This is a genomic window from Arcobacter sp. CECT 8983, assembly GCF_004118855.1.
Classification (GTDB): domain Bacteria; phylum Campylobacterota; class Campylobacteria; order Campylobacterales; family Arcobacteraceae; genus Halarcobacter.
Map to the genome: position 1 here is coordinate 230,686 of NZ_PDKF01000008.1, position 57,671 is coordinate 288,356.

Sequence of the window (57,671 nt, forward strand, 5' to 3'; positions counted from 1 at the left end):
TTTGCTTCATACCCTGAATTTGGGAGCCATTCATTATAAATATATGCCATATATTTCAGTACATCTCCATATTTTCCTTTTAAGGTAAATACAGCACAAATACTACTTGGAATTTCTAAAATAGGAAGGTTAGAAAATTTATGTTCATCTATTTTTATGCATGCAATATATGAAGCTTCTTCTTTTAATGTAATAGTTGGATTATCATGTTGTATTCCTATTTGAATAGGATCTTTTATTCCTAGTTCAAAGCTAAGAGATAGAAGTCTTTGCCAAGTATTTGTAATGTTTTTACCATAACCTTTATGTCTGATATAAAGACATTTTACTGTTTCACAAAATTTAATGGTAGGCTCTACTTTTTCTTTTATTTCTAGACTTTCATAGCTTTTAATAATTTCTTGTGAAAACTTTTTATAACCATCTTTTTTCCACTCTTTTGGAGTATTATTAAATTTCTTTTTAAAAGCTTTTATAAAAGAGGAATGGGAATTAAAGCCACATGCATTTGCTATCTCACTAATAGTTGAGTATTTATTTACAATTAAAAGATTTGCAGCTTTTTGAAGTCTTATTGAAGTAATCATTTCAAAAAGATTCATTCCAGTCTCTTCTTTAAAGATTCTATGGAAGTGATATTTACTTACTGAATTTTTTTTTGCTAACTCTTCTAAAGTTATATTTAGTTCAATATTTTTATTTATATAGTAAATTGTATCGTTAACAATTTTAGAACGAATTATCTTTGTATCTTTTTTCATAAATTAATTATATCAAAAATAGCAATATAGAACAAAAAAAATGAAATTTAGGATAAAGAATAAAATTAAAAAAAAGAGTAAAGTTTAGATAATTAAAAAAAAGGAAAAGTAATGAACAATTTAAAAAGGTCATATATTAGGGAAATACTTGATGCAATTGATGAAAATACTATCTCTTTTGCTGGTGGCTTGCCAAATGAGGATCTATTTCCATCAAAACAGTTAAAAAAAGCATCAAAAAAAGTATTTAAAAATAAAAACTCATTACAATATAGTAAATCTCAAGGTGTTGATTCTTTAAGAGAAAAAATAGCTAGTTTTTATACTAAATATTATGATTTTGAGACAAGCAAAGATGAAATATTAATTACAACAGGGAGTCAACAAGCATTTGATATTATTTTAAAAAGTTTAGATGCTAAAAATTTAGTGGTTGAAAGTCCTTCTTATATTGGAGCTTTATCAGCTTTTAAAATCTTGAAAACAAATATTCAAGAGTTTAAAACATTTGAGCAACTTCAAAACATATTAAAAAAAGATGATATCGTTTATAGTGTAAGTGATTATCAAAATCCATCTACAAATACATATACAAAAAAACAAAGAGAAGAGTTTGCTAATATTTTACATAAAAAAGATGTTTATTTTATTGAGGATGCTGCATATAGTCTATTAAGTTTTGATGGGAAAATTAGAAAACCTATTTCACGACTTTATAAAGATAAGTCTTATCATTTAGGAACATTTTCTAAAATTGTTGCTCCAGGTCTTAGAGTAGGTTGGATTAGAGCAAATAAAGAGTTAATTGAGAAAATATTAGCTGTAAAAGAGTCTTTAGATTTACATACTTCTACTTTTAATCAAATGTTAATTGATACATATTTAGATGAAAATGATGTATTTAAACATATTAAAAAGAATGCAAAAAACTATAAAAAAAGAATGAATTTTATGGCAGATTGTATGGAAAAATATCTACCAAATTTTGAGTTTAAAAGACCAAAAGGTGGAATGTTTATATATGGAAGATTTAATAATATTGATGACAGTATGAATCTAGCAAAAGAAGCATTAAAAGAAAATGTTGCTTTTGTACCTGCAGAAGTTTTCTATTTTGATAATCAAAAAAGTAATGAAGCAAGATTTAATTTTACAAATTGTGATTTTAAAAAGACAAAAAAAGGAATAAAATTATTGTCAGAATTAACTAAACGATAAGTTAGTTATATATTTTGATATAAATGAAGAGAAATATACATTTAAAAGATTTGTTTTTATAATTAGTTTCAAAGTGTAGTTATAAGTAGCTATTAAGACAATAGTAAAAAAAATAAGTAAATAGTAAAATTATTTTATATAAGAAAGTTGCATATTTTATACATTTTTTTAGTAAGAATAGAGCTAAAATTTTGTATAATCGTCCCTTAATTTTAAAATTTAAGGACATATTTATGTTTAAGCTAAACGAACATAAAACAAATGTTTTTACTGAATTTTCTGCTGGATTTACAACATTTTTAACAATGATGTATATTGTTCCTGTAAATGGTTTTATTTTAGCCGATGCAGGACTTCCAATGGAAGCAGTAATCACAGCAACTGCGTTAATTACTATTTTAGCAACACTATTTAGTGGTTTATGGTCTAATACTCCAATTGCTATGTCAGTTGGAATGGGATTAAATGCATACTTCTCTTATGGATTAGTATTAGGAATGAAAATACCTTGGCAAACAGCACTTGGAATTGTTTTTCTTTCTGGTATTTTATTTGTGATTCTATCTTTTACGAACTTTAGAGTTTGGATTATGACTTCTATTCCTATGAATCTAAGACGTGCAATTTCTGCTGGTATTGGTACTTTTATTGCCTTTATTGGTTTAAAACAAATGGGTATGATTGTTGATAATCAAGCTACATTAGTTTCACTTGGTGATTTTTCTAACTCTAATGTTTTACTTGGAGTTTTAGGATTAGTATTATCTTTTGCTTTTTACTCTTATAAAGTTAAAGGGGCATTTGTACTTTCTATAGCAATTACATCTATTGTTGCCTGGATATCAGGTTTAGGTAATTTACCAACAGAGTTTTTTAGTGCTCCTGCATCTATTGCACCAATTGCACTTGAACTTGATATTGCTAGTGCATTAACTCTATCTTTACTTCCTGTAATCATTACATTTTTAATTACTGATATGTTCGATACATTAGGAACTTTAACTGGTGTTGGTACAAGAGCAGAATTATTCCAAGAAAATAATAAAGATGACAAATCTTTACAAAAAACTTTAGAAGCAGATGCAATGGCAACTACTGCTGGTTCTTTACTTGGTGTATCAACTACAACTGCATTTATTGAAAGTGCTTCTGGAGTTGAAGCAGGTGGAAGAACAGGTTTAACTGCTGTATTTACAGCTGCATTTTTTGTTTGTACTCTTTTTATGTTACCATTATTTAAATCAATTCCAGGAAATGCAATTTATCCTGTTTTAGTTGTTGTTGGAGTATTAATGTTTACAGAGTTAGGAAAAATCAACTTTGAAGAAACTGATTTAGCAACAAGTGCAGGTGCATTTTTTATTGTAGTTTTAATGCCATTAACTTTTTCAATTACAAATGGTATTGCTGCAGGATTCATAGTATATACAATTATTAAACTAGCTAAGAATCAATACAAAGATTTAAACTTAGGAATTCTAGTAATTACATTCATAAGTTTATTAGCATTTATTTTATAAGGGTTTTTTTTGGAAAAATATTATTACGGTTACGAAGAGTTTAGAGATGACACACAAGCTTTAGTTGATAAGTGTAGAGGTTTTGAACCAGATGTTCTTTTAGCAGTTGCAAGAGGTGGTTTAACTTTAGCACATCTAATGGCACAAGCAATGGATATGAGAAATTTATATGCATTAAATTCTATTCACTATGAAGGTGAATTAAAACTTGATACATTTAATATTTTCAATATTCCTGATGTATCTCATGCAAAAAGAGTACTAATTATTGATGATATTGTTGACTCTGGTGAAACAATGAGAGAAATTTTAAAAGTATTACATGAAAAATTTCCTAAAGTTGAGTTCAAATTAGCAACAATCTTTAGAAAAGAAACAGCGGTTTTACAACCTGACTATTCTGTAAAAGAAGCTGATAAATGGATTGACTTCTTCTGGGAAGTTGACGTTAAGTAACAGTTTAGATTTTAATCTAAACTGTTATTCTCTATAAATTATATACTTTCTATATAAGTCTTTACTATTTTAGATAAATTTCAAGTGATTTTATTGTATAATGTTTTCACAAATTTAAATTATGGAATAGGACGAGATGACTTTTATTGAATTTAAAAAACTTTTATTGGATGCAGAACTTACAATACCAAAATTCACAGCTTTAATTAAAGTTAGTGAAAAGAATATTCAATCTTACAAGAAAAAAGAGCAAGTACCAAATGCAATTGCAGCAGTAGCAGCTTGTTTTGCAAAAATGAATCAAGAAGGTATGGATTATAAAACTTTAATTAATGACCTTGATTTAATAAAAAAAGAGAAAAAAGGTGCAGGTTTTTCTTCAAAAAAGAAAGAGAAAAAAAATAAAGAAAACGATTAATCTTTTTTAGCTATACTTCCCAAAAAATTTGGGAAAAGTAAATGAATATAAATAAAAATGTTAGATTTTTTCTAACTATTTCTTCTATCATGATGGCACTTGCCATTGCAATTGGGGCTTTTGGAGCACATGGTTTAAAAGCAATTGTTTCAGCACAGTTATTAGTAACGTATAATACTGGTGTTGAATATCATTTTTATAACACCTTAGGACTTTTTGCAGCAACATTTATGATGTATTTAAAGCCAGATTCAAAGGGTGTAAAAATAGCAGCTTGGCTTATTTTAGTAGGAATGATAATTTTTTCATTTTCATTATATACTTTAGTTTTATTAAATATGCCAATATTAGGTGCAATCACTCCTATTGGAGGAACACTTCTAATTATTGCATGGATTATTTTAGCAATTTCATTTTATAAGGAAAAATAGTAGATGAACGTAATTGATAGAATTGAGCATATAAGAGATGCAAGATGGTTTTCTAACCTTACAACTTTTATTATTTTAGCATATGCTTCAGTTTTAGGATTTAAAACAATAGATGAAGTAGAGACTAATTATGCGATATTTTTACAGTTTGCAGATATTTTTGTAACTATATATTTTATATTTGAAATAGCCATAAAAATGGTAGCAGAAAAGAAGTTAATAAACTTTTTCAAATCTGGATGGAATGTTTTTGATTTTACTATTGTTGTTATTACTCTTTTACCACTAGAACAATCAGGTTTTGCAGCAATTGCAAGGATGTTGAGAGTATTTAGAGTATTAAGACTATTTACTGCACGTCCTGAGTTAAAAGCAATTATTGATATGCTAATTAAGGCTATTCCTTCAATTATTGATATTGTGATTTTAATGTTTATTATTTTTTATATTTATGCAATTATTGGGAATTTTTACTTCCAAGATTTACCATCTGGATTATGGAAAGACTTCTTAGTGTCTATGCTTACACTATTTAGAGTTCTTACCTTTGAAGATTGGACAGATGTAATGTATGAAGCAATGGAAGTTTATCCAATGGCTTGGATTTATTTTGTATCTTTCGTTATTATTGCGGCATTTGTATTTTTTAACCTTTTTGTTGCTGTTATCATTGGTGAAATGCAAAAAATTCAAGAAGCAGATTTCCACGAGGAAGTACATGAAGATAGTAAAAAATTAGATGTTTTATTAGAAGAGATTAAAACTTTAAGACAAGAGGTTCAAGACCTAAAGAAGAAAGAGTAGAATTATGAAAAAAACAGTTTCAATATTGGGAGCAGGGTGGCTAGGTCACCCTTTGGCATTAAGTTTAAAAGAAAATTACAAAGTAAAAGTTTCTGTTAGAATAAAAGAAAAAAAAGAAGCTTTTGAAAAAGAAGGTTTATTTCCTTTTGTATTAAATGAAACCTCATTAGAAAATTTAGATGAACTTTTAGATACAAACTATTTGTTTATAAATTTTCCTCCATCAAAGTTTCAAGATTTTAAAGGTTTTTTAGAAAAAATATATTCCCATAAAAAAATTGAAACTATAGAAAAAATTATTTTTATTAGTTCAACTTCTATTTATCCAGATGAAGAAAAAACTTTTACTGAAGATGAAGTATTTACAAATGCTAAATCACAAAAAATTTATGATATAGAAAAATTAATCGAAGGCAAAACAGATCTTATTTTTAGATGTGCAGGACTTATGGGAGCAAATAGAGTTTCTGGACGATATTTTGCAGGAAAAGAGCTTGATAGTGAAGATGTAAAAGTAAATTATGTTCATCTTGATGATGTAATAAGAGCAACTAAATTTGCTTTAGAAAAGGACTTAAAAGGTATTTATAATCTTTGTAGCTATGAACATCCAACTAGAAAAGAGATATATTTTAAAAATGCCTCAAAATTTGGTTTTGCTAAACCTGTATTTAAAAATAAAAAAGAGTATAAACAAAGATTAATAGATGGAAGTAAAATTGAAAAAGAAGGATTTAGATATAAATATCCAAACCCTTTAGAGTATGAGTACTAACGATTAGTGTTAAATGCTCTATCTCCTGCATCCCCTAAACCTGGTCTAATATATTTATTTTCATCAAGTCTTTCATCAATTTGTGCAATATAAATATCTACATCTGGGTGAGCACTTTGTACTGCTTCAATTCCTTCAGGAGCCCCTAAAATATTTAAAGAGATAATTCTTTTTGCACCTTTGTTTTTTAAGTAATCAATTCCATCAATTAAAGAACCACCAGTAGCAATCATTGGATCTAATAATAAAACAGTTCTTCCCTCTAAATTTGGAATATTTTCATAAAAAAGTTTAGACAGGGCAGTTTCTTCATCTCTTTTCATTGCTAAAAAACCACTTTTTGCATAAGGTAAAGTTCTTAAAATACCTGTTAACATTGGTTCTCCAGCTCTTAGTATTGGAACTAAAACTAATTTTTGTACTTCTAACATCTGTACATCTAATGAACCTTGCCAAGTTTCTATATTAGTTGTGATAGTTTCAAAATCCTCTAAAGCTTCTGCAGCAATAATTCTTGAGATTTCTTCTATAGTAAGTCTAAATTCATTAGAAGCAGTTCTAACATCTCTTAGTCTATTTACTAAGTGTTTTACAACTACATTTGAGCTTTCTTTATACATAATAAAATTCCTGATTATTTTTGTTTTTAAGTATTAATGATATCTAAAAGTTACTTATAAGTTGCAGATAAGTTTACTGAAAATTAACCTATTCTTAGATATTATAATTAACTTAATTTTCTACTAAAGAGGACTTATGAAACCCACGGATTATAACTTTCGAATTAAAGACTCAGTCTTAGGTATTCAATTTCTGTTTGTTGCTTTTGGTGCACTTGTGTTAGTTCCTATTTTAACTGGACTTGACCCAAATGTTGCACTATTTACAGCAGGTATTGGTACTTTAGTTTTTCAATTTGTAAATAGAGGTGCAATTCCTCCTATTTTCTTAGCATCATCATTTGCATTTATTGCTCCAATCGCACATGGTGTAAAAACTTGGGGTATTGCAGCAACTATGTCAGGACTTGTAGCAGCAGGTTTATTATATATTGTTCTAAGTTTTTTAATTAGACTAAAAGGTGATGAGTTTTTACATAAACTTTTACCTCCTGTAGTTGTAGGACCTGTTATTATGTCTATTGGTCTTATTCTTTCTCCTGTTGCAGTAAACATGGCAATGGGAAAAACAGGTGATGGAGCAATTGAATTAATTGCCTTTGATAAAGCAATAGTTATTTCAATGATAGCGCTTTTTACAATGGTATTCATTTCTCTTTTAGGAAAAGGAATTTTTAAACTTATTCCTATTTTAGGTGGTATTATTGCAGGTTATATTGCAGCACTTTTTTATGGAGTAATTGATTTTTCTTCAGTGGAAAAAGCAGCTTGGTTTGCAGTTCCTAGTTTTACTGCACCAGAGTTTAATTGGCAAGCTATTTTATTTATTTTACCAATTGCAATTGCTCCTGCTATTGAGCACATTGGTGATATGTTAGCAATTTCAAATGTTACAAAACAAGATTATTTAAAAAAGCCAGGACTTAAAAATACACTTTTAGGTGATGGTTTAGCAACTTCAGTTGCTTCACTTTTTGGTGGACCACCAAATACTACTTATTCAGAAGTTACAGGTGCAGTTACTGTTACAAAAGCATATAATCCAGCAATTATGACTTGGGCAGCTATTACAGCTATTTTATTAGCTTTTATTGGTAAACTTGGTGGTTTATTAGCAACTATTCCAGTTCCAGTTATGGGTGGAATTATGCTTTTATTATTTGGTATTATTGCAAGTATTGGTATTTCTACATTAACAAGAGCAAATATTGATTTCAATTGTCCTAGAAATTTAATCATTGTATCAATGATTTTAGTATTTTCAATTGGTGGAATGACATTTAATTTTGGTGGAGTTCCTTTCTCAGGAATCGGTCTTGGTGCAATTACAGGTATTTTCTTAAATCTTGTTTTACCGCAACCACGAAAAGAAGATCACATTATATAGTTAGAGAAATCTAACTATATAACATTTTTTAATTATTTCTACATCAAAAATTTCTTATAATAAACCACAAATCTTAAAATAATAGGAGTTTTTACTATGGCAAAAGAACATAGTTTTGATATCTCTGCTAAATTAGATATGCAAGAGATGAAAAATGCTGTAATTCAAGCACAAAAAGAGATAGATAATAGATATGACTTTAAAGGTATTGAAAAAGAAATCGATTTTAATCAAGGTGCAAAAACTTTAACACTTGTTAGTTCAAGTGATAATAAGATTGATGCAATGTATGACATCTTAATCTCAAAAATGAATAAAAGGGGATTATCTATTAACTCCTTAGAAGAACTAAAAAAAGAGGATAGCTCAGGTGCTAATAGAAGATATGTATATTCAATTGTAGATTCTATTAAAGCTGATGAAGCAAAACAAATTCAAGTTGAAATAAAAAAACTAAAGCTAAAAGTGAAAGCAGTAAATCAAGGTGACGAAATTAGAGTTACAGCAAAAAATATTGATGATTTACAAACAATTATGAAACATTTAAAATCATTAGAGCTAAAGTCTCCTTTAGTTTTTGATAACTTCAAATAGTACTCTTTTGAGTACTATAATAAATAATTTCTATAAATGCTATTTTAAAGCTATTTTCAAAGAAAAAAACTTTTAAAATCTATATTTTTATTACTAAAATATATAAAAAATTCAAGAAAATCTGTTACAATTGATAATAAAAAGTTTTGGGAAAAGAGTGAAGAATTTAAATTTAGAATCTTTGAAGCAAATTACAATACTTTATGCAGAAGATGATCTTGTAATTCAGCAACAAACAGCAGGGATATTAAAAAATTTAGTAAAAAAAGTTTATGTTGCGAACTGTGGAAAAGAAGCAGTTGATATCTATAATGAAAAAAAAGTAGATATTATTATTACAGATATTACTATGCCTAATATAACAGGAATAGAGTTTTCAAAGTATATCAGAAAAGATAATGATGAAATACCTATTATAGTAATGAGTGCACACAATGATAGCAATATCTTAATTGAAGCAATTGAGATAGGAATTAGCAGATTTTTATTAAAACCTTTAAACATAACTGACTTAATACAAGTAATTGCAGAGTTTGCAGAAAATATTTCTAATAAAAATGAAAAAGATAGCGTTACAAACTTATTAGAACAATATAAAAGTATAGTTGATATTGATTCAATTGTTTCAAAAACCGATAAAGATGGAATAATTACTTATGTCAATGATAGATTTATTGATATTTCTGGTTATTCAAGGGATGAACTAATAGGGCAACCTCACAATATTATCAGACATCCTGATACTCCAGAAAAACTTTTTAAGAAGATGTGGTCAACAATTTCTGAGAAGAAAAAAGTATGGCAAGGAGTTGTTCAAAATCTTTCAAAACAAGGCAAATCTTATTATGTAAGGTCAACTATAAAACCAATATTAGATATAAATGGTGAAATTATAGAATATATTGCAATAAGACAAGATATTACACCCCAAGAAAGAACAAGAAAATTTCTACAAAAACAAAATGTTAAAAAGATTTCAAATTTAAATGATGCATTAAAAAGTCAAGAACAATATGAAAATGTCATAAATAAAATCAATATTGTTTCTAGGTTTGATTTGTCTGGAAGAATTACTTATGTTAATGATAGGTTTTGCAAATTAATTGAATATACAAAAGATGAACTTATTGGTCAAACTTTTAAAATGATTAGGCATGAAAAAACAAATATTGAAACTTCAAGACAGATGTGGAAGACTATAAAAAATGGTAAAACTTGGAGTGGAAAACTAATGAATAAGTCAAAAACAGGAAAGACTTTTCATTTAGATGCTGTAATTTCTCCTATTTTCAATCAAAACAATGAAATTATAGAGTTTATTTCTGTATGTCATAATATTACTTCAATAATGGAACTTCATAAAGAGTTAGAAGATACTCAAAGAGAGATTATATATAGAATGGGTGAAATTGGTGAAACTAGATCAAAAGAGACAGGAAACCATGTAAAAAGAGTTGCTGAATACTCAAAACTTCTAGGAAAACTATGTGGCTTAGCACAAGAGGATATTGATATTATTTTTATGGCTTCTCCTATGCATGATATAGGAAAAGTTGGTATTCCTGATAGTGTTTTAAATAAACCAGGAAAACTAAATGCAGAAGAATGGGAAATTATGAAAGAGCATAGTGAGCTTGGATATAATATTCTTAAAAATTCTAAAAGAGAAATTTTAAAAGCTGCTGCAATAATCTCTTATCACCACCATGAAAAATGGAATGGAGCTGGTTATCCACAAGGATTAAAAGAAAATGAAATTCATATCTTTGGAAGAATAACAGCAATAGCAGATGTTTTTGATGCCTTAGGTAGTGATAGATGTTATAAAAAAGCTTGGGAACTTGACAGAATCCTTGAACTATTTAAAGAGGAGAAAGGAAAACATTTTGATCCTTTATTAGTTGACTTATTCTTTGATAATTTAGATGAGTTCCTAAAAATAAGAGATACTTATATAGATTAGCCTTTACACTTAATAAACAAACTTACAGTATAATTTTTTAACTTTAAAAAAGGATATTGTTTGAAAGTTTTACTTCTAGAAGATGACCCAGCATTAAATTATTTACTAAATGAGCACCTTTGTGATAAAGGTTTTGATGTAACTTCATGTACAAATGGTCAAGATGCATTAGAATATTTAATAGACGAAGTATTTGCTTTTGCATTACTTGATATAAATACTCCTATTATGACTGGGATTGATGTCTTAAAAACAATTAGAACTGATTATAAAAATCAAACTCCTGTAATAATTTTAACAGCTTTTCAAGATATAAAACATTTAAAAGAGTCTTTTGAAAGTGGAGTTGATGATTATATTAAAAAACCTTTTGACTTAGAAGAATTAGACCAACGTATTAAGAAATTGTGTAAACAGTTTAATTTAGGAAATGACAGTGAAATTAAGATTAGTGAAGAGATACTATTTCTGCCAGAACTTTGTCAAATTATTTTAAATGGAAAAACAAAACATCTTGCACAAAAAGAGAGAGATATTTTAAGTTATTTTTGTAAACATAAAAATAGAGTTGTTTCAAGTGAAGAATTACTTCAAAATATTTGGGCATATGAAGACATGCCTACGGATGCAACAATTAGAGTTTATATTAAAAATCTAAGAGAATCTTTAGGTAAAGATAAAATCCAAACAATCAGAGGAATAGGGTATAAATTTGAATAAAAATGAGAGAAATGCATTAATTAGCTTTTTATCAATTTATGTTGGTTCTGCAATGCTTCTTTTAGCAGTATTGTTTTATTTTTATTATCAAGAACAATATAAGTCTTTACAAAAAAGTTGTAGTATGGAGTTGATAAATGCATCAATGGAAATAAAGACTGATATATTAAATGCGTATATGAATAATAAAGAGTATATTCCTAAATCTTTTAAAGAAAAAAAGATCAAGTTTGCTTTATATGATAAAAATAGAAAACTTCTATTTTCTAATTTAGATGAAAAACAAGCAGTTGACTTTTCACAAAGGTTTTATCAAAAATCAAATCAACATTTTTATATTCAAAAACTTAAAGAAAGTAATATCCCTATTAAGTATATAGTAATGGAAACATGCCGTGGTGTTGAGAGTATAAATAAATTAAAAATATATCTAACTTTGACTTTTATATTAAGTTCTATATTTATAGGTTTTATAGCATATTTTCTTGCTAAACTTTTATTAAAACCTGTTAGAGAAAAAGTTGTTGATATGGATAACTTCATAAAAGACTCAGCCCATGAATTAAATACTCCTGTTTCAGTGTTAATGACTTCTGTTACGATGCTAAAAAATGGCAAAAGTCCAGAAAAAATGATGAAATATATATTAAGTAGTTCAAAACAAATTTCTCAAATATATAATGATATTCATTTCTCTGCTTTTAATGATATAAATGAAAGTATGGAAGAAAAGTTTTTTTTAAATAGTTTAATAGAAGATAGTGTTGAGTTTTTTAATGATATTTCTATTACTAAAAATATTAATATAGAAGCAAAGATTGAAGTTCATGAAGTTTATATGGATAGAACTAAGGCTCAAAAAGTTGTGAATAATCTTTTATCAAATGCAATTAAATATAGTAAAAACAATTCTGTGATAAAAGTTTCATTAAAGAATAATATATTTGTAGTAGAAGACTTTGGTATAGGAATAAGTCAAAAAGAACAAAAAGAGATATTCAAACGCTTTAAAAGAGGTAAAAATATTGAAGGTGGTTTTGGAATAGGTTTAGATATTGTAAATAGAATTTGCAAATCTTATAAACTAAAGATAAACCTAGATTCAAAAAAGAATGAAGGTTCAACTTTTAGTATTGATTTTTCTTCAGTTATTTACCAATAGAATTTATTTTAAGTGTAATTACTATAGGTTCTGTTTCTGTTGTATCAACTACTGAGCCAATAGATCTTTTTTCATGATTAGATAATTCTCCTTGAATAGTTTGCATTACATGCCAAAACTTTTCATTAAAAGGAGCACTAATTTGTTTTAGTTTGTGTTCAAATATTTCATCAACTATAAGTTCTATTATTTGTTGATATATTACTTTATTTGTTTCTCTTTGTAGTCTATAATCTTTCATTATTATTAAATTGTTTTTATAGGCCATTAATTCTTCTGGTACTAACTCTGTATGTTCTTTAACTGTTTCTATTTCTTTGTCTAATTCTTTTTCAAGAATAGAAATTTTTTCTCTACAGTTTTCTTCAAAGTCTGGTTTTAATGAACAAATCTTATCCAATATATGAGTGTCTTCTAAACGCTCTTTTTCTATAGTATGTGTGTAAATTCTGTCTTTTTCATAATCATGGTGAATAGCATAAAATATTTGCATTGCAAAAGAGATGTATACATATTTGTCTTCTTTCCCATCTTTGAAATCAACTCCATGGGGAGAAATTATCTCTTTAGGACCAGTATACTTAAGTTTCATAATAAACCTTTAATAATTATATTATATATAATTAAACTAATTTACTGATATTTTATTTAAATCTATATAAAATTAGCTCACAAAGGCTTAAAATGAATAATAAAATAGAAAACTTTAAAACAGAACCTTTACATGAACCAGAATATGTTCATCCTGTAAAAATAAAATATACACAAAATGGAAAAGATAAGACTTGGGAAGCAGTTAGGAATTTTGATTCTGTAGCAGTTTTGCTATATCATGAAGAAAAAGAATCCTTTGTTTTAGTTAAACAATTTAGACCAGCAGTTTATTTAAATGATGAAAGTAAGAAATTTACTTATGAACTTTGTGCAGGACTTGTTGATAAAGATACAACTTTAGTTCAAATCGCAAAGGAAGAGATAGATGAAGAGTGTGGTTTTGATGTTCCTGTAGAAAGTATTGAGAAAATTACATCTTTTTATACAAATGTAGGTGTAAGTGGTGGTTGTCAACATCTTTATTATGCAAAGATAAATGATAGTATGAAAATTCATGAGGGTGGAGGAATACAAGATGAGCAAATTGAACTTATGTATTTACCTTTAAATGAGTATAAAGAGTTTATCTATGATGAATCAAAAGCAAAAACACCTGGGTTAATGTTTGCTTTTATGTGGTTTATGGAAAATCAATAAATAAAATGTATATAAAAGTTTAGTTTTCTAAACTTTTATATAATTTGAAAGTTCAATAAGATTTTTATCTGGATCTCTTAGGTAAATTGATTCAATTTCTCCTAAAGCTCCAGTTCTTTTTATTATATCTTGTTCTAGTTCTATATTTAAGCTAGAAAGATGTTTTTTTGCTTCTTCTAAAGAAGTATCAATAATAAAACATAAATCAGCACTTCCTTCTTTTACATTAAAAGCTTTTGGTTCAAACTCTTTTCCTAACTCATGTAAATTTATCTTAGAGTTTCCAAATTTTAATGCAATTCTTGAGCCTTTGAAAACTTCTTTTTGCATACCTAAAGCTTTTGTATAAAATTCAACTGTTTTATTTAAGTCTTTTACTGTTAAAACAAAATGGTCTAGATTTTTAATATCTATCATTTTTTTTCCTATCTTGATAAAGAGATACCAAAATTTATTCTTGTGATATCTTCATTATAATCGATTAAACTTTCCCCATATCCACTTGATATTTGAATGTGTCCAAAAGTGTTTTTTGAACCAAAGAAAGGAAATGTCCAATCAAGCTGTCCGTAACTTCTATTGTTGTTTGACTTTAGATTATTTCTAAGAAGAAGTTTGAAACTATGATCTTTATATGGGTAAACAAAAGTTAAATCTCCATATCCTAAATAATCATCTATATCAGGGTTATCATCACTATTTTTATCTTCTTCTATTCTATACCATACTTTAGGAATTATAAATAAGTTTTTATATTGAAGATAAGTTTCTAAATAGACTCTGTTCCATGACCTTGACTTCTCTTCACTTTGTCCATTTGATTCATGTATAAATCCTGTTTTAAAACCTTTTATAGCTGTTTCATCTTTCTTTCCATATGGAATAGTTACAAAGAACTCAGGTTTATAGTTTGTTTCTCTAAAAGGAGAAGAATCATTATATACTTGCCACCAAGAAGTTTGAGTATAACCAAAATAGAAGGTTTCATCTAAACCAAAGAAGTTATGAATTATAGGTTTTTTAATACTTAGTTGGAATTTTGCTTCATTTCTTTTTCTATTTTCTTTTGATTTTGTATCATATGAAATAGGGAAGAAGTAGTTTTCTTGATATGGATATATATCAAAAGATGATTCCAACATCTGTTCTATTGTCGATTTTGTTTCTTTATCATCGAAACTATTTAATTTCTTTTTTAAAGGTTCAACATCTTTGTTTTCTACAACTTTTTCTTTTACTATAATTTTTTCTTCTTTTGGAAACTCTACTTTTTTACTATTTGCTAGCTTTTTATATATTAACATTGCATTTTTATAGTCATTTGCTTTTTCATACTCTTGTGCTTGTTTTAAAAGTTCTTTTGTATCTTGGGCATTTAATAAAATGCACATAAATAATACTGGTAAAATTTTTTTCATATTAAAAGGTCCTAATAAATGATTTGATTTTATATTATCTTTCAAGTCATAATTTAATTATTTTTAATATACTATAATATAGTTTTAATAAAAGAAGGAAATAAATTGTCCAAAAACTTCAAGAATTTAACTATTTGTAAAGATTGTGGTTTAGTTTTGAATAAGCCAGAATTAGATTATAGCCATGAATTTCATTGTCCAAGGTGCAATAGTTTGATATATAAGTTTGGACAAGACTATTTAACAGTTTTATTATTTGCTTTTAGCTCTATTATTCTTTTTATTCCTGCTGTAACATTACCTTTAATGAGTCTTGAAATTTTGGACTTAACTCAAAGAACAACTTTAGTTGAAACATTATTAATCTTTTTTAAAAATGGATATACAGCTATTTCAATATTAATTACTTTTATTGGAATAGTAGTTCCTTTATTTATGCTATTACTGATTCTTATTATTTTAATTCCTTTAAGAATAGGTAAAAAAGCAAAATATGTTTCAGCACCACTAAAATTGTACGAAAATTTATTAGAGTGGCAAATGGGTGAAATATATATGATAAGTATTGTTGTTGCAATTATAAAATTACAAAAGATGGCTACTTTACATATAGGTTTAGGGTTTTACTTTTTCTTTGCTTTTTTAGTAATGATGTCTTTTACTATGGCATTATTTAATCCTTATGATGTTTGGAATGATGATGAGTTATAAAAGTGATAAAGATTTAGGTTTAGTTCTTTGTACTCACTGTAATAGTGTTTTTAAAGTAGAAGAAAAAGTATGTAATAAATGCAATAGTAAATTAAAACAAAGGGATAAATACTCTTTAGTTAAAACTTTAAATTTTACTATAATAGCTATAATTTTTTTATTTCCTGCAAATATTTTAACAATGATGGAAGTTACAACTTTAGGTGTAATTGAAAAAAGTACTATTTTAGATGGAATAGTTTATTTTTTTGAAACGAAATCATATTTAATAGCAGTAGTCATTTTTTTTGCAAGTATTATTGTTCCTATTTTTAAGCTACTTGTTTTATTATATCTTTTATATACAACAAAGTACAATAAAATATATTTAGCAAGAAATGCAACAAGATATTATAGAATAATTAAGTTTATTGGTAAATGGTCAATGATTGATATATTTGTAGTTGCTTTGATGATTGTTATGGTTCAATTTGGCAATCTTTCAAATATAACAGCTGGACCCGCTGCGATTGCATTTACAGTTGTAGTAATATCAACTATGTTAGCTACTGAGAGTTTTGATACTAGATTATTATGGGATAAGGATTAATAAATGGATGAAAAGATAGAACAAGTAAGTGTAAAAAAGAGTAAAAAAATAGTATTTTTAATCTGGCTTTTACCTTTTATTGCATTACTTATTTCTACATCAATGTTATATAATCATTTTGAAAAACAAGGTGAAGAAATTGAAATCTATTTTAACAATGCAGAAGGTTTTGTTGTAGATAAAACACCTTTGAAATATAAGGGAATAAAAATAGGTATAGTATCAAATATTGAAGTTGACGAAAAAAATATAAATAGGTTTTTAGTAAAAGTTGAGGTTGATAATAAAGCTTTATCATTAGTAGCAAAAAAAGGAACTAAATTTTGGAAGGTAGAACCCAAAGCTACATTAACAGAAATATCTGGATTAAATACAATCTTTAGTGGTATATACATAGAAGCAATGCCTAGTGCACAAAATATAGAAGAGATTAAAAAATTAGAAGAACAATATACATTTAATGCAGTATCTGAAAAACCTATAAACTATTTGCAAGATGGTCTATTTATAGATTTAAAATCTTCAAATGGTACACTTGAAGTAGGGGCTCCTGTTTTATACAAAAGTTTTTTAGTGGGAAAAATTGTCAAAAAGAATTTAAAAGATAACAATGTTTTATATACAATATTTATAGAAGAAGAGTATAAAAGTTTAGTCAAAGAAGATAGCTCTTTTTGGAATGTAAATGCAATAGATCTAAAAGCTTCTTTAAGTGGAATAAAATTCAAAGTTAATACCCTAGCATCCCTTATAGCTGGTGGAATTGCCTTTGATTCAGATAGTTTAAAAGAACCATTAGTAAACACTTCTAAAGTTTTTAATCTTTATTCTAGTAAAGAAGATATAGATTATTTACCTGATTATGTAGTTTTAGAAACAGATGTAGAACATGGTTTAGAAAAAGATTTTAGTAAAGTTCTTTATAATGGAATTGAAATAGGGTATGTAGATGATTTAAGTTTTGTATTAGAAGATAAACAAAGCTTTATTTTTGTAAAAATTAAAAAAGAGTTTGCCTCTTTATTGAAAAGCAATCCCTATTTTGAACTTAAAAAACCTACAATATCTTTAGAAAAGCTAGAAGAATTACCAAATATTGTTAAAGGTACATATATAAGTCTTACTAAAAGAAGTAAAAATGAAGGTGAAATAAAAGATATTTATACTTTGCATAATAACCCAATGAAAAGAGAAATTTTAGAAATAGTTTTAAAAAGTGATGATACTTTAAAAATAGAAAAAGATTCACCTGTGTTTTTTAAAGATATAAAAGTAGGGCGAGTAAAGAGCAAAAAGCTTCATAGTAAATCAGATGAATTAAGAGTTAACGTGGAAATATTTAAAGAATACTCTTATTTAGTAAATAGCACTTCAATTTTTTATATTCAATCACCAGTAGAAATAAATGCAAGTTTAGAAAATATTTCTTTTAAAACTGCTCCTTTGAGTGGATTTATAAACTCATCAATAGCTTTTGACACTAAAGATTTAAGTGCAAAAAGAACAATAAATAGGTTTTATTTATTTCCTAGTTATGAAAAGATGTTAGAGCAGAAGTACTTCTTACAAAAAGGGAAAAGATATACTCTATCACTTGATAATGCAAATAATGTATTAAAGTCTAACTCTATATATTATAAGGGAATAGAAGCTGGAAAAGTAGTAAGTAAAAAATATAATGAAAAAACAAAAAAAGTAGATGCACAAATTTTTGTATTTGAAAAATACGCAAAATATATCAATGAAAGTACAAAGTTTTATTCTATAAGTGGTTTTGATATGGACTTTTCACTAGAAAAAGTAAATATAAAAACCCAATCTTTAAATACCTTAGTAAAAGGTGGTATCTCTTTTATATCTTTAGATGAAAATGCTAAAAAAGTAAAAAGTTTTCATAAATTTGATTTCTATAAAAGTTTAGATGAGGTTTTAAAAGAACAAAGATTTAATGAAAATGGTTTAAGGGTTGTAGTTCTTGCAAAGAGTAAAAGCTCCTTAAAGGAAAATTCTCCTGTATTTTATAGACAACTTCAAATAGGAGTAGTAGAAGATTATAGTTTAGCTAAAGATGGAACTTCTATAGAGTTACAACTTTATATAGATGAAAAATTTAAATATCTTGTTAGAAAAAATTCTATTTTTTACAATGCTACAGCCTTTGGTATGGAGGTTAGTCTTTTAGGTGTAAAGGTTACAACAGAGACTTTAGAAACACTTATTTCAGGTGGAATATCATTAGTTACTCCTACAGAATATAAAGAACAAGCAGATAGTATGATGAGTTTCCCTTTATATAATGATGTTGAAGAAGAGTGGCTAAATTGGAATCCTAAGTTTGAAAAGCTATAAAAATTTTAAAATATTTTTGCAAGAAAAACAATGGTATAATCCCGCAATTATTTAAAAAAGGTTATTATTTATGCTTGTAGCACCTTCGATTTTATCGGCAGATTTTGGAAGACTAAATGAGGAAATTACAGCTATTTGTGATGGTGGTTGTGACTATATTCATGTTGACGTAATGGATGGACATTTTGTTCCAAATATGACAATTGGACCAGTTGTAGTTAATCCAGTTGCAAAGGTTGCAACAAAGCCTTTAGATGTACACTTAATGGTTGAAAACAATACTTTTTTTGTAGAGCTTTTTGCTCCTTTAAAACCTGAGTTTATATCTTTTCATATTGAAAGTGAAAAGCATCCTCATAGACTTATTCAAAAGATTAGATCTTATGGAATTAAACCTGCAATCGTTTTAAATCCACATACTGCTCCTGAAACAATTGAATACTTAATAGAAGATTTAGATATGGTTTTATTAATGTCAGTAAATCCAGGCTTTGGTGGTCAAAAGTTTATTTCAAGTGTTGTTGAAAAAACTAGAAAATTAAAAGAGCTTATCAATAAAAGAAATCCTGCCTGTTTAATACAAGTAGATGGTGGGGTAAATGATAAGAATATTCATGAATTAAAAGAAGCTGGTGTAGATATGGTTGTTGCTGGGTCATATGTTTTTGGAAATGAAGACTACTCAAAAGCAATAAAGAGCCTACAGGTTTAATATATGAAAATTAAGATTTGTGGAATAACAAATTTAGAAGATGCCTTAGCAGCTATTGAAGCAGGAGCTGATGCATTGGGTTTTGTTTTTTATGATAAAAGTCCAAGATATATTGAACCTTTTGAAGCTAGAAAAATAGTAGATGAAATACCTCCTTTTATTCAAACTGTAGGTTTATTTGTAAATGAAAATAGTGGTTTTATAAACCAAGTTTGTACAAATGCAAAAATGCAACTAGCTCAAGTTATAGATGATGATAGTTTTACTGATTTTGATGCTTTAAAATTTAAATCTATGAGAGTAATAAGAGCAAAAAGCGAAAAAGATATTATAGAAAATATTAATAACTATGTTTTAGTTGATGCTTTTGTTGATGCTTTTGGTGGAGCAGGTAAAAGAGTTGCTTTAGAATGGTTTAACCGTGTTGATTGTTCTAAAATTGTTCTTGCTGGTGGTTTAACCCAAGATAATATCTGCGAATTAAAAGGTTATACTTTTTATGGTGTTGATGTAAGTTCTGGTGTAGAAGAAAGCAAGGGTAAAAAAGATAAACAAAAAATGATAAACTTTGTAAAAGCTGTAAATGAAATCAAATAAAAACTTCTATTCAAACCTTGTGGAAAATCTAAAAAAATCTCCTATTGTATTTGATGATTTTTTGAATATTCTTTCAAAACATAAAGAGAAGTTTTTTGATAATCCAGAGTTAGAATTTGAATTGCTACTTTCAAATGGATTTGCTATTGATATTGAAGATGATAAAGTCTTTTTAAAAACAACAAAAACAAAAATTAGTGAACAAACTTTTTGTATTGTTGATATTGAAACAAATGGTGGTCATGTAAATAAAGGTCATCAAATTATAGAAATAGGTGCAGTAAAATATAAAAATGGAGAGATTTTAGACTCTTATGAGTCTTTAGTGTATGCAAAAGATATTCCAGAATATATTCAAGGTGTTACAAATATTACTCCTTGTATGTTAGAAAATGCTCCTTTATTAAAAAAAGTATTAGAAGAGTTTAAAGTTTTTTTAGATGATGATGTTTTTGTAGCCCATGATATTAAGTTTGATTATAATTTTATATCAAACTCATTGGAAAAATGTAATCTAGGAAAACTTCTTAATCGAAAACTTTGTACTATTGATTTAGCTAGAAGAACAATAAAAGCAGAAAAATATGGTTTAAAATCATTAAAAGAAGTATTACAAATAGATATAGATAATCATCACAGAGCTTATAGTGATGCATTAAGTACAACTTATATCTTAAAAGAAGCTATAAAGCATGTAGATAAAAGTGTTGTTACAGTAGAGGATTTGATTTCTTATTCAAAAAATGCAAAACCTGTTATGCCTAAGATGAAAGTAAATCATAGAAAAAAAGAAGAAAAACAGGAGGTGGAAAAGTAATGTTTACACAAGATAAATATCAAAAAGCACTAAATTTTGCAGCAAAAGCTCATGGTGAACAAAAAACACCCACAGGGCTTTCTTATATAACACATTTAGCTTCAGTTGCTATGGAAGTATTGCATGCTTGTGAAAAGAGTGAATTAAAGCTTGAACAAACTGATTTTGCAATTACAGTTGCCTTGTTACATGATACTATTGAAGATACTGATGTTACTTATGATGATATCTATAAAGAGTTTGGTGCTGAAGTAGCAGAAGCTGTTGATGCTTTAACAAAAGATAAAACAATAGAGTCAAAAAAAGAACAAATGGCAGCTAGTATAAATAATCTTTTAACACAACCTTATGAGATTCAAATGGTTAAGCTTGCAGATAGAATTGTAAACATGCAAGAACCACCAGAGTCTTGGGATAATCTAAAAGTATTAAATTATCATAAAGAAGCAAAATTTATATTATCATGTTTAAAAAACTGTAATATTCATCTTTCAAAGAGATTAGAAGATAAAATCAATCAATATATTATCTATATAAATAGATAAGTCTTAGTAAATAGTTTAGAAAATAACTTCTAAACTATTTTACTTTTTTTGCATATTCTAAGCCTAAATCAAAAGCCTTATTATTTATATCATGTACTTTTGCAGGAACTTTAGAAAGCATTGTTTGTCTTAATGTATCATTATCAACTGTATATCCAGTCATGTGATTTGCAATAGATAAAGCAAGAACTGATTGAGTAATTACATTTCCTACTTCTTCTTTTGCAATAGTAATAATTGGAATTTCATAGATATTCCATTTATTTCTATCTTCTTGTGTTGGTTTAACTAAATTTGGCTCTACAACAATAGTTCCTCCAGGTTTAACTCCACTTTTAAACTGATCATATGAAACTTGTGCAACTGATAACATAAAATCAATTTCACCTTCATTTGCATATGGATATAAAATTTCTTCATCTTCTAAAGTAATATCAACAACTGTTGGACCACCTCTTACTTGAGAAGTATATGTTGCAGTTTTTAATCCATATCCACCAGCTTTGATTTTCGCAGCTGCAAAAATAGCACCTGCAAGAAGTACACCTTGTCCACCAACACCAGTAAATCTCATTAATGTTTTAACCATGATGTCTCCTTAAATTTCAACTTTAGTATTATTTTGATGTGCTTCTTGAACTAATTTATACATATCTGTATATTCTTTTGCTTCTTTATCGTGTTTTAAAATACCTGTAGGGAAAAGTTTTTCTTTTTCTTCATTTTCTTCAAGTTTTTCAAATTTAGGTTTTGCCATTGTAATTTCATCAATCCACTTTAAGTTTTCCATGGCAGTTGCCATTTTATTTTTTCTACCAAGATTAACATGGCAGTTTGAGAAAATATCAAAGAAAGAATAACCATTATGCTCAAAACCTTTTACAAAGATTCTTTCAAGTTTTTTAGGGTCTAGCATTGTCTCTCTAGCAACAAATGAAGCACCTGCTCCAATTGCTAAATCACAAGCATTAAAAGTAGGGTCAATATTTCCTCTTTTTGCTGTAACTGTCCACATCCCTTGAGGAGTTGTTGGAGAAGTTTGAGAGTTTGTTAATCCATAAATAAAGTTGTTAATAACAATATGGTTAATATCAATATTTCTTCTACATCCATGGATTGTGTGATTTCCACCAATCGCTAAACCATCACCATCACCTGTTACACAAATAACTTTTTTATCTGGGTTTGCTAACTTGATTCCAGTTGCATAAGCAATTGCTCTACCATGAGTTGTATGTACTGTATTACAGTTGATGTATGATGAAAATCTTCCAGAACATCCAATTCCTGAAACAACACAAACATCATCCATATCCCATCCAAGTTTGTCAATTGCACGGATAAGTGCTTTTAAAATAACACCATCACCACAACCCCAACACCATAAAGTTGGCATTTTGTTTGTTCTTAAGTAGTTGTCATAATTAAAAGCCATTTTATAATCCTTTTACTTTCTCAATGATTTCTAAAGGAGCAATTGGTCTACCATTTGATTTAAATAAAGTTGCAAAATCTCTTCTACCACTTGCTCTTTCAATCTCTTGAATGTATTGACCCATATTTAATTCAATAACTAATGTTTTCTCAATTTTATTACACCACTCATTGATTTTTTTATCTGGACTTGGCCAAAGTGTAATTGGTCTAAACATTCCAATTTTGATACCTTCTTTTCTAAGTCTATGAATAGCTTCTCTTGCTGAAAGTGCAACAGAACCATATGCAATAATCATAATATCTGCATCATCAAGCATATACTCTTCATAAGATTCTAGTTCATCTATGTGTGCATCAATTTTATTAAATAATCTATCCATAAGGTTTTGACATGTGTCTGCATCTTCTGTTGGATGACCTGTTGCATCATGATGAAGCCCAGTATAATGATATTTATAACCTTTAAACATTGGATTTAAGATAGCTGCTTCATCATTTGGAACATCATATGGTCTATAATCTTTAGCATCACCTTCAAATACTCTTCTTGGTACAATAGAGTTTTTAACTTCTTCTAAATCAGGAAGAGTTGCTTTTCCACTCATATGTCCAATTGTTTCATCAAGCAATACAAATACTGGTTGCATGAATCTATCTGCTAGATTAAATGCTCTTACTGTTTCAGTATAACACTCTTCAAGTGTAGATGCACAAACAGTAATTGATTTAAAGTCTCCATGTGTAGGAGCTTTTACTTGATTAATATCACCTTGTTGTACTCTTGTTGGAAGTCCAGTTGATGGTCCTCCTCTCATAACATCTATAATAACTAGTGGAACTTCAGCAATATATCCTAATCCAATATTTTCTGCTTTTAGTGAAATACCAGGTCCACTTGTTGCAGTAAGTGATCTTTTACCACTCATTGCTGCACCTAAAGCTGCACAAATTCCTGCAATTTCATCTTCCATTTGAATTGCAGCTCCACCATTTTTTGGTAAAAGGTCTGAAATTGTATGCATAACTTCACTTGATGGTGTAATAGGATATCCACCAAAGAATTCACACCCTGCATCAACTGCTGCTATTGCTGCTAAGTCGTTACCAGTTGAAACTAATTCTCTTGCCATTATTTCTCCTTAAGGCTACAGTTTTCTATAATTGTTCTTTTTAATTGCTTCGCCTCTTTGTCTTGCTTCATCAGTAAGTTTTGCAAATTTAAACTCTTTTTTATCTGCTACATAAATAGCAAAGTCAGGACATGATAATTCACAATCAGTACATCCAATACATGAATCTTTTTCAATAATCTCTACCATTGCACCTAATGTTGAATGAGGTTCTTGTCTCATAGCAAGGACTCCAGCAGGACAAACTGAAACACAAACGTCACAGGCTTTGCATCTACTTTCATCTACCCAAACAGGTGTATTTTCAGGAGCTTTCATTATTGACATATGCTCTCCTTTAAATTTTTTGTAAATATAATTAGTTAAGCTAAATTAATATTAAAGCATGATAACTAAATTTAATATATAAAAAAGAATTAAACTTTTACTAAAAAGCTTATTTTATGGGCTTGTTACTATATGTTACAAGCAAAAAAATAAAAATTACATTTAATTTTTAAATCATTTTTTTAATCCTAATGTATATCACTAAAAATAAATCTATTATTGGGTATAATCTCTCAAAAATCTATAGGGGTAAATTTGCTTTTATATCAGCCTAGTAATGGTTATTGTTACAATAGTGATACACACTTTTTATATAATTTTATTTTAATAAATTTAGAAAAGTTTAAAAATATAAAAGGTGAATTACTTGATATAGGAAGCGGAAGTGGTATTTTAGGACTTTTAGTTTCAAGGGATTATGAAAAACTAAATTTAAATCAATGTGAAATTCAAAATGTATTTCAAGAGTTTTCTTCAAGAAATGCAGCTTGTAATAAAATAGAAGCTAATATGCACAAAGGTTCTTTTTTAGATTTAGATTTTAACATGCAATTTGATATTTGTGTTTCTAATCCTCCTTTTTATCATAGTGATGTAATAAAAAGTGAAAATGAAATTAAAAGAATTGCACGATACAATGATAGTATGCCTTTGAAAGATTTTATTAAAAAAGTTTCAAAAGTTTTAAAAAGTAATGGTAAGTTCTTTTTTTGCTATGATGTTAAGCAATTAAATGAGATTATCTTTTATTTAAAAGAGTATAAATTAAATATCGAGTCATTGCAGTTTGTTTATCCAAAAAAAGATAAGGATGCAACGTTAGTTTTAGTTTATGCTAGAAAAAATTCTAAGTCATTGCTTAGTGTTTTAAAACCAATAATAGTTTTTGATAATGAAGATTTTACAAGTGAAGTACAAGAAATTTATAAAAAATCTTCAACACATAGTATAAAAGTAGAAGTATGAGTTTAATAAAAAAAGATGGCTATGATTTTGCATTTAATCCAAAAGGTTGTGAATCTTGTGAAGGTAACTGCTGTATTGGTGAGAGTGGAAATATTTGGATTTCAAGACAAGAAATAGAGTATTTAAAAAATCATCTAAATATTTCAATAGAAGAATTAACTTCAAAGTATATTGAAAAAAGAGGGTACAGATATAGTATAAAAGAGCGAAAGCTTGCAGAGAACAACTATGCTTGTATCTTTTTTGATTTAGAAAAAAGACAGTGTGGTATTTACGAAGCAAGACCTACACAATGTAGAACATTTCCTTTTTGGGAATATTTTAAAACAAATAAAGAAGAGGTTATAAAAGAGTGTCCAGCTATAAAAGAACTTTAATTTTATTACCAATTATATTTATTTTCTTTGGTTGTGTACCTCAAACAAGCAATTTAATAAAGTACGATTATAAATATAAAGCATATAAAAATGAAAATGAACTTATTTTATATGCCTTAGAGCATATGAAACAAGGAAATAGGCAAGAAGCAAGTAAACTATTTTTAAAGCTTTTTAATAAAACATTAAATGATGAGTATTTATTTGAATATTCAAGATTGGCTTTTTCTATTAAAAAATATGAGGATATTATTACAACTATTGAGAGTAATAAAGAGCATATCAAAAAAAATGAAGACCAAATCTCAAAAATTTATATTTTGTCTTTAATGCAAACTAAACAACTAGATAAAGCAAAATTAGTTCTTGATGATTTGTTAAAAAAGTATAATACTGATAGTAATAAAGAGTTATTAGCAAATATCTATTTATTAAAAAAGGATTATAAAAAAGCAAAAGATATTTTTGAAGAGGTTTATGAGTCAACTTTAACTTCAAATACTTTGCTTAATCTTGTAGATGTAATGTACACATATTTAAATGAAAAAAAAGAAGCTATAAACTATTTAGAATCGCATATTAATATCTATGGATGCAATAATTTATTATGTTCAAAATTACTTGGGTTTTATCAAGAACAAAAAGATATCAATGGAGTTATTTCTGTTTTAAAAAGAACATATATAAACTTTAAAGAAGATAGCGATAATAAATATACAAAAGATAAAGTTTATAAACTTCTAATGTATTATTTAGAAAAGAAAGATATAAAAGAAGCAATTGCTTTTTTAGAAGAAACAAATGCTGATGATGAAAAGCTTTTAGCACTTTATCAAAATGCAAAAATGTCAAATAAGGCTTATGCATTAGTACAAAAATTATATAAACAAACAGGGAACTTAGATTATCTTGCACAAATTGCAATGTTAGAATTTGAAACTGCAAAGAATCGCAAAAAAGTTTTAAAAAGTGTGATTAAAAAATTTGAAGATGTTTTAGCTGTATTAGATAATGATATCTATCAAAATTATCTGGGTTATATTTTAATTGATTTTGATGTTGATGTAAAAAAAGGACTTAAGTTAGTTAAAAAAGCTTTAAAAAAAGCACCAAATAATCTAGCATATATTGACTCATTAGCATGGGGACAATATAAATTAAAAGATTGTAAGAATGCAAAAATCAATATGCAAAAAGTTGTTGATAGTGCTGGATTAAATGATGATGAGATTAGAACTCACTGGGAAAAAATTAAGGAGTGTAGTAAGTGATATTAGATGAAATTAATAGAAGAACGTTAGAAGATGTTGAGAGAAGAAAAAAAGAGTACTCTCTAGATTGGTTAGGAAGAAGTTTAAGTGCTAATCCTTTTCCTCCAAGAGATGTAAAGCCATATTTAACATCTACAAAAGAAGAACCAATTAGAATTATTGCTGAAGTTAAAAAAGCAAGTCCAAGTAAAGGTGTTATAAAAGAAGATTTTGATCCTTTAGCTATTGCACAAGAGTATTCAGCAAATGGAGCAAATGCAATCTCTGTTTTAACAGAGCCTCATTATTTTCAAGGTAATTTAGAGTATTTAACTCAAATAAGAAGATATGTTCCAACACCAGTTCTTAGAAAAGATTTTATTTTAGATAAGTATCAAATCGTAGAAGCTTTAGTTTATGGAGCTGACTTTATTTTGCTTATAGCAAAAAGTTTAAGTACAAAAGATTTAAAAGAGCTTTATGAATATGCACTTCATTTAGGTTTAGAAGTATTAGTTGAGATACATGATAAAGAAGACTTAAAAAAAGCAATGCATTGTGGTGCAAATATTATAGGAATAAACCATAGAAATCTTGAAACATTTGAGATGGATATGAATCTTTGTGATGAACTGATTCCAATGATTCCAAATGGAAAAATCATTGTAGCTGAATCAGGAGTTTCAAATATTGAGACTATTAAAAGATTGAATTCAATAGGAGCAGATGCCTTTTTAATTGGGGAACACTTTATGAGAGTTCCAAGTATTGAAGAGGAGCTAAAAAGCTTCAAAAATGCTTTAGCGTAAGATTACGCTAAAGTTCTTCTTCAAATACTTTACTTAAGATTTCACTTTCACTAAGTTCTTTTTTAACTTGCGTTTTAGGAGGGTTTTTAATAAGTAGAACCATTTCTTTTAAATCATCTAGATTATATTTTGTAAGGTTATTAATTAAAGTGTCATTAATCATCTCTTTTTTAAGAGTGTCATTATTTATCATTTTTCCAATAACAGTTTGAAGATTTTTTCTTGTTCTTTCAAATACTTGCTCTTCTTCTGTTAATACTTTGAATTCTTTCTCAATATAAGCAATAAGGCTATCACCTTTATATTTATATGTTTTAACAGTATTATAAACGAACTCTTGTGATTTTACGTCTTCTACATAAACATTTGTAAATACATATCCCCCAACAGCTACTAAACCAACTAATGATTTAACAGGGTTATGAGAACAAATAAAGTCTTCTTTTACTCTAACTGGTGCATACTCTAAAGATGTAATATTATTTCTTAACACAATGAAGTTTTTATTTACTTCGATTGGTCCACCTTTTAGTGAAACTAACTCATTTTTAAATGCTAAGAAATCGCCATCAACTCTCTTAGGGCTTCCTTCTAATGTTGTAAGCTCATTATCACTAACATCAAAATCACCTTCCACTTCATGAAATCTTAGTGGAAGTTTTGATAAGTTTTCTAACTTTCCTGCTAATCTTACATCCCCATGAACTCTAACAGAGTTGTCTGGTAAAATATTGTATTTTTTGATTCCCATTCTATGAAGCCATCTTTCTACTTCATCTTTTGTAGTTAAAGCTAGAAGTGGTTTATAAATGTGACCAATAACTTCTTCACCTTTATATTTCCACATTTTCTTTTCTTCATCGAAGTTTCTAGAAATATGATTTAAAGAGATATCAGTAAATAGGTTCCATGAGATTTCATCTGCAATGTCATTTAAGTTTTTAAGTTGGTTCCAGTAGCATACATAGTCTTGACCAACAGTAATAGGGCCACCTCTTAAAAGTTCAAGTCTATTTTTAGAACAGTCAAAAGTACCTTCTACATATTTAGGACCACCTTCTAAAGAAGTAATTACATTATTTGAGCAGTTAAAATAGCTTACGATACTTCTTGGAGCACCTTCAATAGATTCTAATCTATTATTTGAACAGTTATAATATCCCGCAACTTCTTTAGGTCCATAAGATAAATTGTTTTTTATTTCGTTATTTGAACAGTCAAAGTCTCCAACTTCATTGGGAGCTCCAAAAAGAGATGTTAGTTGATTATGTGAACAGTTGAAGTCTCTTACTACTTTTTTAGGAGAACCTTTTAAGCTAGTAAGGTTATTATGAGAAACGTTAAAATATCCATCTACGACATCAAATTTTACAGGAAGTTCATTCCCATCAATTTTGCCTTCAAGGTTAACACTACCATGTACTGTAATATATAAATCTTCAGAGATAGTAAAGTTTTCTACACCTTTTTTCGTTAACCATTTTTTAACATCAACTACATTATCCATTAAGTGCCTTTAAAATATGTATAAATATTCTTAAAATTGCAATGATTGTACCATAATTTATTTTACACTTTTATTTACAATTAACAAGTTTTTGCAGATAAAATTAAACAACTTTTAAAAGTTCTAGGAATAGGGCTATTAAGAGAGTTTTTTTACATAAAAATTTGAAAATAAGCTAAGATAAGCCAAGTCATAAAAATAATTATTTTTATGACTTAGAGTGAAAATAAGAAATTAATTTGTATCTTTTTTTCTCGATTTTAATAAAGTTATTATTCCAAAGATTCCAAATAAAAAGCCTAAAGCAGAAACCATATTTAAATATCTATCATATGGAGTTTTTTCAAACTCTTTTACATTTTTATTCTCATCAACAGTTATATGAAAACTTTTTAAATGAGAACCATGATCACTAGGAACATCAATATCAACTCTCCATTTACCATGTGAGTCTGGAATAAATGCAAAATTTCCATTTAAGTCTGTTTTCCCCTTTGTAAAAGGTAAAGAGCTTTCAGGAGCAAAAATAGTAATCTTTGCATTATCTATAGCAATATTATTTGGTGCAGTTACTCTTATACCTATTGCGCCATCAACAATATCATAAAATACTCCATGGGCAAAAAGTGAAATATTTAAGATAAAAGTAAATAATAGAGTTTTAAATAGCATGATTATTTAACTTCAAAAGAGATACTACTTTGAATAGTAATATGACTTACTTTTGGGTCACTTACTTCACTTGTATAATATTGTGCTGCAATAATTTGTAAACCTTTAGATTTTACAGGAATATTTGCAATACCATATTTATTAGTTTTGATATTTAAGTCTTCATAATCAGATGTTTCAAAAGAAGCACCTTCTAAAGCTTTTCCATCTTTAATAACAAGTACAGGTAATTTATCTCCTACTTTTATTGTAAGTGGATTAATTAAAGGAACAACTTCAAGAGGAAGTCCAGATGGTTTTAGAAAACTTTCATCCCAAGAAAAAAATCTTTTCCCATATTTGATACTTTTTAGAGTATTGTAAACGATACCATCATATTTTGATGGGTCAACATTTTCATATCCATTTTCACCTTTAACCCAGTACCCTGCATCGAAGATTAAACTCATCATTGCGGGTTTTTTTGCAGTTAATAAGACAGGTTGTTTTTTTGAGTAATCAATTCCTGTGTTAATCTCTTTGTTATTAATGTCAAATGCCAAAGCACCTTTTAGTTGACTTGGTTTATATTCTTGGAACTTGCCATGAGCCCAGAAACTAGCTTTATATGTATTGTTTTCAGCCTTTTGTGCAGTAATTTGATGTGCAAATAAAGCTGCCGTTGTTAATAGCAATGAAAGTGTAATTTTTTTCATTATATTCCTCCAAATGTAATTTTGATGGATTTTATTTGAAAAAGATTAAAGAAGCAATAGAATTTTTAAAAAGTTATGTATTTTTAGAACAAGCAGATTTAAATAAAAGAAAAAATTCTTTTATTTAAATAAAGTAGAACCAACTCTAATCATATTTGAACCACAAGAAATAGCAAGTTCAAAATCTGAGCTCATTCCCATAGAACAATATTTTGCTCCATGTTTTTTTAATTGGTCAAAAATATTTTTTGTAGTAGTAAAAGACTCTTTGATGATATTTCTATCTTCAACGTGTGCACCAATACTCATAACACCTTTAAGTTTTATATTTGGACACTCATTTAAAATCTTTTCATATATTTCAATAGCATCTTCTGGCATAACACCAGTTTTACTATCTTCTTTAGCTGAATTTATTTGAAGTAAACATGACATCTTTTTATTTTTAGCTTCAAGTTTTTTATTTAACTCTTGAGCTAATTCAAAAGAGTCAAGGGATTGCATTAAAGTAGGATTTAGATCAATAAGGTTATTGATTTTATTTTTTTGTAATCTTCCTACAAAATGCCATTCAAGAGGTAATTCTTCTAAATCAGATGACTTTTGTTTTAAGTCTTGAACTTTATTTTCTCCAAAAGCTCTTTGTCCAGCATTATATAAAGTTTCTACATCTTCACTTGTAGAGTATTTTGAAATACCAATAATTTTAACAATATGGTGATCAGATACTCTAAGTCTAGAAGCTTCAACTTTTGAAATAACTTTATCTAAATTTTCAACAGCTTTAGTTTTATCCATTTATTTATCCTAAAAATAATCTATTTATATCATTATATATTCCAAGAAGCATAAGGGAAGCTAAAATTACCCATCCCATGATAGTTAAATACATAAATACTCTATCACTTGGTTTTCTTCTTGCTATAATTTCATATAGGTTAAACATAATATGTCCACCATCAAGTGCAGGAATAGGAAGCAAGTTTAATACTCCTAAGTTAACAGAAATTAAAGCAGTAATAGCAAGTAGGGCAATTATTGATGATTCGCTTGCATCTGAAATAACTTTTCCTATTGTAATAACTCCACCAATTTCACTACTTGGAATTATTCCTTGAATTAGTTTTTGAACTCCTAAGAAAATCATTTTTGATGATTCTAATGTTTTATCCCAAGCAAAAGAGATTGCACTTATTGGATCATGGTAGATTGTTACTACTTTTGGAGCAGGAGAGATACCAATCATTCTTTTTTTGATATTTTCCCTAAACATATTTTGTGCATCAGAGATATGAGGATTAATAACTTTAGAAATAAGTTGTCCATCTCTTTTAATATAAAATTGTAAAGCACCATTTGTAGAAGTGATAGTTTCACCTATTTGTTCCCAAGTTTTAACTTCAGTATTATTGATTCTAATAATTTCATCACCAGGTTTTATTCCAGCTTTAAGTGCAGGAGAATTTTCTTGAACTTTTCCTACAGTAGGGCTTAAAGAGTTTGCTCCTGCAAGAGCAATTACAAAGTATAAAATTGCAGCAAGAATAAAGTTTGCAAAAGGACCTGCAAAAAGGATAACTATTCTTTGCCAAGGCTTTTTATTGTTATATGAATCGTTTCCATCTTCATGAAGACCAGGTTTTGTATCATCTTGGCCTTTCATTTGAACATATCCACCAAGAGGAATTAAAGCTATTTGCCATCTTGTTCCTCTGTATACTTTAGAGTATATTTGTTTTCCAAATCCAATTGAAAAAACATTTACAGTTACTCCAAAGTAACGTGCTGCTAAAAAATGTCCTAATTCATGAAAAAATACTAAAAATGAAAGTACAAGTAAAAAAGTTATAGTACCCAATTATTTTCCTTATGGTTTATATTTTATAGTAATCTCTTAGATATTCATATCCAGAATATAAAGTTAAAATTACTGCAATCCATAAAAGTGTAGTCGCAAATGGCCAATTCATAATAAGAAATCCTATAGCAATCATTTGAACAACAGTTTTAATTTTCCCTGCCATTGTAGAAGCAACACTTTTACCTTCACTTACAGCAACAACACGAAGTCCTGTGATAAAAAACTCCCTTGAAAGTATTAAAAATACAGCCCAAGCAGATGCTCTATCAATAATCATAAGACCAATAAACCCAGCAAGCATTAACATTTTGTCTGCAAGTGGATCTAAGATTGCACCAAGTTTTGTCATTTGATCCCATTTTCTAGCTATAAAGCCATCGAAAAAATCAGTAACAGATGCAATTACAAAAATTAAACCAGCAAAGTAATCGAACCAAGAAGGGTGCCAAGAAGCAAAAAGAGAAAAATCTCTTTCTACTAAGAACCATAGCATTAGCGGTGCTAATGCTATTCTAAAAAGAGCCAAAGTATTTGGTAAGTTTAAGGCTTTTGACATTATTTAAACGTTGTCCCACCATCAACGATTAGCGTATGACCTGTAACCCATGAAGCATCATTTGTACATAAGAAATAACAAGATTGTGCTAAATCTTCTGGTTGACCAATTCTATTTAATGGAGAGTATTCAGCAGTTTTAGCTTTAACTTCTTCATAGTTTGTAAATGCTTTAAGTGCATCTGTATCAATAGGACCACCAGAAACTGCATTTACTCTAATATTCATTTCTCCAAGTTCAGTTGCAGCATATCTAACCATAGCTTCCACAGCTGCTTTATTTGTACCATGACCTGAGTAATTTTCAATATAAACTAAATTTCCAGTAGATGATAAAGAAACAATAGCTCCTCCACCAACTTTTTCCATTCTTTTAGCTGCTTGTTGTGCTCCACATACAAAAGCATTAACTGTAGCAGTATAGATATTGTTTAATCCTCTAGGTTTTAATTTCATAAATTTACCATATCCACCAACAACTGCTCTACCATAAATCATTGCATTTGAAATAAAGAAGTCAACTCTATCAAAATCTTTATCAATTTCTAAAAATAATTCTTTATATTTTTCTGGTTCTAAAATATTAAAAGGGTATGCTCTGCATTTAACGCCAAATTTTTCTTCAACATCTTTGCATATATTTTCAGCAATTTCTGAATTAGAGTTATAAGTAAAAGCTACATTAACACCATTACTTGCAAATTTATATACACACTCTTTACCAATACCTTTTGTACCACCAGAAATTACTAAAGTTTTACCTTTCATCTCTTTACTCATTATTTAATCACCTCATAGTTTTTTAAAGTTTCTTCAAGTTTTTTCATTGTTTCTGCACTTGGAGCAGTTAAAGGAAGTCTATACTCTAATGTATCTAATAATCCTGCAATATACATTGCTGCTTTTATAGGAATAGGATTACTTTCACAGAAAAGTACAGAGTTTAAAGGAAATAAATCCTCATTTATTTTTTTAGCAGTTGCAAAGTCTCCTTTTTCAATTGCATGCACAAGATCAGCTTTTAAGTTTGGAAGAATATTAGCAGTTACTGAAATATTACCTTTTCCACCACTAGCTAAAATAGGAAAATCAATACTATCTTCTCCAGATACAATTACTAAATCTTTTCTTTTAGATTGAAGTTCAACAATTTTTTCTACTGAACCACTTGCTTCTTTTACAGCATAGATATTTGAAATATCGTCATATAATCTAATAATAGTATCAGTTTCAATTTCAACACCTGTTCTTCCCGGTACGTTATAAAGCATAAATGGAATCTCAACAGAGTTTGCAATTGCTTTATAGTGTTGGTATAGACCTTCTTGCGTTGGCTTATTATAATATGGTGTAACAGATAATAATCCATCTGCTCCTACTGATTGAGCATGTTTTGCAATATCACAAGCTTCATGTGTAGCATTTGAACCAGCACCAGCTATAACTTTTGCATTTGTTCCTTTACAAGTTGCAACTGCCACAGAGATACAGTCTTTGTGTTCAGCATGAGATAAAGTAGCACTTTCTCCTGTTGTTCCAACTGGAACCACTACATCAATACCTTGTTCAATTTGTCTTTTTATTAAAGATTCATATTTTTCTAAATCTACTTTTCCATTTTTAAATGGCGTTATTAAAGCGGTCATCGCGCCGGTAATAATTTCCATATATTTTCTTCCCTTCGTAAATTATTTTTCTTTTTTTAATATAACTGTTGTTGAATTTTTCTTTGTTAAATATTTTTTTGCAACTTTAGAAATATCTTTTCTTTTTAGTTTTTCAATGTTCTGTTCGTATTCAAAAAGAGGTTTAACATTTCCTCTTACGAAGTAACTTCCATAAAGTGAAGCTACAGAACTTGAATTTTCTAGTGAAAAAATAAAATCAGCTTTTGTATTTATCTTAATTCTTTCAACTTCTTTTTTAGTTATTTTTCCATCTTTGATGTTTTGAATGATTTTATCAATCTCTTTTTTAACATCTTTTGCTTTTATCCCTTCATTGCAAACAGCTACAAAAAGAAAAACACCAGGGTCTGTTAATTCCATATTATATGCATATACTGAATTAACTAATCTTTTTTCATCTACAAGTATTTTTTGTAAATATGAACTCTTCCCAGCACTTAATAGCTCACTTAAAGCACTTAATGCAACTTGGTCTTCATGTTCATAGTTTGGAATATGATATGAAACGGCAAGCATTTCTACTTGACTATCTTTATAAATAGTAATATTCTTTTCACCATCTTGTTCTGGTTCTACTGTATGAATAGTTTCTGGAATCTCTTTTTCATTTTTAATATTTGCAAAATATTTTTCACTAGCTTTAAAAACTTCTTCTTTTGATATATCACCTGCTACAACTATAACTGCATTTTTAGGTTGATAATATGTAGAATGGAAATCTCTAATATCATCAATTGTCCATGTCTTTATATCTTGTGTAAAACCAATTGGTGTCCAATGGTATGGATGATAAATATATGTATTATTAAATAGTCTATATTGTAAATATCCCATTGGATTGTTATCAGTTCTCCATCTTCTCTCTTCTGCTACTACATCTCTTTCTGGTTGAAACTCTTCATCTTTTAAAGTTAGATTTTCCATAAGTTCTGCAAAAAGCTCTAAAGACTTATTCATATTTTGTGAACTTGATTTGATAAAATATTTTGTATAGTCAAAAGATGTTGAAGCATTATTAACTCCACCAAAACCTTTTACTATTTCATCAAATTCACCTGCTTCTAAATTTTTTGTAGATTTGAAATTTAAGTGTTCAAGCATATGAGCAATTCCACTTTTCCCCATAACTTCATTTCTACTTCCTACATTGTAAAAAATATTTGTAGAAACTACATTTGAACCATTGTCCATAGGTATAGCAACAATTTGTAGGCCATTTTCTAATGTTTTAGTATGATATTTTAATAAACTATTAGCCATTAACTCTCCTGTGAAAATAATGAATAGTGAAAAGTGAATAATGAATGATTTAAAACTTTTAATACTCAATACTTTTCCTATTTTTTTTCTATTTTAAATCTGAACCAATTACTTCAGAAATACTATTAAATCCATCTCTTTGCATAAGTTCTAAAATCTCTTCATTGATTTTTCTAACCATTGATGGACCTTCAAAAACTAAACCAGAATAAGCTTGTACAAGTGTCGCTCCAAGCTTTAATCTTTTGTATGCTTCTTCTCCTGTTGAAATACCCCCAACAGAAATCAAAACAGTTTTCCCAAATAATTCTTTTGCTATTTGCTCAAATAAATTTCTTGATTTTTCTGTTAAGCACTCTCCACTTAGACCACCAAAATCTTTGGCATTAGGTACAAGTGAATAATCAATTGTTGTATTTGTAGCAATAATACCAGCTGCTCCTGCATTTACTGCAGTTTTACAAAGTTCAATTGCTATATCAGCTTCCATATCAGGAGCAATTTTTAGAAAAATTGGTTTATCTGTAAGCTCTTTTGCCATAGAAAAAAGCTCAGTAATAAATTTTTCATTTTGTAAATCTCTTAAATTAGGAGTATTTGGACTAGAAATATTTATTACTAAATAATCGCTAGTATCTTTAAACTTCCTAATTAAAGCTTTATAATCCAAAAGAGCATGCTCTTCCGGTGTTGTTTTATTTTTTCCAATATTTACTCCAACAGGAATAGTAAAAGGATAAACTTTTTTTAGATTCTCTAATACTTTTGCAGAACCTTCATTGTTAAATCCCATTGCATTTTGAACTGATTTTTGCTCAGGATATCTAAACATTCTAGGTTTAGGATTTCCATCTTGAGCTCTTGGAGTCATTGTTCCAATTTCAGTAAAACCAAATCCAAGTGCAGGCATAGATTTAATCATTGTTGCATTTTTATCAAAACCTGCTGCAAGTCCTACTGGATTTTTAAATTCAATACCAAAAACTTCTTGTGTAAGTTTTGGGCTCATTACAAAATTTTTCTTTACCATATAATTATTAAGAATTCTACAGTTAGGTAAAAATCTTAATCCATACTCTCCTAAATGGTGAGCAGTTTCAGGTTGAAACAAAAATAATATTTTCTTTAATGTGTTATAGGTAAACAAATATTTCCCTTTTTATGAAATTTTAACATTTTATCTAAAAAGTATTGAAAAAAACTTGATACTAGATATTTGCAAGATTATAAAGTCTTTGATACTCTTTACAATTATTCAATAACTCTTTTTCACTACCTACACAAACGATTTCACCTTTTCTAAATACTGCTATTTTATCAGCATTTTTAATAGTGCTTAATCTATGTGCAATTACAAAAACAAATCTGTCTTGAGATACTTCATCTATTACTTCAGAAATAATTGATTCACTTTCATTATCTAGTGCTGATGTTGCTTCATCTAAAATAAGGATTTGAGGGTTTTTATATAAAGCTCTTGCTATTGCAATTCTTTGTCTTTGACCTCCACTTAAATTTGTACCAAACTCATCTAAAACAGTATTAATACCATCTTCAAGTTGTTCTACAAAACCAAGTGCATGGGCTTGGTTTAATGCTTCAATTACTCTTTCTTCATCTAACTCTTCCCCATAAGCAACATTTGAAGCAACGGTATCATTAAAGATATATACTCTTTGTGTAACAACTGATATATTTTTTCTTAAATCTTTAATACAAATATCTCTAAGACAAGTGTCATTAAATAGAATTTGACCTTTGCTTGTATCATAAAATCTAATTAGAAGGTTGATTAAAGAAGATTTTCCTCCACCACTATCTCCTACAAGGGCAACTTTTTCACCTCTTGTAGCATTTAGGTTAATATTTTTTAAAGCAACAAAGTCATCATATTTTAGTTCAACATTTTTAAATTCAATTGTTTGAACTTTTGTTGGAATATTTTGTTCACCTGTTAAAATGGTAGGTTTAATTTCATAAACTGATAGAATTCTTTCATGGGCAGCAATAGCACTTTGAAGTTTATTATAAATTGTTGATAATCTTTTAATTGGCGCATAAAGCATAAAAAGTGCTGCAATAAATGACATAAATGTACCTGTTGTCATTTCACCTTTTATTACTAAACTACCACCATAAACTATAACAATAGCTGCTGCGATAGCACCTAAAAACTCCATTAGTGGAGAAGTAAGTTCTGAAGTTTTAACTGATTTTATATTGATATCAAAGAATTTTTTATTGTGTTTTTCAAATTTATCAAGTTCTGTTTTTTCTGTTGAGTTTGCTTTTATGATTTCAACATTATTAAAAATCTCACTTAAATGAGAGGTAATATCTGATGCTTTTTCTTGAGACTTAAAAGATAGTTTTTTCATCTTTTTTGCTAAAACTGTAAGAGGATAAATGGCTAAAGGCATAATTACAAGACCATAAAATGCTAATTCAGCGCTTTGGTAAATAACAACACCGATTAATGCAATAACTGTTAAAACTTCTCTAATCATACCTGCAATTTGGCTTGAAACAGCAGATTGGATTTTATTAATATCATTGGTAACTCTTGATATTAGTTCTCCTCCATGTTTTTTTTGAAAAAAATCTATATCTAAAGTTAATATATGTGCTAATAATTTATCTCTAACAACTCTAATTATATCTTGCCCGATATAAGAAGTGTAGTAGATTTGAATATATTTACCAACCCCTTGTGCTGTTTGTACAAGTATTAGTAAAATTGGCACTATATAAAGCATTTGTTGGTCTTTTTCAATAAAAACTTGGTCCAGTAAAGGTTTTACAATATAAGCAAGTCCAGCACTTCCTCCTGCAACTCCTATAATACCTATTAAAGCAAAAAATATTTTTAATTTATAGTTTTTATAATATGGTAGATAATATTTGAAAAATTGTTTCATTATAGTCCTATGTTTTGTTCTAAAAAGTTAATATTATATCTAAAGTTTACTAAAATACAATGTTTTAAGATTTTTTAAACCAAACTCTTTTAATGTTAAAAGTAATAAAATAAAACCACTAAGTGTGCTAGCAAATGCAAGTCCTGCTGCACCATATGGTTTTATAAGAATCAATGAAAAAATAATATTAAAACCTAATGCTTTCATAGAGATTTTAGCAGCTAAAAACTGTTTTTCATGAGAATAAAGCCAGAGTGAAAAAATCTTTGCTAAACCATAGGGTAAAAGACCTATTAAATACATAGTTAAAATCAAAGCTGTATTTGTAGTATCAGTATTTGTAAAAGCACCTCTTTCAAATAAAAGCCAAATAATTTCATTGTTAAAAACTATTCCAATTAATGTAGCAATAGAAAGTAAACCTATAAGTATGATTGAAGATTTTTTCATAAGTTTTAAAGCTTTGTTTTCATCTTTATTTTTTATTGCCTTTGCAATCATTGGAAATAGGGCAATTGAAGTTGCAATGGCAAAAAGAGCAAGGGGAAGTTGAAAAACTCTATTTGCATAATAAAGGTACGAAATTGAACCACTTACTAAAAAAGAAGCAAGCCATGTATCTAAAAATGCTGAGATATGAGCAGTTGAACTTCCAAGTGTTGCTCCAAAGAAACTTTTATAAAATCTATTTTCTTCTTTTTTCTTATGTTTTTTAAAAGTAAAAACTTTACATAGATTATATTTTTTTACAGCAATTAAATGAACTACTACTTGTAAAAGTCCACCAACTAATACACCATAAGAAAGGTAAAAAGTAATTTCATATTTCTCTAAATCTTTTGAGATTAAAAGTGCTGCAATAAGTGCAAGATTTAAAAGGGCAGTTGAAAATGCCGTAGTTGCAAAATGATTTTTATATTGTAAAAGTGCAGCCATAAATGTTACTACAAAAATTAAAGGTAAATAGTAAAAGTTTATAGCAACAAGAGGAGAAGCTAGTTCAATGGTTTGTTCATCAAAACCCAATGCAATCGCTTTTGTAATGAGACTTGAAAACAAAGTTACTACAAGGGATAAAAAAATCAAAAATGCAAACAGTTGTAAAAATATGATTGAAGAAAATCTAATTTTATATTTTGATTTTGCATAAGAAGGAATAAAAGCTTGTGTAAAAGCTCCTTCTGCGAATATTCTTCTAAAAAGGTTTGGTAATTTAAAGGCAACAAAAAAGATATCTGAATAGATATTTGCACCTAAGATTGAAGCAGTTAGTAAATCTCTTATAAATCCTAAAATTCTAGAAAATAAAATACCACTACTATTTGTAAATATTGACTTAATTAACATATACTATATCACTTTTATTAAATACTACTAATTGAATTTTGTTGATATAATATCCTAATTGTGCTCTTTTTATGATAATAGAAGAACCATTTTTAGGAATATTGTTTTTGTTTTTAAAATAAACTGCTATTTTTTTATTATCAAAATATAAATAACCCTTTTTATAAGTGCCTTTTATCTCTTTTACTATCTCATTTTGATTTTCTAAGTCAGACAAGTCTAGGTGTTTTTTATAAAATTGTTTGTAGTCTAAAAATTTTCCATTATAGGTTTTTATTTCAAAATCAGTGATCTCTTTTAAACCTTTATAGGTTTTTATTTGTTCTATTTCTAAATCATAAGAAAAACCTTCACTAAGGTTCTTAATATTTTTATAAATTAAAATAGCTCTACTGTTTTTTTGTTTGATTATTGCAAAATCTTGTTGTTTTAAAAGTACAATACAGTTTTTTAAAATAATTGATTTATTAAGTCTTTCTATAAGATACAAATCACTTATAGTTTTTATATTTTGTGCTTCTAATTTTTTTTGAGGTTTATCTGTAAATTTTGCAATAATAGGAAGGTGATCGGAATAGCCTTTACCAATATGCACTTTATTTTTTATTTGCCATCTATTTATTCTTTTATTTTTATATAAATATTCTGGTTTAAATACTTTAAAGCTATTTTGTTTATATGCAAAACCTTTTTTATCAAACATAGAAAAAGGAAATAAAAAATTATCAGCTGTAATATTTCTTCCTCTAAATTTGCTTGAAAACCTTTCTTCTATATTTAATTCAATCCAAGGATTATAATGAAACAATTTTGAAGAGTCTTTCATATCACTTATTGTTATTAAATGATTATTTATAAAGCTGTTTAAAACATGATTAATGCCAGTTATACCATTTGTATTATTTAATCTTTTTTCATAAAATATAGTTTCATATTCATTATAATTTGAGTTAAAATCCCCTAATAAAATATAATCATAATCCCTTGGAATACTATTTAATCTATCAAAAAGTTTTTTTGCAAATTTTATACGAAAACTTTCTGCTACTCTTTTAGATGGCCAGTGATTATTAAAAATCTTAAATTCATTATTGTTTAGTTTAAAGGTTGTTTCTAAAATAGGTCTATAGGTTTTGTTTGAAAATTTTATATTAATAGATTTTTCATCTATTATTTCAATTTTACTTAAAAATCCTAATCCAATACTTGCATTTTTATATTTACTAAAAGATATATATTTATAATCGGGAAGTTTTTTTTGAAGAAGTTTTAAAAGTTCTTTATTTTCTATTTCTTGTAATGCAATAATATCCGTATCTAACTCTTTTAAAACTTTTATAATATTGTTTACTTTTATTTGGAAAGTTTTTTTATTCCATTTTGATTTTGTATTTGGATGATATTCCGTATATTCTGTTTTGTTATAGTTTAAATCAAAAAAGTTCTCTACGTTATATGAAGCTAATGAAAACTCTTTAGAGAGTAATAACAGTGGTAAAAAAAATAAAAAAATAAAAACTCTTATCAAAAATATCTCCTAAAAGAAGATATTTTATCAAAGAATTGATTTAATAATTATTTCTTACTTTTTAGTCTTGATTGATATTCTTGTGGATGCTTACAAACTGGGCACATTTTTAAAGCTTTTTTACCTCTATGAATATGACCACATACTTCACAAATCCACTCTTCATCTTCATCTTCACTTACAAATTCTTCACCTGCTTCAAGTCTTGCAAGTAACTCTTTGTACATATTTTCATGTTCAATTTCAACATTACCAATTAGTTTTAGCATATTTGAAATTTGATTATGTCCTTCATCTTTTGCAATTTTTGCAAAGTCTGGGTACATAGTTTCATTTTCATAGTTCTCACCAGCTATTGCAATTTTTAAATTTCCAATTGTATCTTCAAACTCTTTTCCTGTAAGTAACTCATTACAGGCTTTTAATTCAAGTTTTGCATGCATTTTTTCATTGTCTGCTGCTCTTTGAAAATGTGCTGCAATATCTCTATATCCCTCTTTTTGAGCAATTTTTGCAAAATATTCATATTTATTTCTTGCCATAGATTCACCTGCAAAAGCTTTCATAAGGTTAACTGCAGTTAAATTTTCAGTAATCATTTCCATTTTTTCATCACAGCAATGAAGTTCTCCTCCACCAACTTTTTGTACTTCTATTACATTTCCACATTTATTACATTTGAATGATTCATATTGTCTCATGATTTTCCTTTACATTTTAGTTTAAATAGGTATATTAGGTGAACTGATATAATGCAGTTCACCTAAACTTAAGTAAGTATATTAAGATAAAGTAGCTTTAATCATCCAAATATTTTTTTCTAAATGAGTAATATTGTCATCAGCAAAAGTTACTGTTGTACTATCATCATTCTTTTCAGCAGTTTTTGATAGTTTTTTAAACTCTTCTAAAAAAGTTTCAAAATCAGCTAAAATATTTTTTAATACATATTCTGCTTCAAAATCACTTTTTTTATCTTCTTTTATAAAAGAGTTTTTCTCTAAATCTGTTAATAATACAAAAGGTTTATTTCCTAATTGTAAGATTCTTTCTGCACAATCATCATATAAAGTGCTAAATTGTTCATACATTTTTTCTGTCATTTCATGAACTGGGAAAAACTGCATACCTTTGATATTCCAGTGGTAGTTATGTAGTTTTGTAAACATTACTAAAGAACTTGCTTGTAAGACTTTTAATTGTTTAATATGATTTTTCATTTTTAATCCTTTGGATAATTTTTTTCTTTGGATAATTATAATTATTTTAAACTTAAAGGAAAATTATTATCTTCTACTAAAATTAATTAATAAAATCTATTTTACATTTTTTGTATATTATTCATAATATAAAACTCTGCAAATAGAAAACTAAAAAAAATTTTAGTATTATTCTGTGCAGGAAAGGTTGAAAAGATGATGAATAGTTCACTATTATTAAAAGAGTATAATTTAAAGGTAACTCCTCAAAGAGTTGCAATAGTTGAAGAACTATACTCTAATGGACATATGAATATTGATGAACTTTATAAAAAGCTATTAGAAAAGTTTCCTTCTATTTCTCTTGCAACAATTTACAAAAATGTAAATGCAATGGTAGAAAAAGTTTTTTTAAATGAAGTGAAAATCCCTGAAGCTAAATCTGTTTATGAGTTAGCAAAAGAAGAACATTCACATTTAGTGTGTTCTTCATGCGGAATTATAGAAGATATTACAATAGATACATCAATATTACAAAGTTCTATTAAAGAGAACTCTGCATTTCAAATACAAAATGTAGATGTAGTTTTTTCTGGACTTTGTAAATCTTGTCAAAAATAATTCAAGATAGTCTTTTATAGACTATTTTGAATAACTAATCCAAGTACTACTAATAAGACAATACCAGCACTTTTATTATAAAGTTTATTGGCAGTTATAAATACTAACATAAGTGATACTACAAATGCAGCTGCTATATCAAAGAAGTTTCTACTTAAATCAACATTTAAAGTATTAATAATTGAACTTACACCTAATACCATTGTAAAGTTTGCAACATTTGAACCAATAATATTACCAATTGCTAAATCAGCATTATTATTCATAGCTGATTTAATTGAAATAGTAAGCTCAGGTAAAGACGTACCAAAGGCAACTAAAAATAATCCAATTACCCACTCACTAATACCAAATGATCTTGCAATATTTCCTGCACTATCAATTGCAAAATCTGCACCAACAACAACAAATACAAAACCAATAATTAATAGAGTTAATGTTTTTGGCCATTCAAATTTCTCTTTTGCAAGTTCTTCATCTACTGCATCAACTTGATTTGAACCAATAAGAAATAGTAAATAAGCTCCCATTAAACAAAGAAATAAAATACCATCAATTGCATTTAGTTCCCCATCTATTGCCATAAGTATAAATACTAAAATAGGAAAAAGTGACCAAGCAGAATCTTTTGCAAAAAGATCTCTATCTGGCGTGATTTTTTTAGCAAGAATAAAGACAGCACCTAAAACCATAGCAATATTAAAAATAGTACTTCCAATTACATTTGCAACAGCAATATCTCCACTTCCTTTCATTGAAGCAGACATAGAAACAGCCATTTCAGGTAAACTTGTACCTAAAGCAATTAGTGTTGCACCTATAATAAAATGAGAAATATTATATTGTAATGCAATCTTTTCACTTTGCTGTATGATAAAATCTGCACCATAAATTAGTGCTCCCATAGATACTACAAATATCAAAAAATCCATTTATGAGTTCCTTACTATTAAACTATTTGGTAGATTAAACTTATTAATCAATTCTTCTTCTTTTTGACGATGTTCTCCATCATCAACCTCGTGATCAAAGCCTAAAAGATGAAGTAAACCATGAATAAATAAAAGTTTTAACTCATCTTCAAAACTATGCTTATACTCTTTTGCTTTTTCATCTACAAAATCTATTGAGATAACAATTGAACCTAATGGCATATTTGGCATATCAAAATCAAGAGGAAAAGATAAAACATCTGTTGCTTTATCAATATTTCTATGCTCTTTGTTTAAAGCTTGAATCTCTTCATTATTTACTAAAATCAATTCTATATCTTTTGATGTAACTTCTTTTAAAATCAGTTCTAAAGAATCTGTATTTATTGTTATATCAGTTTGATTATCTAAATCAATCATTATCTACCTATTTAATTTTCGCGAATTATATCAGAAAATCATAAAGTAACCAATTAATAGTTTTTCAAAAAATTTGATACAATAATTGAATAAAATTTTTAGGAGTAAAAATGGAATTAGAAATTGGAACACAAGCAACTATTGAATTTAAAGTAAAACAATCAGATTTAGCAAAAAATTTAGAAATATCAAAAGAAGATGATTTCCCAGAAGTATTTGCAACAGCAAGACTTACAGCACTTATGGAGTGTGCATCTGCAAAAGTTTTGATACCTTTTTATGAAGAAGGACAATTATCTGTTGGAGTAGAAGTTAACTTAAAACACCTTGCACCTACACTTGAAGGAGATGTAGTAAAAGCAACGGCAACTTTTATAGGTATGGAAGGAAAACTTTATAAATTTGAGGTTGAAGCCTTTGATAGTGCTGGAAAAGTAGGAGAGTGTATCCATACAAGAGCAATTGTTACTAAAGATAGATTAATGTCTGGGGCTAATAAAAGAGTTGGTAAGTAAATGATTGAGCTTAGAATAGCTCAATCATTTTAGGAACACATAAATCTAAAATAATTCTATCATTTTAGGAACTTCATCTACAGCATAGGTTTTTAAATCAAGCTTTAAATTAGGTTTTAAAGCCACTACTGCTTTTTTTATACCTTGAGCTTGGGCTTCTCTTAGTCTTAAATCAATAGAATAAACATCTTTAATCTCACCAGTTAGTGAAACTTCACCAATAAATACAGACTCTTTTGAAATAGGTCTATCTCTAAAAGAAGAGATAATAGCTGCAATAACAGCTAAATCAGCAGAACTCTCTTTGATTTTTATTCCACCAGAAACATTTATAAAAACATCATAATGATTTAAGGGTAAATCAATTTTCTTTTCAAGTAGTGCTAGAAGCATATTTAATCTATTTGCATCAAAACCAGTTGCGCTTCTTTTAGGGTTTGGATAGGTACTTTCTGTAACTAAAGCTTGAACTTCTATGATTAATGCTCTTGTTCCTTCCATAGTTACAGTTAAGGCTGAACCTGCTTGTGCTTTTGTTTTATCAAAAAATTTTGAAGCAATATCTTTTGCTGAAATTAATCCCTCTTGTGTCATTTCAAAGATACCTATTTCAGAAGTTGAACCAAATCTATTTTTAAAACCTCTTAACATACGTAACTCTTTACTTGCTTCTCCTTCAAAATATAAAACTGTATCAACCATGTGTTCTAATACTCTTGGTCCTGCAATTGAACCATCTTTTGTAATATGACCAATAATAAACATGGCAATATCAGACTCTTTTGCTTTTCTCATAAGTTCAAAAGTAATCTCTCTAACTTGTGAAACACTCCCTGGTGCACTTGTTAAATTTGAAGAATATATTGTCTGAATTGAGTCGATAATTACTACATCATAATTTTGTCTTAAAAGTTCATCTTGAATCTCTTCAAGTTTAATTTCACTTAATAAAAATAGCTCTTTGTGATTCGCCTCTAATCTATTTGCTCGAAGTTTTATTTGCCCTGAACTTTCTTCCCCTGAAACGTATAAAACTTTTTTGCCACTTGCTGCAATAGAACCAGCCACTTTTAATAATAGTGTAGATTTTCCAACTCCTGGACTTCCTCCAATTAAGGTTAAACTTCCTGGAACTATTCCTCCACCTAAAACTAAATCAAATTCATCGTTATATGAAGAAAACCTTATAACATCATCTTGTTGTATATCTGTAATAGGAGTTGCTTTAGAACTTGTATTTATCACTTTTGAAGTTTGTTTTAAAACTTCTTGTTGTTCTTGATTTAATTCCATAAATGAATCCCACGAACCACAGTTAGGACATTTACCAAGCCATTTTGTACTTTGCTCTCCACATGCTTGACACTCAAAAAGTGATGTTTTCTTTTTTGCCATAAGTCTTTCCTTTTTAAATCTAAACGCAATTATAGTTAACTTTTTTTAAGAATAGAAAAAATATTTCAAAATGTAAGGTTTTTAATATAAAATTTATTACATATATTATATTATGTAATTTATTATTTATTTGGAGCTTCATGAAGATTTTATTTTGTATAGCTATTATCACTACAGCTTTATTCTCAAGCAAACTTAAATATGAAAACTTACTACAAAGTTTTCCAAAAAACTACAAGTTGGCATATAAAAAAATACAAAATGGGACGTCATTTTATGAGTTTATTCCTAAAAGTGAAGAATTAAAAAACTGGACAGAAATGATTACAACTAATATTTATCATAGAAATTTAAGATATTCAGTTGATGAATATGTCGAAGAAATGAAAAAAGCTTGGTCAAAAAGTTGTAAAGACACATCTTTTAAAGATATTGATGAATCTTTTGAAAATGGATATAAAACTAAAACAGTTATGATGAGCTGTAAGGTAAGTAAAATTACAAAGAAAGAAGAGACTATGTATCTTAAAGCTATTAAAGGTGCAGATAGTTTTTATACTGTTCAAAAGGCATTTACAGGAAAAACAAATAAAGAGCAAGAGAATAAAAGTGTTGAATATTTAAAAACTGTAAAAGTTTGTGATTCTAGACTTTTTACTTGTCCATAGGCTAATTATGTTACTTTATACTGATTATATATGGAGTTCATATTCAAAAATAAAAGAAAAAATTAATATTTATTCAATTTTAAAAAAAGAGAATAGTAATCATAAGATCACAGTATCAGGTTTTGTAAATACCAAATTAGATATTAAACTTGCTACATATCTAAAAAATTTAGAAGATAGATGCAAAGAGAAATCTCATTATAATTATATCTCGGTTAGAAGTGAAACACCTTTAATAAAAGGCTAGCTGATGTCAAAATTAATATAAAAGTTGATGGTGAAATTTCGGAACTTTCAGATTTTAGGTACACCTTCATTTAAATAGGAGTTTTAATGGAAAAAAGAGTTAAGTATTTAGTTTTAGGGCTAAAAGTTGAGTTGTTTATTGGTGTTTTAATAAGTGGGTTTATTTCAATGACAGTAGGTACTATGGCAACAGCATCTCCAAGTTCAGATTTTTTTGATTTTTTGCTAGCTTCAAGTCTAACTTTTTTAGCTTTTTCTTCAGTACTAGTAATCATTCCCTTTTATTCAATAAAAGAGGCGCATGCTTTCCCAGAAAAAGGAAATTTAGTTCTTAATTTTATTTATGTAGTTTTATTTTTTATTTTATCTTTTTATCTTTTTCCTTTTGCTATATGGAATTTATATCATTTAATAAAATTAAAGGAAGAGAAAGCTAATTTAGTAAAATAAATTATTTAAAAATTTATTTTCTAATCTTCATAATAAATATTTAAACCTAAATAAAACACTTTCATATCATTAAATACCATATTATATTATTTAATCACTATAATGTAACAATAATGTAATCTTATGCAATTAATAAATTTCAATAATAACTGAAAAGTAAGAAAAATTTTATTTACTTTTAACAGATTTGTATATATTATATTCAATATAAGGAGTGATGATGTTCAAAAGTATAAAGTTGAAGCTAATGGCTATAGTAATACTTCCTGTAACAATAGCAATATTGATTACTACTGTTATTACTATAAATTTAACACAAAAAAATAGTATTGAAACAGTTAAAGAGTTTGATAGTTCAATTGTTGGGGAAAAGAAAGAACTATTAAAAAATCAAATACTAACTGCATATACAATAATTGATTCAATTGTAAAAAAATCTTCAAGCAAAGAAGAAGCAAAAGAAAAAGTTATTGAAGTTATATCAAAGGCAAGGTTTCTAAATGGAACTGGGTATTTTTTTGCTTATGAAAGAATAGGTGATGAATATTACTTTGCTTTTCATGGTACAAAACCAAATTTAAATGGTAAAAAAACAGATATTATGAAACCTGATATTAAAGGTTTTGCATTTAGAAAAGAATTAATTGATACAGCAAAAGATGATTCAAAGTTTGTTGAATATTTTTATAAAAAACCAAACACAGATAAAGTCTTAAAGAAAATGGCATTTTCTAAATATATTGAAGAATTAAATTGGACTATAGTTACAGGTATTTATGTAGATGATATTGAAGAAAAGATTGCAAAGATTGAAAATAGAATTGATAATGATGTAAACTCATTAATTTATACTTTAATAAGTATTGTTATTGTTATCGTTTTAGTTTTAATAGCTGCTGTTTCTTATATTTCGAAGATATCTATTGTTGATCCTTTAGAAACTTTTGAAAGAGGGTTATTGTCATTTTTATCATTTTTAAATAAAGAGAAAGATGATGTTGAGCTTATTGAAATTACTACAAAAGATGAAATAGGTAAAATGACTGTTAAGATTAATGAAAATATTACAAAAATTAGAGAAACAATAAAACAAGATGAAAGAGTAATTGAGGATGTTACTAAAATTGTAAGTGAAGTTAGTGCTGGTAATCTAACAAAAAGAGTTGAAGCTACATCTTCAAATGCAGTAATTAGTGAATTAACAAAAGATTTAAATGAAATGATTGCTAGTTTAAATACTACTATTTCTCATACAATTAATGTCTTAAAAGCATATGAAAATAGAGACTTTACAAAAACAACTTCATTAACCTGTAAAGGGCAACTTTGCTCACTTATGAGTGGAGTTGATAATCTTGGAAAAGAGATTTCTCACATGCTTCAAGAAAATCTTGACACAGCAAATATGCTTAATAATAGTTCTGATAATCTAACTTCAAATATGGAAAGATTAACAGTAAGTGCAAATCAACAAGCTGCTTCATTAGAAGAAAGTGCTGCTGCATTAGAAGAAATTACTCAAACAATGAGAGAAAATACAAATAATATCAATGAGTTATCGGCAAATTCAGTTTCATTAAGGGATGAAGTAAATAAAGGAAAAGAGTTATCTAAACAGACTAGTTCTTCTATGGAGTCTATTAACTCACAAGTTGAGGCTATTATTGAATCAATTACTATTATTGATCAAATTGCTTTCCAAACAAATATTTTATCACTAAATGCAGCTGTTGAAGCAGCAACTGCTGGTGAAGCAGGAAAAGGTTTTGCAGTTGTTGCAGGTGAAGTTAGAAACTTAGCAAATAGATCTGCTGAAGCTGCAAGAAAGATTAAAGATTTAGTTGAGAGTGCAACTGTAAGTACAAATGATGGAAGAAAAATTGTTCAATCAATGTATGAAGGTTATGAGCAACTAAATAACAATATTTTAAGAACAACAAGTATTGTTGATACTGTTACTACTAATTCAAAAGAACAGATGTTAGGAATTGAACAAATTAATAGTGCAGTTTCTCAGCTTGATAAAACTACTCAAGAGAATGCTGAGATTGCTTCAGAAACAAATGATGTTGTAAAAAGTGTAAAACAAATGGCAACAGAAGTTGTAGAAGAGGTAAGAAAATCTAAATTTTAAAAGAAAAGGAGTTCTTCTTTTCTTTTAACACAAAGAAATAAATTATGAACGATAACTTTTACAAAGACTCAAACATACTAAAAGAGTTTTCAAAAATTTCAGATACCTCTTTTTATAAAAAAGTTCCTGACACTTGGTACATTTTAGCAAGTGATATAGAAAATTCAACAAAACATATTCAAAATGGTAAATATAAGCAGATAAATATGGTTGGAGCTTTAACTATTATCTCTATTTTAAACTTAAGAAAAGAACTTGATATACCTTATATTTTTGGAGGGGATGGTTCTTTTTTACTTGTACCAAAGTCTTTACTTCATGAATCAAAACAAGCACTTTTATCGGTAAGAGAGTTAGCAAAAACTTCTTATGGTTTAGATTTAAGAGTAGGGGTTATTCCTGTAAAAAAGATATATGAACTAGAAAAGAGTTTATTAATTGCTAAGTATGAAGTTTCAAAAGACTATTTTCAGGCTATTATAAAAGGTGGAGGTTTAGATTTAAGTGATGAACTTTTAAAAAAAGATGAAACTTTTTATATAAAAGAAGAAAAAGATAAAACTTTTAATTTAGATATATCTGGTTTAGAGTGTAGGTGGGAAGCTATTAAAACACCAAAAGATGAAAATTTAACAATTTTGATTAAAGCTTTTGATGATAATTATTATGAAACTATTTTAGAAAATCTTGATAATATTTTAGGTTCAAATGAAAAAAGAAATCCTATTACAAAAAAAGGCTTGATTTTAAGTTTTCAAGATAAGAACCTTGATATAGAAGCTTCATTGTTTTCACAAACTTTTTTAGGTAAATTCCTAATAAGACAGAAATTAAAGTTAATAAATCTTATTGGAAAACTTTTAATGAGATTTGATATTGATAAGTGGGGAAGTTATAAACAAAGAATTGTTTCTACAACAGATAATGAAAAGTTTGATGATATGTTAAGAATGGTAGTTTCTACAAGTTTTAAACAAACAAAACTTTTAGAAGAGTATTTACAAAAAGAGCAAGAAAATAAAAATATAGTTTATGGAATACATAAATCTGACTCATCTTTAATGACTTGTTTAATATTTGAAAGACATGGAAAACATGTACACTTTGTAGATGGTTCAAATGGTGGTTATGCATTAGCAGCTAAACAGTTAAAATTAGGAGAACAAATATGACAATTATTTATATTCATGGTTTCGCAAGTAGTGGACAAGGTGGAAAAGCATCTTTATTTAGAGAATATTTTGAAGAAGAGTTGATTGCTCCATCATTATCTCACATACCAAAGCTTGCAATAGATACTTTAGAACAGTTAATAGAAGTTTTATTGGAAAAAGATGAAACTGTAGGTTTAGTAGGCTCTTCATTAGGTGGATATTATTCAATATATTTAGCTAATAAGTATGATTTAAAAGCAGTATTAATTAATCCAGCAATTTATCCATACAAAACTTTAGATAAAATCGGTACTGTAATGAACTATTATGATGGTTCTTCTTTTGAAGTAACAAATGAACATATTCAAACACTAAAAGGTTTAGAGGTTCAAGAGATCCAAACACAAGAAAACTTTATGACTTTATTACAAACTGATGATGAAGTATTAGATTATAATGAAGCAGTTGAAAAATTATCAGAATCTGAACTTGTAATAGAAGAGGGTGGAAATCACTCTTTTGAAAATATTGAAAGTTATTTTAGAAAGATTTACTCTTTTTTAGATAATTAGAATAATATGAGTTTAAAAGAGAGGTTAATACACTCTATATTGTTTGAGATTTTGTTAGTTATAATTTTTACTCTTCTTCTCAAACTTATTACAAGAGATAATATTTCAACAGTTTTTACTTTAACTATTTTTCTTTCAGCAATAGCTGTATTATGGAATTTTATCTATAATTGGATTTTTGACAAATTTGTTACGGGACCAAGGGAAGATAGAAGTTTTAAAATAAGATGTATTCATGCAATTCTTTTTGAGTTTGGATTATTATTTCCTACAATTCCTGTAATTGCATACTATTTAAATATAGGAATTATTGAAGCATTTATTTTAGATATAGGTTTTGTAGCATTTGTTTTAGTGTTTACCGTTGTATATAATTACATATATGATAGAGTAAGATTAGTTTTTATCAAAAGTAGTTAAGAAGTAAGATACTTCTTAACTCTTTAGAAATATTTATTTTATAATTTTTCCATATGGTCCAAATTTATGGTCAAAGTTTTCCATATTTGGTCTATATACATCTGGAGCTTTTACAATATCATCAGGGAAATCTGAAGTTCTATTGATTTTCTCAGGTCTATAGTGACTATCTTGATTCATATATGCTGCAACATCATAAGCTTCTTTATCTGTTAAGATAGGGTTTTCTTTTGTTGCACCTAAAGGCATATTTGCTTTAATAAAGTCAGCTGCTTTTAAAATTCTATACATCCCCGCACCTTTATTATAAGTGTCATCTGTACCCCATAAAGCAGGGAACATATATCCATTAGCAAGTCCTTCATTTTTTACACCTAATCCATCTACACCATGACAAGAAGCACAATGTTGTGTATAAACTTTTTTACCATTTTCTACATCAGCTTTAGTTGTTTTAACCATTTTTCTATCTACTTTTGTAAGTCTTCTTCCATCAAGTTTTGCACCACCTACAGGATAACCTTGACTTAAAAAGTGCATATAAGTTTTCATAGCTTTCATTTCTTTACTTTCAGCAGGAAGAGGGTATCCGTTCATACTTCTTTGCATACATCCATTGATTCTAGCAGTTAAAGTACCAATTCCATCCTCTCTTGGTCTATATTGAGGAAATTCTCCATATGTTCCAATAAATGGAGCTGAATATTTTTTTGTACCTGCATCTAAGTGGCAATTTTGACAGGCATTATTATTTCCTGCATATCTCATGCTAACATCTTTTACTTCTGGACCAATATATTTATATGTGTGAACGATAAGATCTTTACCATATCTTACTAATTTACCATAATCATTATCTGGTAACTTGTCAATATCTGGAACTTTATATTCCATTTTTGGTTTTTCAAAACCTCTATCACTTCTTTTTTGTAACTCTTTTTTATCAAAAGCTAAAGCACTTGAAGAAAACAGTGTAGCAATAAGTGTAGAAACAAGAATAAATCTTTTGTTGTTAAGTTTCATTGTAACTCCTTTTTTTATCTGTATAATTATACAAATGTAAAGTTACTTTTATGTTTACTTTTAGTAAGATAATTTAAGTTTAAATAAAGAAAGTATATCTAAAAGTAGTACCAGTTTCTTTTGTAGATTCAAGATAGATATCTATATTATTTATTTTACAAATATTTTTAACAATATTTAATCCAATACCAAAACCACCCTTAATATGGTTCTCCTTTTGATATCTATCAAAAATATTTTTCTTATTTTTTATAGGTGGAGCAAAGTTATTAACACTAAATATAATTTGCTCATTTTCTTTATATAAGATAATTGTTATATCTGTATCATTAAATGAGTATTTAATAGCATTAGAAAGAGTATTATCAATAATTCTTAGTATATGTGTTCTATTAATTAAAAGTGTTAAGTTATCTTCTATATTTAAATTTAAATTTATATTCTTAGGATTTGCTAGACTTTCAAATTGGTCAACTCTTTGTTTTAAAAGATATGAAAAGTCTATTTGTTCTTTATTATATTTAACTGTTTTTTCTTTTATTAAGTATTCAATATCTTCATATACCAAAAATAGGTTTTTTGTTGCATTTATTGATCTTTGTAATTCTTTAGGTGTTTTATCTTCTTTCTTAGCTTCTAAAATCTCAAGGTTTAGTTGGATGATTCCAAGTGGAGTTTTAAGTTCATGCATAGCATCATTAAAAAAAGCGTCTAAATATTCATTTGCTTTTTTATAGGGTTCAATACTAGCTTTAATGATAAGATAAATAGAAATAAATATAAAAAGACCAATACATATAGATAAGATAAGTATTTTTAAATATACCTCTTCGTAGGATATTTTTTTTGAAACTTTTAGGTATTTTGCATTTAATCTATTAGATGAAAGTTCAACTTCCAAGCTTAAAAGTTTTGAGTTTTCATCTAAATTTATATTTCTTGTTTTATAAATTATTTGTTTTTCTTTTGTTAGTAAAGTTGCTTCATATTTAAAAGATTTTGGAAAAATAAAAGTGTCACTTTTTGAATTAGAAAAGTCATAGATAGTTCTTTGTACTTTTTGTGCATATTCAATAAGAACTCTATTTTGATTATTTTTATAGCTTTCAAGTTCTAAATTTGTATAAAAGTATGTAGGAATAGCAATAAAGATAAAAAATATCGTAGTATAAAAAAGAGATATTTTTAATATAAAGTTTTTACTCTTCTCTATCAATTTTATATCCTATTCCTCTTTGGTTTATTATAAACTCTTTTGAGGTTTTATCTCTAATCTTTTTAATACATACTCTAATATCAGCTTCACAAATATACTTATCGTCCCATACTTCACTTCTAAGGGTTTCTATATTTATATATTGATTTTTATTTGAAACTAGACAAAAAACTACATCACTCTCTTTTTTTGTTAGATTTATAAATTCACCATTTCTTGTAAGCTCTTTTTTTAAAATATCATAAGTAAAATTTGGTTTTAGTTTTATCTGTTCTTTTGTTTCATTTGTATAAAAAAGTTTTATAAGTTGTTCAATTCTATATTTTAACTCTTTTGGCGAAAATGGTTTTTTTATATAATCATTACATCCAAGCTCATAACCTAAACTTAGATTATTGATATCTGTTAAAGAGGTTATATAAATAACAGGTGTATTATCACCATTTTCTCTTATTGTTTTTACTAATTCATAACCACTTAATGAAGGAACTCTAATATCAAGAATTAAAAGATGATATTTGTTTTCGTAAATTGCACTTAAAGCTTCTTCTCCATCTTCAAAGTCATCAATATGATAGTTTAAAGTCTGTAAATACTCTTTAATACTTTGTCTATAATCTAAATCATCTTCAAGTAGTAAAAGTCTCATTTTATTTTAACCTCAGAGTTTATATTTACAGTTTCATAATCAAAACTATTGTTGATATTTATATGTTTATTGTTTTTAATTCCAGTAAAAATATATCCTAAATGATTGTTTTGTAAATCATAATATGAAAAGTATGCAAAAGAGAAGTTTTTATTTGATACATATCCATAATCTTCTAGACTATTTAGGTTTAAGCCTTCAAGATAGTCTATATTTGTATTATTTACTAAAACATAGTTTGATATTTCGTCATTGTTTTTAAGTTCATTTGCAATATTTAAATATTTTTTATTTAAAAGAACAAAAAGTTTATAACCTTTGTTTTTTAATTCAGTACTTAGGTATTCAAAGTTTATAATTGCTTCAATTGAGCCAATATATTTGCCATTTTTTATAATTGCAGAGATGGCTTTTATATTAAGTCTTTTTCCTAATTCAATTGAAACAACAGGCTTAAGTGTTTCTTTTACTTTTACTAAACCTTGTCTAAAAGAAGCTAGAGGAACATCTTTTATATTTATATCCCAACTTCTTAAATAAGTAGTTAGGTTTTTATTATGTATTTGTACTTCAAAACTACTGTTTTGTAATTGTTTTAGACTTTTGATTTTTCTATTTATAACTTCAAAACTCTCTTGCCTGTTTTGGCTTTGAAAACTATTTATTATCTCTTTGTCTTCTGATAATAAGATAGCTAAAGATAGAGCGTATCTTTTTTGTTCTTCAAATAAATTTTTTGTAGTAGTTAAAGAATTTTCTAGATTGTTTAAAAGATTATTGCTATTATTTATATTGTTTAAAAAATAGAAAATTAAGGCAACAAAAAAAGAGGTGATAAAAAGTATTATTAATAAATACTTATTAGGTTTTGAGTTTAAAGTTCTCAATATTCACCTCTTTTAAAAGCTATTATTATTCTGCTGTATAAATTTCGTCTAATAGTGAATCCACAAAATCATCTGGACTAAATTCAATTAAATCATTTTGTTTTTCTCCAACTCCCACATAGAAAATTGGTAATTCAAGTTGATTAGAGATAGAAAATAGTGCACCACCTTTTGCAGTACCATCAAGTTTTGTTACAATAATTCCATCAACTCCAACCATTTCATTAAAAGCTTTAGCTTGTGCAATTGCCGTGTTACCTTGAGTTCCATCTAAAATCATAAGTTTTTGGTGTGGAGCACCTTCTTTTGCTTTATTACATACTTTTACAATTTTTTTAAGCTCATTACTTAAATTTGTTTGTGTTTGTAATCTTCCTGCTGTATCAATAATAACATTGTCAATATCTCTTGCAACTGCTGAAGAAATAGTATCATATGCAACTGCACTAGCATCATGTCCTTGTTTTGTTTTGATAATTGGAACATCAAGTTTTTCTGCCCATGTGCTAAGTTGTTCAATAGCAGCAGCTCTGAAAGTGTCTCCTGCTCCTAAGATAACTGATTTTCCTTCATTTTTAGCTCTATTGGCTAATTTTGCAATAGTAGTTGTTTTACCTGCTCCATTAACTCCAATAATAAGTCTTACAAAGGGTTTAGGAAGATTAGAAAGATCAACTTCTGGTGCATGTTCAAAAAGCATTACAAGTCTATGTCTTAACTGTTTTCTTGTAATCTCTTCAGGAAGTCCATCCATTGCTTTTTCAATGATTTCGTATTCCATGTCAGCTTCGATTAACATCTCTTCAATATCTTCAAAAGAAATTTTTTCTTTTCTTTGAGGAACAACTGATTTAATATTTTCAAAGGTTTTTGATAAGGCTTTACTAAAGAAACCTTTTGAAGAGTTCTCTTCTTCTATGAAAGTTTCTTTATTATCTTCTTGTGAATTAAGTTCTTGTTCTTCTTGAAGATTTAACTCTTCTTCAACTTTCTCTTCTTCTTTCTTTTTCTTTAAAAAACTAAAC

At 27.5% G+C, this 57,671-nt stretch carries 64 protein-coding genes and 1 pseudogene (2 of these 65 only partly in view); 33 read left to right on the forward strand and 32 right to left on the reverse strand.

What is annotated here, in order from left to right:
* On the reverse strand, positions 1-761 hold the 5' portion of the coding sequence (locus CRV01_RS10045) for a GyrI-like domain-containing protein (protein ID WP_129008074.1). 100 nt of this gene lie to the left of the window's left edge; 761 of the gene's 861 nt are visible here — the first part of the coding sequence; its start codon is at positions 759-761; its stop codon lies off the left edge, out of view.
* 111 nt (positions 762-872) lie between these two features.
* Between CRV01_RS10045 and CRV01_RS10050 the strand changes: the two genes are divergently transcribed.
* The 7 genes from CRV01_RS10050 to CRV01_RS10080 all read left to right on the forward strand — a co-directional run bounded on the left by CRV01_RS10050 (position 873) and on the right by CRV01_RS10080 (position 6,383).
* Entirely contained in the window at positions 873-1,979 is a 1,107-nt protein-coding gene (locus CRV01_RS10050; protein ID WP_129008075.1) for a PLP-dependent aminotransferase family protein, read from the forward strand.
* 227 nt (positions 1,980-2,206) lie between these two features.
* The gene (locus tag CRV01_RS10055; protein WP_129008459.1) at positions 2,207-3,499 is read left to right on the forward strand and encodes an NCS2 family permease; all 1,293 of its coding nucleotides are present in this window, start codon (positions 2,207-2,209) and stop codon (positions 3,497-3,499) included.
* Between the two features lie 9 nt (positions 3,500-3,508).
* On the forward strand, positions 3,509-3,955 hold the full coding sequence (locus CRV01_RS10060; protein ID WP_129008076.1) for a phosphoribosyltransferase: 447 nt from the start codon (positions 3,509-3,511) through the stop codon (positions 3,953-3,955).
* Positions 3,956-4,091: 136 nt separating this feature from the next.
* Positions 4,092-4,373, forward strand: coding sequence for a hypothetical protein (locus tag CRV01_RS10065; protein ID WP_129008077.1), 282 nt, complete (start codon positions 4,092-4,094; stop codon positions 4,371-4,373).
* A gap of 41 nt (positions 4,374-4,414) precedes the next feature.
* Positions 4,415-4,804, forward strand: a complete 390-nt coding sequence (locus CRV01_RS10070; protein ID WP_129008078.1) for a DUF423 domain-containing protein — start codon at positions 4,415-4,417, stop codon at positions 4,802-4,804.
* A 3-nt stretch (positions 4,805-4,807) separates the two neighbouring features.
* Positions 4,808-5,608 carry an ion transporter gene (locus CRV01_RS10075; protein WP_129008079.1) on the forward strand — a complete coding sequence of 267 codons (801 nt, stop codon included), beginning with the start codon at positions 4,808-4,810 and terminating at the stop codon, positions 5,606-5,608.
* 4 nt (positions 5,609-5,612) lie between these two features.
* A complete protein-coding gene (locus CRV01_RS10080; RefSeq protein ID WP_129008080.1) occupies positions 5,613-6,383 on the forward strand; it encodes a GDP-L-fucose synthase in 771 nt (256 codons plus the stop codon).
* On the opposite strand, the gene upp is transcribed toward CRV01_RS10080, so the two are convergent.
* Positions 6,380-7,003, reverse strand: coding sequence for a uracil phosphoribosyltransferase (gene upp, locus CRV01_RS10085; protein ID WP_129008081.1), 624 nt, complete (start codon positions 7,001-7,003; stop codon positions 6,380-6,382). The two genes, CRV01_RS10080 and upp, sit on opposite strands and share 4 nt — an antisense overlap.
* Positions 7,004-7,139: 136 nt before the next feature.
* Between upp and CRV01_RS10090 the strand changes: the two genes are divergently transcribed.
* The 5 genes from CRV01_RS10090 to CRV01_RS10110 all read left to right on the forward strand — a co-directional run bounded on the left by CRV01_RS10090 (position 7,140) and on the right by CRV01_RS10110 (position 12,829).
* Entirely contained in the window at positions 7,140-8,390 is a 1,251-nt protein-coding gene (locus tag CRV01_RS10090; RefSeq protein WP_129008082.1) for a uracil-xanthine permease family protein, read from the forward strand.
* A gap of 96 nt (positions 8,391-8,486) precedes the next feature.
* The gene (locus CRV01_RS10095; RefSeq protein WP_129008083.1) at positions 8,487-8,984 is read left to right on the forward strand and encodes a YajQ family cyclic di-GMP-binding protein; all 498 of its coding nucleotides are present in this window, start codon (positions 8,487-8,489) and stop codon (positions 8,982-8,984) included.
* Positions 8,985-9,141: 157 nt separating this feature from the next.
* Positions 9,142-10,947, forward strand: coding sequence for a PAS domain S-box protein (locus tag CRV01_RS10100; RefSeq protein ID WP_129008084.1), 1,806 nt, complete (start codon positions 9,142-9,144; stop codon positions 10,945-10,947).
* A 60-nt stretch (positions 10,948-11,007) separates the two neighbouring features.
* Positions 11,008-11,667 carry a response regulator transcription factor gene (locus CRV01_RS10105; RefSeq protein WP_129008085.1) on the forward strand — a complete coding sequence of 220 codons (660 nt, stop codon included), beginning with the start codon at positions 11,008-11,010 and terminating at the stop codon, positions 11,665-11,667.
* The gene (locus tag CRV01_RS10110) at positions 11,660-12,829 is read left to right on the forward strand and encodes a HAMP domain-containing sensor histidine kinase (protein ID WP_129008086.1); all 1,170 of its coding nucleotides are present in this window, start codon (positions 11,660-11,662) and stop codon (positions 12,827-12,829) included. The genes CRV01_RS10105 and CRV01_RS10110 overlap by 8 nt, the downstream gene beginning before the upstream one ends.
* Here CRV01_RS10110 and CRV01_RS10115 read toward each other — a convergent pair.
* On the reverse strand, positions 12,816-13,421 hold the full coding sequence (locus CRV01_RS10115) for a hypothetical protein (protein ID WP_129008087.1): 606 nt from the start codon (positions 13,419-13,421) through the stop codon (positions 12,816-12,818). The genes CRV01_RS10110 and CRV01_RS10115 overlap by 14 nt on opposite strands.
* A gap of 92 nt (positions 13,422-13,513) precedes the next feature.
* Between CRV01_RS10115 and CRV01_RS10120 the strand changes: the two genes are divergently transcribed.
* Positions 13,514-14,080, forward strand: a complete 567-nt coding sequence (locus CRV01_RS10120; protein ID WP_129008088.1) for an NUDIX hydrolase — start codon at positions 13,514-13,516, stop codon at positions 14,078-14,080.
* A gap of 27 nt (positions 14,081-14,107) precedes the next feature.
* On the opposite strand, the gene CRV01_RS10125 is transcribed toward CRV01_RS10120, so the two are convergent.
* Entirely contained in the window at positions 14,108-14,497 is a 390-nt protein-coding gene (locus CRV01_RS10125) for a VOC family protein (protein WP_129008089.1), read from the reverse strand.
* 8 nt (positions 14,498-14,505) lie between these two features.
* Positions 14,506-15,498 carry a phospholipase A gene (locus CRV01_RS10130; RefSeq protein WP_129008090.1) on the reverse strand — a complete coding sequence of 331 codons (993 nt, stop codon included), beginning with the start codon at positions 15,496-15,498 and terminating at the stop codon, positions 14,506-14,508.
* A 105-nt stretch (positions 15,499-15,603) separates the two neighbouring features.
* Here CRV01_RS10130 and CRV01_RS10135 point away from each other — a divergent pair, with 105 nt between their 5' ends.
* From CRV01_RS10135 to CRV01_RS10165, 7 genes are all read left to right on the forward strand, one after another.
* Positions 15,604-16,209, forward strand: coding sequence for a paraquat-inducible protein A (locus CRV01_RS10135; RefSeq protein WP_164970047.1), 606 nt, complete (start codon positions 15,604-15,606; stop codon positions 16,207-16,209).
* Positions 16,199-16,798, forward strand: coding sequence for a paraquat-inducible protein A (locus CRV01_RS10140; RefSeq protein WP_164970048.1), 600 nt, complete (start codon positions 16,199-16,201; stop codon positions 16,796-16,798). Before CRV01_RS10135 ends, CRV01_RS10140 begins: the two co-directional genes overlap by 11 nt.
* Positions 16,799-16,801: 3 nt before the next feature.
* Positions 16,802-19,147 (forward strand): MlaD family protein, encoded by a 2,346-nt coding sequence (locus tag CRV01_RS10145; protein WP_129008093.1) that lies wholly within the window; start codon positions 16,802-16,804, stop codon positions 19,145-19,147.
* 70 nt (positions 19,148-19,217) lie between these two features.
* A complete protein-coding gene (gene rpe, locus CRV01_RS10150; RefSeq protein WP_129008094.1) occupies positions 19,218-19,859 on the forward strand; it encodes a ribulose-phosphate 3-epimerase in 642 nt (213 codons plus the stop codon).
* Between the two features lie 3 nt (positions 19,860-19,862).
* Positions 19,863-20,456: a phosphoribosylanthranilate isomerase gene (locus CRV01_RS10155; RefSeq protein ID WP_129008095.1), complete on the forward strand. Its 594-nt coding sequence runs from the start codon at positions 19,863-19,865 to the stop codon at positions 20,454-20,456.
* On the forward strand, positions 20,443-21,273 hold the full coding sequence (locus CRV01_RS10160; protein WP_129008096.1) for a 3'-5' exonuclease: 831 nt from the start codon (positions 20,443-20,445) through the stop codon (positions 21,271-21,273). The genes CRV01_RS10155 and CRV01_RS10160 overlap by 14 nt, the downstream gene beginning before the upstream one ends.
* Positions 21,273-21,818, forward strand: coding sequence for an HD domain-containing protein (locus tag CRV01_RS10165; protein WP_129008097.1), 546 nt, complete (start codon positions 21,273-21,275; stop codon positions 21,816-21,818). The genes CRV01_RS10160 and CRV01_RS10165 overlap by 1 nt, the downstream gene beginning before the upstream one ends.
* 34 nt (positions 21,819-21,852) lie before the next feature.
* On the opposite strand, the gene CRV01_RS10170 is transcribed toward CRV01_RS10165, so the two are convergent.
* Genes CRV01_RS10170 through CRV01_RS10185 form a run of 4 tightly spaced genes read right to left on the reverse strand, consistent with a single transcriptional unit; the run spans position 21,853 to position 24,712 of the window.
* Positions 21,853-22,407, reverse strand: coding sequence for a 2-oxoacid:acceptor oxidoreductase family protein (locus CRV01_RS10170; RefSeq protein ID WP_129008098.1), 555 nt, complete (start codon positions 22,405-22,407; stop codon positions 21,853-21,855).
* Positions 22,408-22,416: 9 nt separating this feature from the next.
* Complete coding sequence (locus CRV01_RS10175) at positions 22,417-23,253, reverse strand: 2-oxoglutarate ferredoxin oxidoreductase subunit beta (protein WP_129008099.1); 837 nt, start codon at positions 23,251-23,253, stop codon at positions 22,417-22,419.
* 1 nt (position 23,254) lies between these two features.
* Positions 23,255-24,385, reverse strand: coding sequence for a 2-oxoglutarate synthase subunit alpha (locus tag CRV01_RS10180; RefSeq protein WP_129008100.1), 1,131 nt, complete (start codon positions 24,383-24,385; stop codon positions 23,255-23,257).
* Positions 24,386-24,400: 15 nt separating this feature from the next.
* Positions 24,401-24,712 carry a 4Fe-4S dicluster domain-containing protein gene (locus CRV01_RS10185; RefSeq protein WP_129008101.1) on the reverse strand — a complete coding sequence of 104 codons (312 nt, stop codon included), beginning with the start codon at positions 24,710-24,712 and terminating at the stop codon, positions 24,401-24,403.
* Positions 24,713-24,967: 255 nt separating this feature from the next.
* Between CRV01_RS10185 and CRV01_RS10190 the strand changes: the two genes are divergently transcribed.
* Genes CRV01_RS10190 through trpC form a run of 4 tightly spaced genes read left to right on the forward strand, consistent with a single transcriptional unit; the run spans position 24,968 to position 28,114 of the window.
* On the forward strand, positions 24,968-25,678 hold the full coding sequence (locus CRV01_RS10190; RefSeq protein WP_129008102.1) for a tRNA1(Val) (adenine(37)-N6)-methyltransferase: 711 nt from the start codon (positions 24,968-24,970) through the stop codon (positions 25,676-25,678).
* Positions 25,675-26,055 carry a YkgJ family cysteine cluster protein gene (locus tag CRV01_RS10195; protein WP_129008103.1) on the forward strand — a complete coding sequence of 127 codons (381 nt, stop codon included), beginning with the start codon at positions 25,675-25,677 and terminating at the stop codon, positions 26,053-26,055. The genes CRV01_RS10190 and CRV01_RS10195 overlap by 4 nt, the downstream gene beginning before the upstream one ends.
* A complete protein-coding gene (locus CRV01_RS10200) occupies positions 26,031-27,326 on the forward strand; it encodes a lipopolysaccharide assembly protein LapB (RefSeq protein ID WP_129008104.1) in 1,296 nt (431 codons plus the stop codon). Before CRV01_RS10195 ends, CRV01_RS10200 begins: the two co-directional genes overlap by 25 nt.
* Positions 27,323-28,114 carry an indole-3-glycerol phosphate synthase TrpC gene (trpC, locus tag CRV01_RS10205; RefSeq protein WP_129008105.1) on the forward strand — a complete coding sequence of 264 codons (792 nt, stop codon included), beginning with the start codon at positions 27,323-27,325 and terminating at the stop codon, positions 28,112-28,114. Before CRV01_RS10200 ends, trpC begins: the two co-directional genes overlap by 4 nt.
* Before the next feature lie 7 nt (positions 28,115-28,121).
* Here trpC and CRV01_RS10210 read toward each other — a convergent pair whose 3' ends face one another.
* The 15 genes from CRV01_RS10210 to CRV01_RS10280 all read right to left on the reverse strand — a co-directional run bounded on the left by CRV01_RS10210 (position 28,122) and on the right by CRV01_RS10280 (position 43,365).
* Complete coding sequence (locus tag CRV01_RS10210; protein WP_129008106.1) at positions 28,122-29,621, reverse strand: hypothetical protein; 1,500 nt, start codon at positions 29,619-29,621, stop codon at positions 28,122-28,124.
* Between the two features lie 234 nt (positions 29,622-29,855).
* Positions 29,856-30,293 (reverse strand): carboxypeptidase regulatory-like domain-containing protein, encoded by a 438-nt coding sequence (locus CRV01_RS10215; protein ID WP_129008107.1) that lies wholly within the window; start codon positions 30,291-30,293, stop codon positions 29,856-29,858.
* A gap of 2 nt (positions 30,294-30,295) precedes the next feature.
* Entirely contained in the window at positions 30,296-30,988 is a 693-nt protein-coding gene (locus CRV01_RS10220) for a DUF4198 domain-containing protein (protein ID WP_129008108.1), read from the reverse strand.
* Positions 30,989-31,108: 120 nt separating this feature from the next.
* Positions 31,109-31,786, reverse strand: a complete 678-nt coding sequence (locus tag CRV01_RS10225) for a YggS family pyridoxal phosphate-dependent enzyme (RefSeq protein WP_129008109.1) — start codon at positions 31,784-31,786, stop codon at positions 31,109-31,111.
* Positions 31,787-31,790: 4 nt separating this feature from the next.
* Positions 31,791-32,846, reverse strand: a complete 1,056-nt coding sequence (rseP, locus tag CRV01_RS10230) for an RIP metalloprotease RseP (RefSeq protein ID WP_129008110.1) — start codon at positions 32,844-32,846, stop codon at positions 31,791-31,793.
* Between the two features lie 16 nt (positions 32,847-32,862).
* Positions 32,863-33,405 (reverse strand): CDP-diacylglycerol--glycerol-3-phosphate 3-phosphatidyltransferase, encoded by a 543-nt coding sequence (pgsA, locus tag CRV01_RS10235; RefSeq protein WP_129008111.1) that lies wholly within the window; start codon positions 33,403-33,405, stop codon positions 32,863-32,865.
* A complete protein-coding gene (locus CRV01_RS10240) occupies positions 33,405-34,184 on the reverse strand; it encodes an enoyl-ACP reductase (protein ID WP_129008112.1) in 780 nt (259 codons plus the stop codon). The genes pgsA and CRV01_RS10240 overlap by 1 nt, the downstream gene beginning before the upstream one ends.
* Positions 34,184-35,071: a 4-hydroxy-tetrahydrodipicolinate synthase gene (gene dapA, locus CRV01_RS10245; RefSeq protein WP_129008113.1), complete on the reverse strand. Its 888-nt coding sequence runs from the start codon at positions 35,069-35,071 to the stop codon at positions 34,184-34,186. The genes CRV01_RS10240 and dapA overlap by 1 nt, the downstream gene beginning before the upstream one ends.
* Before the next feature lie 21 nt (positions 35,072-35,092).
* The gene (locus CRV01_RS10250; RefSeq protein ID WP_129008114.1) at positions 35,093-36,352 is read right to left on the reverse strand and encodes a pitrilysin family protein; all 1,260 of its coding nucleotides are present in this window, start codon (positions 36,350-36,352) and stop codon (positions 35,093-35,095) included.
* Between the two features lie 88 nt (positions 36,353-36,440).
* Positions 36,441-37,499 carry a quinone-dependent dihydroorotate dehydrogenase gene (locus CRV01_RS10255; protein ID WP_129008115.1) on the reverse strand — a complete coding sequence of 353 codons (1,059 nt, stop codon included), beginning with the start codon at positions 37,497-37,499 and terminating at the stop codon, positions 36,441-36,443.
* Between the two features lie 61 nt (positions 37,500-37,560).
* Complete coding sequence (locus CRV01_RS10260; protein ID WP_129008116.1) at positions 37,561-39,270, reverse strand: ABC transporter ATP-binding protein; 1,710 nt, start codon at positions 39,268-39,270, stop codon at positions 37,561-37,563.
* Between the two features lie 39 nt (positions 39,271-39,309).
* Entirely contained in the window at positions 39,310-40,617 is a 1,308-nt protein-coding gene (gene murJ / locus CRV01_RS10265; protein ID WP_129008117.1) for a murein biosynthesis integral membrane protein MurJ, read from the reverse strand.
* Positions 40,607-42,145, reverse strand: coding sequence for an endonuclease/exonuclease/phosphatase family protein (locus tag CRV01_RS10270; protein ID WP_129008118.1), 1,539 nt, complete (start codon positions 42,143-42,145; stop codon positions 40,607-40,609). The genes murJ and CRV01_RS10270 overlap by 11 nt, the downstream gene beginning before the upstream one ends.
* A gap of 47 nt (positions 42,146-42,192) precedes the next feature.
* Positions 42,193-42,846 (reverse strand): ferritin family protein, encoded by a 654-nt coding sequence (locus CRV01_RS10275; protein ID WP_129008119.1) that lies wholly within the window; start codon positions 42,844-42,846, stop codon positions 42,193-42,195.
* Between the two features lie 81 nt (positions 42,847-42,927).
* A complete protein-coding gene (locus CRV01_RS10280; protein ID WP_129008120.1) occupies positions 42,928-43,365 on the reverse strand; it encodes a DNA starvation/stationary phase protection protein in 438 nt (145 codons plus the stop codon).
* 198 nt (positions 43,366-43,563) lie between these two features.
* Here CRV01_RS10280 and CRV01_RS10285 point away from each other — a divergent pair, with 198 nt between their 5' ends.
* Positions 43,564-43,965: a Fur family transcriptional regulator gene (locus CRV01_RS10285; protein WP_258238386.1), complete on the forward strand. Its 402-nt coding sequence runs from the start codon at positions 43,564-43,566 to the stop codon at positions 43,963-43,965.
* A gap of 14 nt (positions 43,966-43,979) precedes the next feature.
* Here CRV01_RS10285 and CRV01_RS10290 read toward each other — a convergent pair whose 3' ends face one another.
* Positions 43,980-44,897 carry a calcium/sodium antiporter gene (locus tag CRV01_RS10290; RefSeq protein ID WP_129008122.1) on the reverse strand — a complete coding sequence of 306 codons (918 nt, stop codon included), beginning with the start codon at positions 44,895-44,897 and terminating at the stop codon, positions 43,980-43,982.
* Positions 44,898-45,317, reverse strand: coding sequence for an rRNA maturation RNase YbeY (gene ybeY, locus CRV01_RS10295; protein WP_129008123.1), 420 nt, complete (start codon positions 45,315-45,317; stop codon positions 44,898-44,900).
* 110 nt (positions 45,318-45,427) lie between these two features.
* Between ybeY and CRV01_RS10300 the strand changes: the two genes are divergently transcribed.
* Positions 45,428-45,832 (forward strand): thioesterase family protein, encoded by a 405-nt coding sequence (locus CRV01_RS10300; RefSeq protein WP_129008124.1) that lies wholly within the window; start codon positions 45,428-45,430, stop codon positions 45,830-45,832.
* A gap of 45 nt (positions 45,833-45,877) precedes the next feature.
* On the opposite strand, the gene radA is transcribed toward CRV01_RS10300, so the two are convergent.
* Positions 45,878-47,227 (reverse strand): DNA repair protein RadA, encoded by a 1,350-nt coding sequence (radA, locus tag CRV01_RS10305; RefSeq protein ID WP_129008125.1) that lies wholly within the window; start codon positions 47,225-47,227, stop codon positions 45,878-45,880.
* Positions 47,228-47,367: 140 nt separating this feature from the next.
* On the opposite strand from radA, the gene CRV01_RS10310 reads away from it, so the two are divergent.
* The 7 genes and pseudogenes from CRV01_RS10310 to CRV01_RS10340 all read left to right on the forward strand — a co-directional run bounded on the left by CRV01_RS10310 (position 47,368) and on the right by CRV01_RS10340 (position 52,871).
* Complete coding sequence (locus tag CRV01_RS10310; RefSeq protein WP_129008126.1) at positions 47,368-47,895, forward strand: hypothetical protein; 528 nt, start codon at positions 47,368-47,370, stop codon at positions 47,893-47,895.
* Positions 47,896-47,902: 7 nt separating this feature from the next.
* Positions 47,903-48,142 carry a hypothetical protein gene (locus CRV01_RS10315; RefSeq protein WP_129008127.1) on the forward strand — a complete coding sequence of 80 codons (240 nt, stop codon included), beginning with the start codon at positions 47,903-47,905 and terminating at the stop codon, positions 48,140-48,142.
* Between the two features lie 86 nt (positions 48,143-48,228).
* Positions 48,229-48,591, forward strand: a complete 363-nt coding sequence (locus CRV01_RS10320) for a hypothetical protein (RefSeq protein ID WP_129008128.1) — start codon at positions 48,229-48,231, stop codon at positions 48,589-48,591.
* Positions 48,592-48,811: 220 nt separating this feature from the next.
* Positions 48,812-50,560, forward strand: a pseudogene (locus tag CRV01_RS10325) (methyl-accepting chemotaxis protein); the annotation flags it as partial.
* Positions 50,561-50,769: 209 nt separating this feature from the next.
* Positions 50,770-51,897 (forward strand): DUF3095 domain-containing protein, encoded by a 1,128-nt coding sequence (locus tag CRV01_RS10330; protein ID WP_129008130.1) that lies wholly within the window; start codon positions 50,770-50,772, stop codon positions 51,895-51,897.
* Positions 51,894-52,451 carry a YqiA/YcfP family alpha/beta fold hydrolase gene (locus CRV01_RS10335; RefSeq protein ID WP_129008131.1) on the forward strand — a complete coding sequence of 186 codons (558 nt, stop codon included), beginning with the start codon at positions 51,894-51,896 and terminating at the stop codon, positions 52,449-52,451. Before CRV01_RS10330 ends, CRV01_RS10335 begins: the two co-directional genes overlap by 4 nt.
* A gap of 6 nt (positions 52,452-52,457) precedes the next feature.
* Positions 52,458-52,871, forward strand: a complete 414-nt coding sequence (locus tag CRV01_RS10340) for a PACE efflux transporter (protein WP_129008132.1) — start codon at positions 52,458-52,460, stop codon at positions 52,869-52,871.
* 33 nt (positions 52,872-52,904) lie between these two features.
* Here CRV01_RS10340 and CRV01_RS10345 read toward each other — a convergent pair whose 3' ends face one another.
* From CRV01_RS10345 to ftsY, 5 genes are all read right to left on the reverse strand, one after another.
* Positions 52,905-53,894, reverse strand: a complete 990-nt coding sequence (locus tag CRV01_RS10345) for a c-type cytochrome (RefSeq protein WP_129008133.1) — start codon at positions 53,892-53,894, stop codon at positions 52,905-52,907.
* Between the two features lie 79 nt (positions 53,895-53,973).
* A complete protein-coding gene (locus tag CRV01_RS10350; RefSeq protein WP_129008134.1) occupies positions 53,974-55,110 on the reverse strand; it encodes a HAMP domain-containing sensor histidine kinase in 1,137 nt (378 codons plus the stop codon).
* Entirely contained in the window at positions 55,094-55,759 is a 666-nt protein-coding gene (locus CRV01_RS10355) for a response regulator transcription factor (protein ID WP_129008135.1), read from the reverse strand. The genes CRV01_RS10350 and CRV01_RS10355 overlap by 17 nt, the downstream gene beginning before the upstream one ends.
* Positions 55,756-56,646, reverse strand: a complete 891-nt coding sequence (locus CRV01_RS10360; RefSeq protein ID WP_164970051.1) for a cache domain-containing protein — start codon at positions 56,644-56,646, stop codon at positions 55,756-55,758. The genes CRV01_RS10355 and CRV01_RS10360 overlap by 4 nt, the downstream gene beginning before the upstream one ends.
* A gap of 25 nt (positions 56,647-56,671) precedes the next feature.
* Positions 56,672-57,671, reverse strand: the 3' portion of a protein-coding gene (ftsY, locus tag CRV01_RS10365; RefSeq protein ID WP_129008137.1) for a signal recognition particle-docking protein FtsY. Its footprint extends 2 nt past the window's final position; 1,000 of the gene's 1,002 nt are visible here — the last part of the coding sequence; its start codon straddles the right edge of the window (only 1 of its three bases is visible, at position 57,671); its stop codon occupies positions 56,672-56,674.

What these genes read in the sequence shown, in the direction of transcription:
- CRV01_RS10145 (WP_129008093.1), top strand. Translation starts at nt 16,802, where the DNA reads ATGGATGAAAAGATAGAACAAGTAAGTGTAAAAAAGAGTAAAAAAATA.
- CRV01_RS10290 (WP_129008122.1), bottom strand. Translation starts at nt 44,897, where the DNA reads ATGGATTTTTTGATATTTGTAGTATCTATGGGAGCACTAATTTATGGT.
- CRV01_RS10095 (WP_129008083.1), top strand. Translation starts at nt 8,487, where the DNA reads ATGGCAAAAGAACATAGTTTTGATATCTCTGCTAAATTAGATATGCAA.
- CRV01_RS10320 (WP_129008128.1), top strand. Translation starts at nt 48,229, where the DNA reads ATGGAAAAAAGAGTTAAGTATTTAGTTTTAGGGCTAAAAGTTGAGTTG.
- CRV01_RS10250 (WP_129008114.1), bottom strand. Translation starts at nt 36,352, where the DNA reads ATGGCTAATAGTTTATTAAAATATCATACTAAAACATTAGAAAATGGC.
- CRV01_RS10075 (WP_129008079.1), top strand. Translation starts at nt 4,808, where the DNA reads ATGAACGTAATTGATAGAATTGAGCATATAAGAGATGCAAGATGGTTT.
- upp (WP_129008081.1), bottom strand. Translation starts at nt 7,003, where the DNA reads ATGTATAAAGAAAGCTCAAATGTAGTTGTAAAACACTTAGTAAATAGA.
- CRV01_RS10215 (WP_129008107.1), bottom strand. Translation starts at nt 30,293, where the DNA reads ATGCTATTTAAAACTCTATTATTTACTTTTATCTTAAATATTTCACTT.
- radA (WP_129008125.1), bottom strand. Translation starts at nt 47,227, where the DNA reads ATGGCAAAAAAGAAAACATCACTTTTTGAGTGTCAAGCATGTGGAGAG.
- CRV01_RS10070 (WP_129008078.1), top strand. Translation starts at nt 4,415, where the DNA reads ATGAATATAAATAAAAATGTTAGATTTTTTCTAACTATTTCTTCTATC.
- CRV01_RS10090 (WP_129008082.1), top strand. Translation starts at nt 7,140, where the DNA reads ATGAAACCCACGGATTATAACTTTCGAATTAAAGACTCAGTCTTAGGT.
- CRV01_RS10155 (WP_129008095.1), top strand. Translation starts at nt 19,863, where the DNA reads ATGAAAATTAAGATTTGTGGAATAACAAATTTAGAAGATGCCTTAGCA.
- CRV01_RS10260 (WP_129008116.1), bottom strand. Translation starts at nt 39,270, where the DNA reads ATGAAACAATTTTTCAAATATTATCTACCATATTATAAAAACTATAAA.
- CRV01_RS10220 (WP_129008108.1), bottom strand. Translation starts at nt 30,988, where the DNA reads ATGAAAAAAATTACACTTTCATTGCTATTAACAACGGCAGCTTTATTT.
- rpe (WP_129008094.1), top strand. Translation starts at nt 19,218, where the DNA reads ATGCTTGTAGCACCTTCGATTTTATCGGCAGATTTTGGAAGACTAAAT.
- CRV01_RS10165 (WP_129008097.1), top strand. Translation starts at nt 21,273, where the DNA reads ATGTTTACACAAGATAAATATCAAAAAGCACTAAATTTTGCAGCAAAA.
- CRV01_RS10160 (WP_129008096.1), top strand. Translation starts at nt 20,443, where the DNA reads ATGAAATCAAATAAAAACTTCTATTCAAACCTTGTGGAAAATCTAAAA.
- dapA (WP_129008113.1), bottom strand. Translation starts at nt 35,071, where the DNA reads ATGGAAATTATTACCGGCGCGATGACCGCTTTAATAACGCCATTTAAA.
- CRV01_RS10335 (WP_129008131.1), top strand. Translation starts at nt 51,894, where the DNA reads ATGACAATTATTTATATTCATGGTTTCGCAAGTAGTGGACAAGGTGGA.
- CRV01_RS10340 (WP_129008132.1), top strand. Translation starts at nt 52,458, where the DNA reads ATGAGTTTAAAAGAGAGGTTAATACACTCTATATTGTTTGAGATTTTG.
- CRV01_RS10180 (WP_129008100.1), bottom strand. Translation starts at nt 24,385, where the DNA reads ATGGCAAGAGAATTAGTTTCAACTGGTAACGACTTAGCAGCAATAGCA.
- CRV01_RS10275 (WP_129008119.1), bottom strand. Translation starts at nt 42,846, where the DNA reads ATGAGACAATATGAATCATTCAAATGTAATAAATGTGGAAATGTAATA.
- CRV01_RS10345 (WP_129008133.1), bottom strand. Translation starts at nt 53,894, where the DNA reads ATGAAACTTAACAACAAAAGATTTATTCTTGTTTCTACACTTATTGCT.
- CRV01_RS10240 (WP_129008112.1), bottom strand. Translation starts at nt 34,184, where the DNA reads ATGAGTAAAGAGATGAAAGGTAAAACTTTAGTAATTTCTGGTGGTACA.
- CRV01_RS10330 (WP_129008130.1), top strand. Translation starts at nt 50,770, where the DNA reads ATGAACGATAACTTTTACAAAGACTCAAACATACTAAAAGAGTTTTCA.
- CRV01_RS10280 (WP_129008120.1), bottom strand. Translation starts at nt 43,365, where the DNA reads ATGAAAAATCATATTAAACAATTAAAAGTCTTACAAGCAAGTTCTTTA.
- CRV01_RS10170 (WP_129008098.1), bottom strand. Translation starts at nt 22,407, where the DNA reads ATGGTTAAAACATTAATGAGATTTACTGGTGTTGGTGGACAAGGTGTA.
- CRV01_RS10355 (WP_129008135.1), bottom strand. Translation starts at nt 55,759, where the DNA reads ATGAGACTTTTACTACTTGAAGATGATTTAGATTATAGACAAAGTATT.
- CRV01_RS10310 (WP_129008126.1), top strand. Translation starts at nt 47,368, where the DNA reads ATGAAGATTTTATTTTGTATAGCTATTATCACTACAGCTTTATTCTCA.
- pgsA (WP_129008111.1), bottom strand. Translation starts at nt 33,405, where the DNA reads ATGTCAAAAGCCTTAAACTTACCAAATACTTTGGCTCTTTTTAGAATA.
- CRV01_RS10050 (WP_129008075.1), top strand. Translation starts at nt 873, where the DNA reads ATGAACAATTTAAAAAGGTCATATATTAGGGAAATACTTGATGCAATT.
- murJ (WP_129008117.1), bottom strand. Translation starts at nt 40,617, where the DNA reads ATGTTAATTAAGTCAATATTTACAAATAGTAGTGGTATTTTATTTTCT.
- CRV01_RS10175 (WP_129008099.1), bottom strand. Translation starts at nt 23,253, where the DNA reads ATGGCTTTTAATTATGACAACTACTTAAGAACAAACAAAATGCCAACT.
- CRV01_RS10225 (WP_129008109.1), bottom strand. Translation starts at nt 31,786, where the DNA reads ATGGATAAAACTAAAGCTGTTGAAAATTTAGATAAAGTTATTTCAAAA.
- ybeY (WP_129008123.1), bottom strand. Translation starts at nt 45,317, where the DNA reads ATGATTGATTTAGATAATCAAACTGATATAACAATAAATACAGATTCT.
- CRV01_RS10300 (WP_129008124.1), top strand. Translation starts at nt 45,428, where the DNA reads ATGGAATTAGAAATTGGAACACAAGCAACTATTGAATTTAAAGTAAAA.
- CRV01_RS10115 (WP_129008087.1), bottom strand. Translation starts at nt 13,421, where the DNA reads ATGAAACTTAAGTATACTGGTCCTAAAGAGATAATTTCTCCCCATGGA.
- CRV01_RS10315 (WP_129008127.1), top strand. Translation starts at nt 47,903, where the DNA reads ATGTTACTTTATACTGATTATATATGGAGTTCATATTCAAAAATAAAA.
- CRV01_RS10065 (WP_129008077.1), top strand. Translation starts at nt 4,092, where the DNA reads ATGACTTTTATTGAATTTAAAAAACTTTTATTGGATGCAGAACTTACA.
- CRV01_RS10140 (WP_164970048.1), top strand. Translation starts at nt 16,199, where the DNA reads ATGAGTTATAAAAGTGATAAAGATTTAGGTTTAGTTCTTTGTACTCAC.
- CRV01_RS10125 (WP_129008089.1), bottom strand. Translation starts at nt 14,497, where the DNA reads ATGATAGATATTAAAAATCTAGACCATTTTGTTTTAACAGTAAAAGAC.
- CRV01_RS10195 (WP_129008103.1), top strand. Translation starts at nt 25,675, where the DNA reads ATGAGTTTAATAAAAAAAGATGGCTATGATTTTGCATTTAATCCAAAA.
- CRV01_RS10285 (WP_258238386.1), top strand. Translation starts at nt 43,564, where the DNA reads ATGAATAGTTCACTATTATTAAAAGAGTATAATTTAAAGGTAACTCCT.
- CRV01_RS10120 (WP_129008088.1), top strand. Translation starts at nt 13,514, where the DNA reads ATGAATAATAAAATAGAAAACTTTAAAACAGAACCTTTACATGAACCA.
- CRV01_RS10185 (WP_129008101.1), bottom strand. Translation starts at nt 24,712, where the DNA reads ATGTCAATAATGAAAGCTCCTGAAAATACACCTGTTTGGGTAGATGAA.
- CRV01_RS10130 (WP_129008090.1), bottom strand. Translation starts at nt 15,498, where the DNA reads ATGAAAAAAATTTTACCAGTATTATTTATGTGCATTTTATTAAATGCC.
- CRV01_RS10210 (WP_129008106.1), bottom strand. Translation starts at nt 29,621, where the DNA reads ATGGATAATGTAGTTGATGTTAAAAAATGGTTAACGAAAAAAGGTGTA.
- CRV01_RS10080 (WP_129008080.1), top strand. Translation starts at nt 5,613, where the DNA reads ATGAAAAAAACAGTTTCAATATTGGGAGCAGGGTGGCTAGGTCACCCT.